Below are 57671 nucleotides of genomic sequence, written 5' to 3'. Positions count from 1 at the left end.
CCTCCGGGGCGACGTCGACCAGCCGCAAGCAGGCTTCCGGCTCGCCGGGCACGGCCGGGAGTTCGCGGCGCACCTCGCCGAGCGGCAGGTGGCCGTCCGGGCCGTGGCACTCGGCCTCCTGCCCGGCGTCCGGCAGCGTGCCGTGCACCGTGCCGAAGGCGACCGCGTCGCGCCCGTCGTCGATCACCTCGCCGACCTCGAACGACCAGTGCCCGGCCGCCTCGGCGAGCAGGTCGCGGAAGAGCGGGCCCAGGGCGACCACGGCGTCACGCCGGGCGTGGACGTGGTGGGCGACGGCGCAGCAGAGGGGGACGGCCGGGCCGAACGACGTGGGCACCCGGCCGAAGCCGGCGATCGGGTCGAACCGCATCGAGTCCTCCAACAAGCCGCACGCCGCCACCTTCGCCGCGTGGTGGCCGTGTTCGAGGACGTCGAGCAGGAACGGCGCGGCGTGGGCGGCGGCGGGCATGGCGGCACCGCTGTGCCCGTGCACGAGCGCGCCCTGGTCGAGGCTCGCGGCCGCCCGTGCGGCCGCGACCAACCCGTTCGCCCCGGCGAGCCCGCGCAGTCCCGGCTCGATCACCTCGGGCCGGTAGAGGCCCGGGTAGCCGGGCACGGCACCCCAGTCGGGACGTCCGGTCGTCACCGGGCCGGTCCGGCGAAGTGGTGTTGGATCATCTCGGTCATCACGGCGACGTCCGCGTCGGCCATCGGCGCGCCGGTCATGCCCATCCGGTGCAGCAGGGTGCCGACGGTGATGTCGACGAAGAGCAGGATGCGGTCCTCGGGCTCGCCGAGCGCGTCCTGCAACGCGCGCAGGTACGGCGCCTGCAACCGGGTCGACAGGATCTCGCGCAGGCTCGCGTCGCTGACGGCGTCGACGAAGACACCCGCGAACGCGGCCCCCACCCCCGGCCGGCTGATCTTCGTGGCGGCCAGGTCGATGGCCGCGGCGAGGTACTCGGCCCGGCTGCCCGGCATCGGCGGCAGCGGGCCGAACGTGTCGACCAGGCAGTCCGTGATCAGCGCGCCCTTGGACGGCCAGCGGCGGTAGATCGTCGTCTTCGCGACACCGGCCGCGGCCGCGATGCGGTCCATCGTCGCGCTCGCATAACCCAGTTCGTGGACGGTCTTCAGCGTCGCGGCGAAGACCACGGCGTCGATGCCCGCCCGAGGGCGGCCGGGCGGTTTGGCGGAGGTGCTCTCCCGGGTCATGGCTCCACGATAGCGAGTTGCGCTACGATCGGTATCGATACCATCGGTAGCGAAATTATGGTGGTCGAGGAGGGGGACATGAACGACGTGGAACGCCCGCCGCTGGGCGTCCGGCTGCTGCGCGCCCTGCGCGGGGAACCGGACTGGTCGACGATGACGGCCGAGGCGCTGGCCGCCTTCCGGGACGCGGAGAACCGCAAGCGGTCGTCCCGGCTGTTCCGGGTGGTCACCGGGTTCCCGGACGGCGAAGCGGGGATCCGGTGGCGGCAGGTGGCGCTGCCCGACCGCGTGCTCCCGGTGCGGGTGTACCGGCCGGCGCACCGCAGCGGTGACCTGCCGCTCGTCCTGCACGTGCACGGTGGCGGGTTCGTCGGCACGGCGGTGCAGTCGGACTGGGTGAACAGCCACCTCGCCGCACGGCTGCCGGCGGTCGTCGTCTCGGTCGAGCACCGCCTGCTCGCGCCGGACACCTCGATCCGGGCGGTCGCCGACGACGGCTGGGACGTGCTGGAGCACGTCGTGCGGCACGCGTCCGACTGGGGCGTCGACCCGACCCGGATCGCGGTGTTCGGGGAGAGCACCGGCGGGCTGGTCGCCGCCCTGGCCGCGATCCGGGCCGCGGCCTCCGGTCCGACCTTGCGGGCCCAAGTGGTGGTCAACCCGGTCGTGGACCTGACCGACGCGGCGTTCGACTTCCCGTCGATGGCGCAGCACGCGCACGGTTCGACCCTCACGGCCGCGCAGATGCGGCTGTTCCACCGGTTGGCGTTGCCGCCGGGAACCGATCCCGTCGCGCTCTCGCCGCTGCACGCCGCCGGCCTCGGCGAGGTGGCACCGGCGCTCGTGGTCGTGCCGACCGTCGACCCGGTGGCCGATCAGGGTCGCCGATACGCCGAGCGGCTGCGCGAGGCGGGCACGCCCGTGCGGCTCACCGAACACCGCGGCGCGCCGCACGGGTTCCTCAGCATGCCCGGCCTGGTGCGGCAGGCGAAGGCCGCGCGGGCCGAGGTCACCCGGTTCCTGCGGGACCACCTGGTGGCGGACCGGACCGTGACGACGGCGGGGGAGCGCGATGACCGCCGCTGACCTCGCGGAGGCGGCGCGCACCCGTGGTGGTGGCGGTCCAGGCCTGGGCGGGACGATCCACGGCCGCCGCCGACGCGGAGCGCGCCGAACGCGACCACGAGGCCGCCGACCGGGTCATCGAGTACCTCCAGGCACAGCCGGTCCTGCGCGCGGGCGGCCGGACCGGCGAGCGGTTCCGGTTGCTGGACGATGCGCTGCACGACGTCGAACGCGCGTCCCGGCGCGGTGTCCTGGCGGCGATGCCCGGCGTGGTGGGCCTGACGTTCACGGTGCAGGCGGTGTTCACCGCGGTGCTGGTCCTGGGCGCCTACCTCGCGGTCGGCGGTGCCATCGGCACGGCCGAGGTGCCGGCGGTCCTCGTGCTGGCCGCACGCTGCGCGGACCCGCTGCTGTCGTTGTCCGACATCGGCGGCAAGGTCCGCGTCGCCCGGTTCGAGCTGGCGCGGCTCGACGCCGTGCTGCGCACCGAACCGCTGCCGGAGCCGCGCGAACCCGTCGAGCCGCGCCACCACGGGCTGGAGCTCGACCGCGTCACGTTCCGGCACGGCGACCGCACGGTGATCGACGACGTGACGCTGTCCGTGCCGCCGGGCCGGCGGCTGGCCGTCGTGGGGCCGTCGGGCGCGGGCAAGAGCACGCTGCTCCAGTTGCTCGCCCGGTTCCACGACGTGGACGCGGGCGCGGTGCGCGTGGGCGGCGTGGACGTGCGGGACATCGGCTCGGAGGAGCTGATGTCGCGGATCGCGTTCGTGTTCCAGCAGGTCTACCTGTTCGACGGCACGATCGAGGAGAACGTGCGGCTGGGCCGTCCCGGTGCGACCGACGCCGAGGTGCGGGAGGCGGCCGTCGCGGCGCGGTTGGACGAGGTGGTCGAACGGCTGCCCGGCGGGTGGGCGACGAACGTCGGCGAGGGCGGTGCCCTGCTCTCGGGCGGTGAGCGCCAGCGCGTCTCCATCGCGCGGGCGCTGCTGAAGGACGCACCCGTGGTGCTGCTGGACGAGGTGACCTCGGCGCTGGACCCGGTGAACGAGACGGCCGTCCACGACGGTGTGGAACGCCTGATGGCGGGCCGCACGGTGGTGATGGTGGCGCACCGCGTGCGGACCGCCCAACGCGCCGACCGCGTCGTCTTCCTGGACGGTGGGCGGGTCGTGGAGGAGGGCTCGCACGACGACCTGCTGCGCCGCGACGGGCGTTGTGCCGAGTTCTGGGCGAACACCGCGGGGGCGACGACCCGCTCCTGAAACCTACGTATGTACGTGTAGAGTCGTACTATCATGGGTGGGCGATCCCGAGGAGACGACGATGCCTTCCAGCGCGGGAGAACGGCGGAACAGGGACATGCGGTGCGTCCGTTGCGCGGTGGGTCGGCGATGACCCACTACGAGGTGGCCGTGGCCGGTGGCGGACCGGTGGGGATGTTGCTCGCGCTGGAACTCGCCACGCGCGGCGTGCGCACGGTCGTGCTGGAGCGGTTGGCCGAGCCGACCGGCGAGTCCAAGGCGGGCACGCTGCACGCCCGCACCGCCGAGACCCTGCACCGGCGCGGGCTGCTCGACGCCGTGCAACCCGGGCCGCACAAGGCGGCGCGGCGCGGCGGGCGCTCCGTGACGTTCCACTTCGCGGGGCTGTTCAACCTCGACATCGGCCGAGTCGTGGACGAGGGCCCGGTCATCGTCGGCAGCCCGCAGGCCTACGCCGAGCAGGTGTTCGCCGACCGGGCCGCCGCGCTGGGCGCCGTGATCCAGCGCGACAGCGAGGTCGTCGGCCTCGACGACCGGGGTGACCGGGTCGTGCTGGACGTCCGCTCGACGTCCGGCGCGACCCGGCAGGTCACCGCCGACTGGGTGGTGGGCTGCGACGGCGCGCGCAGCGCCGTGCGCAAGCTGGCCGGCATCGGGTTCGTCGGCACGCCCGGCACGGTCGCCGCGCTGATGGGCGACGTCCGGCTGCTCGACCCGGGCACCGCCCCGGTCGGCTGGCAGCGCACCGAACGCGGCTGGACGTTGTTCTGGACCAACCCGCTGGGCCACAGCCGGGTGTGCACCTACGACTTCCGCGACGCGGCCCTGTCCCGCCCGGACCGGACCGCGCCCGTGACGCTGGAGGAGCTGCGCGCCGAGGTGGAGCGCATCGCGGGCCGCCCGGTGCCGATGGACCGGCCGCGCTGGCTCACCCGCTTCACCGACGCCGCCCTGCAGGCCGACACCTACCGGCGCGGCCGGGTGCTGGTCGCGGGCGACGCCGCGCACGTGCACTTCCCGGCCGGTGGCCAGGGCGTCAACCTGGGCCTGCAGGACGCGGTCAACCTCGGCTGGAAGCTCGCCGCGCAGGTGCGGGGGTGGGCGCCGGAAGGCCTGCTGGACACCTACCACGCCGAACGGCACCCGGTGGCCGCCCGCGTGCTCTACAACGTGCGCGCGCAGGTCGGCCTGATGCTGCCCGACCGGCGGGTGGACGCGCTGCGCGAGCTGTTCGTGGAGCTCATGCAACTGCCGCAGGTCAACGACTTCCTCGCAGGCATGATCACCGGCGTGGACGTGCGCTACGAGACCGGGCGGCCCGACGACCAGCTCGCCGGGCTGTTCGTGCCGGACCTGCGGCTCAAGGTGGGCGCCGAGGCGGCCACCCTGGCCGAGCTGCTGCGCGCGGGCCGTCCCGTGCTGCTGGACCTGGCCGACCGCGAACCGCTGCGCCGGGTCGCGGCGCCGTGGGCGGACCGGGTGGACGTGGTCGTGGCGAGCTGCGACGACGTGCCGTCCGCGCCGACGCTGCTGGTCCGCCCAGACGGCTACATCGCGTGGGGCGGCACGGGGTTGGAGAGCGACCACGACACCCTCGACGAGGCGCTGCGCACCTGGTTCGGCGCGCCGGCGTGACGGGGGTCAGGGCAGCCGGACGGACTGCCGGTGCCGGAAGAAGTCGGTCGGGTCGTAGGCCGCCTTGACCCGTTGCAGCCGGGGGTAGTTCTCGCCCCAGTACAACGCGTGCCACGGCACGCCGGACGTGTTGTGCGCGGCCTCGGAGAGGTCGGCGTCGGGGTAGTTCAGCACGCACCCGTCGGTGCGCTCGTCCGGGACCGGCACCCTGCCGGTCCCGGCGTACAGCTCGGCGTAGAAGCGACGCGCCCACGCCACGTTCGCGTCGTCGTCGGACGGCTCGCTCCAGCCGGTCTGGATGTGCAGCTTGAACGCGCTGTCCCGGTGCACGTTCGCGGTGTCGGTGCGCCCCACGGCGTTCACCCGGCCGCCCGACGAGGTCAGCATCACCTGCGCGAACGGGTTGGCGAACCCGTCCCGGCCGTCGAGGTTGCGGTACAGGGCCGCGAGTTGCGCGTCGGTGAACCCCGCGCGGTGGTAGGCCGACTTGTGCTCGCCGCGCAGCGTCGGATCCACCATCCGCGGGTGCATCGTGCCCAGGTGCCGGGTCGCGGTCAGCCAGCTCCACCGCTTCGGCCGGGCGTACCGCGTCAGCGGGCCGTGCTCACCGGAGGGCCGGGTGAGCGCGCCGTGCGGCAGGTCGACGCCGCGCGTGACGTCGGCGATGAAGCGGTCCAGCAGCCGTTCCGCGTCCGCGCCGGTGCCGTCGAGCACGGTGAACAGGCCGACCTCGCCGGTGGCGCGCTGGTTGAGCAGCAGGAAGCCGCACAGCCCCGCGTACCGCCCGCCGGGCGCGGCGTTGGCCGTGTGCCAGCCGGTCCAGTTGCGGACCAACCGGGTGAACACCGCCTCGGTCATCCCGTCCCACGGCCACGCGATCGCGCTCAGGAGCAGCTCGGCCGGCGGCTTCGGCAGGAGTCGCGCCGGGTCGTCCGACCGCGCGTCGGGCGAGCGGAACAGGTACCGGGTGACCACGCCGAAGGTGCCGCCGCCACCACCGGTGTGCGCCCACCACAGGTCGTGGTGGGGGTCGTCGGGGTCACGGGTCGCCACCACGAGCCTGGCCCGGCCTTCCGCGTCCACGACGACGACCTCCACCGCGTGCAGGTGGTCGACCACGAGCCCGTCGCGGCGGCACAGCAGGCCCCAGCCGCCGCCCGCGACGTGCCCGCCGACGCCGACCGAGTAGCACTGGCCGGCCGGGATCGTCACGCCCCACGTCTTGTAGAGCAGTTCGTACACGTCGAGCAGCGTGGCCCCGGCCTCCACCGAGAACGCGCGGTGCACGGGGTCGAAGGTCACCGAGGTCATCTCGGACAGGTCGAGCACCACGTCGACCTCGGCGTTGAACACGAAGTCCTCGTAGCAGTGCCCGCCACCGCGCACGGTCAACCGCCTGCCCGTCCGCACCGCCTCCCGCACCACGTCCAGCGCCTGCCGCGGCGAGGACACCACCCGCACCGACCCGGGCCGTCCCACCCACCGCCGGTCCAGGCCCACCACCAGGTCCGGGTACCGCGGGTCGCCGGGCCCGACCGTCACCGCCTCGAACCCGGCCCCCGCTGTCCCGACCTCGGCCGCCGCCGCTCCGGTTGCCGCCACCGCGCCGATCCCGATCGCGCCGGTGGCCGCCAACAACCGCCGCCTGCTCATCGCGCCGCTGTGGTGGTTCATGCCGCCTCCGTCCCGATCGCCGCCGTGGTCCCGCTCGCCGCCGCTGTCGTGGTCCCGGCCGCCGGTCACCTCGGCACCGCCGCCGTCAGCAGGGGCGCGACCAGGTCGGCCAGGATGTCCGGACCGTCCCGGGTGAGGATCGACTCCGGGTGGAACTGGGTCGAGGCGAAGCCGGGGCCCCGCAGCGCGTGCACCTGCCCGGTCGTCGGGTCGCGGCTGACCTCGATCGCGTCCACGTCGTCGCCGAGCGGCAGCGGGCCGCCGTCGTGCCGGGCCGCGAAGGTGTTGTAGAACCCGACGTGCCTGCTCCGGCCGAACAGGTCGATCCCGAGCTGCACGCCCTGGTGCGGCAGGTCCCGGCGCACCAGCGGCAGGCCGAGGTGGGCGCTCAGCACCTGGTGGCTCAGGCACACGGCCAGGAAGGGCCGCCGCTCGCCCAGCAGCCGCCGCACCGCCGCGCCCAAGTGGGCGATCTTCGGGTGGGCCCGGTCGCGCGGGTCGCCGGGACCGGGCCCGAGCACGACGAGGTCCGCGTCGTCGATCGCGTGCTCCACGTCGTAGCGCCGCACCACGACCTCCATTCCGAGCGACCGCAGCTGCACGTCGATCATCGACGTGAACGTGTCGTCCGCGTCGACCACGAGCACCCGCTTGCCCGCGAACCCCGCCCGCGGCCGGTCCCGCCGACCCGCCGGTTCCGACCAGAACCGGGCCAGCGGCTCGTTCCGCCGCGCCAACGCCTCCACCACCGGCCGCTGCGCGCCGAACCCCGCGCCCTCGGCCGGTGACGCCGACATCGCCGACCCGGTCAGCGCGGCCAGCAGGCCCGCCGCCTTCACGCGCGTCTCGGCCACCTCCGACGCCGGGTCCGAGTGCCGCACCAACGTCGCGCCGACGCCGATGGCCACCCGGCCGACGGCGTCGATGTCGGCGGTGCGGATCAGGATCGCCGAGTCGACCGCCCGCCCACCCGACGGGTCCGGCCCGATCAACGCCACCACGCCGCTGTAGTAACCGCGCCCGGCGGGCTCGTAGCGGCTGATCACCTCGCAGGCGCTCGCCAACGGGCTGCCGGTGACGGTCGGCGCGAGCAGCGTCTCCCGCAGCACGTCTCCCGCGTCCATCGCGGTGCTGCCCCCGATCAGGTACTCGGTGTGCGCGAGGTTGCCCATCTCCTTGAGGAACGGGCCGATGACGCGCCCGCCCGCGCCGCACACCCGGGCCATCATCTTCAGCTCCTCGTCCAGCACCATGTGCAGCTCGTCCACCTCCTTGCGGTCGGCGAGGAACTCCAGCACGCCGTCCAACCCGGGTCCGGAAGGCGGGTACCGGTACGTGCCGCTGATCGGGTTCATCACGACCCGGCCGCGGTCGAGGGTGACGTGCCGCTCGGGGCTCGCGCCGACGAACGTGCGGGTGCCCGTGTGCACCAGGAACGTCCAGTACGCGCCCAGCTCGCGGGTCACCAGCCGGCGGAACAGGGTCAGCGCGGTCGCGGGGGAGTAGTCCGCGATGTCGACCAGGTACGACCGCTTGACCACGAAGTTCGCGCCGACGCCACGCCCGATCTCGTCTGCCATCACGGCGCGGACGATGTCGGCGTACCCGTCGTCGTCGATGTCGAAGTGCCCGTCGGTGAGCTCGATCGGGGTGTCCGGCAGCCGGTCGAGCACGTCGTCGAGCGGCAGCACGGCCCGCTCGGACACCTCCATCGCGAGCAGCGGTGAACCGTCGTCCGCGCACGCGAAGCCGCGCTCGGTGACCTGCCGGTAGGGCAGCAGCGCCAGCACCTGTCCTTGGTGGACGGACAGCTCGGCCAGCCGGTCGTGCTGCGTCAGCGGGCCCGCGAACACCTCGACGTGGCCGGAACCGGTCGACTTGGGCCGGTGCAGCAGGGCGTAGGCGTCGGCGTGCCCGGCCGGCAGCCGGTCGAGCAGGTCGGTGTCGGTCACGAGCCGGCCCCCGTCGACAGCATCTGCAAGACCTCCTTGGTGGACGTGGTCAGCGCGCACGTCGCTGCGGCGTGGGTGACGGCCATCCGGTGGTGCGCCTCGGAGAAGTCCGCGACCGCGTCGGTCACCAGGAACGGCCGGATGTCGGAGCTGAACGCGTCCAGGCACGTCATGAGCACGCCCACGTGGGCGTACACACCGCACACGACGATCTGGTCACGGCCGCGTTCCCGCAGGAACTGCTCGAGCCCGGAGTTGAAGAACGCGCTGTAGCGCCACTTGGTGAACACCGCGTCGTGCTCGCCCGGCGCCAGCTCGTCCACCACCGCGCGGTCGGCTTCGGACACCGTCATGCCCGGTCCCCACAGGTCGGTGAGCAGGCCGCGTTGCGCCGGCGTCATGCTGCCGGGCTGCGCGGTGTAGGCGACCGGGACGCCGAGCGCGGCGCACCGCTCCCGCAGCGCGGCGATGTTGGCCACCAAGGACACCACCGGTTCCTCGTCCGCCGGGAAGGGCGCGACGAAGTAGCGCTGCATGTCGTGGATCAGCAGGATGGCGCGCTCCGGGTCGACCACCCACCGCAGCGGGCCGTCCGACCCGGCTCCGGTGGGCATGGGGTAGGCGTCGATCGTCGGGATGGGCATGGCGTGGCTACCTTCCTCGCCGAGCGGCGGACGTCGGCGTGGTCACGCGCCGAGCGCCGCGCCGCCGTCGACGGTGAGCGTCTGCATGGTGATGTGGGACGCGCGGTCGGACAGCACGTACAGCACCGCGTCGGCCACGTCGGACGGCTGCGCGACCTTGCCGAGCGGGATGCCGGTCCGGAACGCCGAGGGCACGCCCTCCACCGAGACGCGGACCGCGTCACCGTCGTCCCACAGGCCGGTCAGCATCGGGGTGTGCGTCGAGCCGGGCGCGACGACGTTGCAGCGGATGCCGTACTCGGCCAGCTCCAGCCCGAGGCACCGGGTGAAGCTCGTCGCCGCGGCCTTGGAGGCCGCGTAGGCCGCCATGTCCATCCGCGCGATGCCCGCCGCGTTCGACGCCACGGTCACGATCGCGCCGCCGCGCCGGGGGATCATGCGGGTCGCCACCGCGCGGCACAGGTGGAACACGCCCGTGCTGTTGACCGCGAACGTGGTCGCCCAGTCGTCGTCGGTGAGCAGGTGCGCCCGGCCGGTCCGCAGCACGCCCGCCGCGTTCACCAGCGCGCCGATCGGGCCCACCCGCGCCTCGACGTCCCCGACCAGCGCCTCGACCGCCGCGCTGTCGGCCACGTCGACCGCGTGCACCGTCACCTGGTCGCCTTCCAGCTTCGCCAGGCCGTCCGACGCGACGTCGACCGCGGCGACCGACACGCCCTGCTCGACCAGCGCGCGGACGACGGCCGTGCCGATGCCGCCCGCCGCGCCCGTGACCACCGCCGTGTTGTCGTGGAACACGTCACTCCCCCCAGACCGCGGCGACCGCGACGGCCTGCCCGGGGTTGAGCCGCGGGTCGCACAACGTCGTGTACTTGGCGCCCACGTCGGCCAGTCCCGCTTCGTCGGCCGCGCACTCGGTGACGTCGTCGGGCGTGGTCTCCAGGTGCAGCCCACCCGCGACGCCGCCCGCGCCCGCGACCGCCACCCGGAACGACCGGACCTCGCGGGTGATGGCGGTCAGCAGACGGCTCTTCAGGCCTTCGGCGTTGGTCACCGTGTTGGCGTGCATCGGGTCGCACAGCCAGATGACCGGGTGACCCTGCGCGCGCACGGCGGCGACCAGGGCGGGTAATCGGTCGGCCACCACGTCCGCACCCATCCGGGAGATCAGCGTGAGCCTGCCCGGCGTGCGGTGCGGGTCGAGCCGGGCGCACAGCGCGAGCACGTCGTCGGTGGACGCCGCCGGGCCGACCTTGCACGCCACCGGGTTCACCACCGACGCCAACAGGTCCACGTGCGCGCCGTCGGGTCGGCGGGTGCGCTCCCCGATCCACGGCCAGTGGGTCGAGCCGAGCACGGTGTCGCCGTCGCCGTCGCGCCGCAGCATGGCGAGCTCGTAGTCGAGGACCAGCGCTTCGTGGCTCGACCACACGTCGTGGTCGCCCGAGGGGCCCCGCAGGAACGCCAACGCCGAACGGGACGCGGTGTAGCAGGAGAGCATCCGGTTCGGGTCCGGCCGCCGCAGTTCGGGGTCCGGCTCCGGGCTGTTGACCATGTGGCCGGCGTACACCGGCAGCTCCACGCCGTTGACCCGTTCCACCGGGGCGGATCGGGGTTTGGCGAACTGGCCCGCGAACCGGCCGACGCGGATCACCGGCACGCCCGCGCCGGCCGCCATCGCGCCCGCGACCGCGTCCAGCAGCCCCACCTTGCGGGCCAGGTCGCCGGCGCCGCACTCGGCCGGGTCCTCGGCGCAGTCACCCGCCTGCACGACCTGGGCGCGGCCCGCCGCCACCTCGGCGAGCAGCGCACCGAGCCGCCGCACCTCCCCGACCTCGACCAGGCCGGGCATCCCGGCCAGCGCCGCGCCCACCCCGGCCGCGGCCTCCGCGTCCCAAGCGGGTTGGTGCGCGGCAGGCAGCGACCGCCTGCGCCGGATCTCGTTGCCCGGCAGCGCTCCGACACGATCCATCAAGTCCATGTCCCGAGCCTGCGGGACGGCGGGGCGCGATCGGGGCGAACCGGGCGGATTCGCGATCCAGTTCGTCACGGACGCTTCGACTGTGTCAAAACGTTGGGACAGAAGGGATTTCGCGCTTGTGCTGTGCGTGTGCCGGCGATGGTCCCATAGGAGTCAAGCTGTTGATGCCGGGGTGATTCGGGCTGTGTGATCGACTGTTGTGCTGGTCAGGGCTCGGTGGACCTCGCGGGCGATGAAGCGTTTGAGGCGGCGCGTGATGTCTTTCTTCGACAGCCCCTGGGCGGTGCGGCGTTGGACGTGGGCGCGGTCGCCGCCGCGGTTGAGGCGGTGGCGGTGGACGCGGCCGGAGGAGGCGGGGAGGGGGGCGGTCGGGTCAGGGTTTTCACCAGCGCGGACCGGTCCAGGCCGGTGAACCGTTCGCGCGGCGGCGCGGGTGCGGTGACCGGTAGGGCGTGGACCTGGTTGACGGTTTGGGTGCGGGCTTTGACCGCATCGCGGCGGGGGATGCGCGGCACGCGGACGGCCTCGACCAGGCCATCGCGGCTTTTGGGGGTGCCGGTGGCCCGTCCGGCGAGCACGGCCGTGGCGGCGGTGTAGGCGTCGACCGGTCGGATTTGCCCTTGGCGCGTCGGGTGGCGCGGTCGGGCCGGTCGACCTCGACGACGGTGGTGCCGGCGGCGGTGAGCACGCGGGCGGGCTCGGCGCCGTAGGCACCGGTGCCCTCGACCCCGACCGCCGTCACGGTGCCGTGCGAGCGCATCCAGCCCGGCAGGGCCCGGTAGCCGCCGGTCGTGGCGGGAACTGCCGATCGGCCAGGTGCCGGCCGACGCCGTCGACCACGGCGGCGTGGTGGGTGTGGCCGTGGGTGTCGACTCCGTCGGTGACCGGCGTGCTGTGATGCGTCATGCTGGTGGTGTCCGTCCCTCGCAGCGTGTGTTCACCGGGGGTGGCACGCGCCGGTCGGGCGGGTGGACAGGACAGGACAGGACAGTGACGGGACCTCTGGCCAGGCCGGCTATGAAGTCACAGGCGCCCGTCCGGCCGCGTGCGTGGTGACGTCGCCGACGGGCCGACGAATCGCCGGCAGGACAGTCGAAACGTCAGTCAGTCGGTGGGTCGGACCCGCCAACGACGTCACCACACACATCATCACTGTCAGTCGACGACGGCCACCGGTTCCGCGACGGCGGCCCGGTCCGCGGCGCGCGGCTTGCGCAACGCGAAGCTCACCAGGATGCCGAGCACGATGCCGATCGCGGCGACGTACACCGCGGACTGGAGGGTGTCGGTGGTGAAGCCGATCGCGCCGGGGTTGGCGATGGCCACCAGCACGGCGAGGCCGACGGCGGTGCCGACCTGCATCGCGGTGGACGTCATCGCCGAGGCGACGCCCTGCTCGCCGCCCGCGACACCGGACGCGGCGGCGATCCACATGCCGGTCCACGTGATGCCCTGGCCGATGCCGTAGAGCGCGAAGCCGGGGAGCACGGCGAGGTAGGAGCCGCCGGAGTCGCTCATGCCGTAGGCGATGGCGGCGGTGCCGACGATGCCGATCGCCATGCCCAGGATCAGGATGACCCGCATGTCGACCTTGCCCGCCATGCGGCCGCTGATCTGCGTGCCGACCGCGATCAGCACCGCGGGCACCAGGAACGCCAGGCCGGTCTGCAGGGCGTCGTAGCCGTGCACGCTCTGGAAGAAGACGGTCAGGAAGTACGGCACGGTGCTGTAGGTCGCGCCGAAGACCAACGCGATGGACATGGCGGTGCTGAGGCTGCGGTTGGTGAACAGGCGCAGCGGCATCAGCGGGTCGCGGCTGCGGCCCTCGATGACCGCGAACGCCACCAGCAGGACGATCGACAGCACCAGGCTGATCAGCACCTCCGGCGAGGTCCAGCCCGACTCCGGGCCCTGGACCAGGACGAAGACGAGCAGCGTCACGCCGAGGGTCGCGGTGATCGCGCCGGGCAGGTCGAACGTGCGGCCGCGCTCGCGAGCCGGGTCGCGGGGGATGAGCGCGAACGCGACGAGCGCGGCGAGCCCGGCCAGCGGCACGTTGACGTAGAACACCGACGTCCAGCCGAACGCGTCGGTGAGCAGACCGCCGAGCAGCGAGCCGAGGCACAGGCCGCTGGCGCCGCAGGCGCTCCACACCGCGAGCGCCCGGTTGCGCTCCTTGCCCTCCGCGAACATGGTGTTGACCAGCGAGAGGGTGGCCGGGAACAGCAGCGCGCCACCCAGGCCCTGCAACGCGCGCGCGGCGATCATCACGCCGGTGTTGGGCGCGAGGCCGCCGAGCAGCGAGGCGACCGCGTAGACGGTCAGCGCCAGCACGAACATCCGACGCCTGCCGAGCAGGTCGGCCGCCCGACCGCCGAGCACGAGCAGGCCGCCGAACGCGACGGCGTACGCGCTGATCACCCATTGCAGGGTCTGGGCGCTGAAGCCGAGGGAGTCGCCGATGTCCGGCAGCGCGACGTAGACGATGTTGAAGTCCACGGTGATGATCAGCTGCGCGAACCCGAGCAGCAGCAGGGCCGGGCCGAGCCGTCGAGCTTGGGGCGGGGCGGTGGGCATGGCGCTCCTTGTCGTGGCACTGTACGTCACTATACGTACAGTTGGAATGTACGTGGATGCTCGTACAGTCACGCCCCGCTGTCAAACGGCTCGCCAGGGTTTGTCATTTCGCATGTACGCGTACACTCGGTCCCGTGTCCGAACCCCACCACCCGGCCCGCGACCAGATCCGGCTGGAGGCCGTGCTGACCGCGCTCGGCCACCCGTTGCGGATGAACGTGCTCCAGGTGCTCGCGGAGGGCGGGGAGTACCCGTGCGGCGCGATCGTGGACGGCGTGTCGAAGTCGACGCTGACGCACCACTGGCGGGTGTTGCGGGAGAGCGGCGTGATCAACCAGCGCGCTTCGGGCCGGACGCTGCTGCTGTCGCTGCGACGGGACGACCTGGACGCCCGGTTCCCGGGGCTGATCGACGCCATCCTGGCCTCGTACACGCCTGCCGACCCGGCCGAACTCGCCGACGCCCGCTGACCGGGGCCGGCACTCCGCGAGCTGTCGCCCGGCGACGTGGTGTTCGGCTACTTGTTGTTCGGTGGCTCGCTGTTCGGCGATCCGGCGTCCGGCGACCCCTCCGCGCGCCGGGACCGCCGACGCGGGCCGCCGCGGTCGGTCGGGCCGCGCCCGGGCGGCGGCACCGTCGGCACCTCCCGTTCCCGGTGGTGCCGCCGCCCGGGCGCGTCGGCTAGGACGACCGGCCGGCGACCAGCATCTCGGGCATGCGGAAGTCGGCGTTGGCGGGCATCAGGATCGCGTGCGCCACCGACACCAGCGTGATGTGCCGGTGCCAGCCCGCGAACGAGCGGCCGGTGAAGTCCTCGATGCCGACCTGCGAGCTGACCTCCGCCACGTCCTGGCGCACCCGGTCGAGCTGGCGGGTCAGGCGCAGCAACCCCGCGCTCGACGTGTCGGCCAGGTCCGACAGCCACAGCTGAGGCAATCCGTTGCCGTCCGGCGGCCACACCGCCAGCAGCACCAGGCGGCCCGGCCGCGCCGTGTCACCCGGCACCGTGACGTCCACGGTCGCGCACAGCCGGAACCGGTGCGACGGGTCGAGCACCACGGGTCGCCGCAGCGGGTGCAGCGCGGGCCGCAGCGAGCGCAGCGTCGTGCGGACGCGCCGGTTGTCCGCCAGGTCGGCCACCACGTTCACCGACGCGTCGACCCGCATCACGAACGACACCTCGCGCAGCCGCAACTGGGCGATCAGCGCCTCGGCGTCCGCCTCGCGCGCGTCCAGCACCAACGGCCGGGGCTGGACGTCCCAACCGTCGGCCACCTCGAGGGCGGCGTTCAACTTGCACGAACCGGGCGTGGTCGACGACAGGTGCGCCGGGATCGCGGCCTGCCGCCGGCGCACCGGGTCGTTCAACCAGCTGTCGGGCAGCGCCAGCCGCCAGTTGACGGGGTAGCTCGTGTGCTCGGAGGCCAACCAGACGCCGTAGGCGTGCTGGCTGTTGGCGACCCGGCCCAGGTGCTGCACGAACGCGTTCTGCACCCCCACCGAGTGCCGGCCGGACTTCGTGATCGCCATCGAGTCCACCACCCAGGCGATCGGCTTGACCGTGCGGTCCAGGTGCTCGGCCAACGCCCGGCGCACCTGCTGCCAGTCCCACGGCGAGTTGCTGACGAAGTGGTGCAGGCTCTGCTCGGCCGCGGGCCTGCCGAACTGGGACGCGAGGTTGCGCATCGACTTGCGGCCCTCCGCGGCGAGCAGACCGCGGACGTACAGCTCGCCCGCGCGGCGCTGGCTCCGCCTGGCCAACGACGCGAACACCCGTTCACACAGCTCCGCGGCGTCCTCGGCCAGCCACTCCCGATCCAGCTCCGCATGTCCCGTCACGTGCGCATTGCTCATTTTTCGGCTCCCCACAGCGGCGTTGTCGACCTGTTCGGGCACGCCGACCCGGCGAATGGCCCGGAACGGCGCGTCCCGGCGTGCGTGGCGGCGCTGCGCGTACAGCTAATGGCGGCCGCCCCCTCGACGGCCACGCGCCGCGCTCGATCCACTGACCGGTGCGAAACGTGCTCAGGTAAGAGGTTCTCCCAGCGTGACTGCCCCCTGCGCTGGTCACCGGTCGATGTGGCTCATGATGCCACGACCGCGGGGAATTGGCCAACGTTTCCGGAATCACGTCAATTGCCCGGGTCGACCGTCAATCCGGGCGAATAGAGTAAGCCGGTGGGAAAGTCGGCGTGGAATATTCCTTTGTGAAGAGTCCGGTCGGTCGCCGAGGGTGACAATACGGCGACCGACCGTTCCTTTATCCGGCGGCTGCTTCCACGCGTCGCGCCGCCACGAGCGATTCCGGTGTGCCGGTCGAGCCGCCGAACCGGGTGGCGCCGTGCAGCCAGGCGACCTTCTCGTACAGCTCCTCGGTCGACCACCCGCCGAGCATCGCGTTGCGCGCCCGCGCGGCCTCTCCCGAGGGGTGGTACAGCCGCGTGCCCATGGCCCGCGCCACGAGCTGCGCGGCTGCCGTGCGCTCGCGCCGGTCTTCGACGAACGCCGCGAACGCGGCGGCCGGCTCGCCGTACGCCAGCAGGTCACCCAGGTGCACGGCGTCCTCCAACGCCATGCAGGCGCCCTGCGCGGCGTACTGGAGCATCGGGTGCGCCGCGTCGCCGAGCAGGACCACCCGGCCGTCGGCCCACCGGTCGACCGGGTCGCGGTCGCACAGCACCCAGCTGCGCCACTCCCGCCCGAGCGCCAGCAGCTCCCGGATCACCGGCGCGGCGTCGGTGAACTCGGCGAGCACCCGCTCGTGCTCGACCGGCACGCCCACGACCGCCTCGGTCGCGCGGTTGTCGCGCGTGACGGCGACGTTCAGCGACCGGCCGCCGTCGATCGGGTAGTGCACGAAGTGCCAGCGCGGCCCGGCCCACAACGTCACCGAGTCCGACCGCAGCCGCGCGGGCACCTCCTCCATCGGGATGACCGACCGGTAGATCGTGTGCCCGGACACCCGCGGCTCGCCGTCGCCGACGAGCTGCGCCCGCACCGCCGACCGCAGCCCGTCCGCGCCGACCAGGGCGTCACCGCGCACCCGCCCGCCGTCGGCCAGCACCGCGGCGACGCCGTCCCCGTCCTGCTCGTAACCGACGACCGGGCTGTCCACCCGCAGCTCCACTTCCCCGTGCGCGCGGCACCGGGCCAGCAGCGGGGCGTACAGGTCGTTGCGGTGCACGACCGCGTACGGGTTCCCGAAGCGGGCGCGGTACTCGCCGAGCACCGGCAGCGCGGCGACCTGCTCGCCGGTGACGGCGTCCATGAAGCGCAGGGCGTCCACGTGGACCGCGCGGTCGAGCACGGCGGTGGCCACGCCCAGCCGGTCCAGCGCGAGGAACGCGTTGGGCGCCAACTGGATCCCCGCGCCCAGCTCGGTGAACTCCGACCGGCGCTCCAGCACCACGACCCGGTGGCCGCGGTCGGCCACCGCCAGCGCGGTGGCCAGGCCGCCGATGCCGCCTCCGGCGACGATCACCCGTGACATCGTTCCTCCGCGCCCCGCCTCACGGCAGTTCGATCGACTGGGAGTGGCGGAACACGTCGCGCGGGTCCCACCTCGCCTTGACCTGTCGCAGCCTCGGGTAGTTCCCCTTGTAGTACAAGGTGGACCACGGCACGCCGGAGGTGTTCTGCGCCGGGTCGCGCAGGTCGCCGTCCGGGTAGTTGACGTAGCAGCCGTCGGTGACCGCGTTGGACACCGGCACGCCGCCGGTGTCGGCGTAGACCTCGCGGTAGAGGTCGCGCAGCCACCCGATGTGCCTCGGGTCCTCCGCCTGCTCGGTCCAGAACACCTGGTAGAGCAGCTTGAACGTGGAGTCGCGCTGGCCGTTCGCGGTCGCGTTCTCGCGCACCCGGTTGATGTTGCCGCCGAACGACAGCATCGTCACCATGGCCATCGGGTTCGCGTAGTCGGCGCGCGTGAGGTGCTTGTAGAGCGCGGCGATGTGCGCGGCGGGGAAGTTCTTGCGCATGTACGTGGACTTGTGCGCGCCGCGCAGCGTCGGGTTGGTCAGCACCGGGTTGCTGGTGCCGAGCAGGCGCGTGGCGGCCAACCACGGCAGCCGACGAGGCGCCGACGCGGGGGACGGGACCACCGAGGTGCCCGCGGTGATCGCGGCCAGGTAGTCCTGCAGCAGCCCCGCCGCGTTCGGGACCGACGCGTCCTGCACGGTCAGCATCACCAGGTTGCCGTTGGAGCGGTGGTAGAGGGAGAAGAAGCTGCTCAGGCCGATGTTCGCGCCGCCGGGTGCGCCGTTGGCCTCGTGCCACGCGCCGTAGTTGTGCACGAGCCGGGTGAACGCGGTGCGGTCGATCGAGCTCCACGGGAACTGCACGACGCTGACGATCACCTCCGCCGGCGGCTTGACCAGCAGGTCGGACGGGGTGGTGCCGGTCGCGCCCGGCGAGCGGAACCAGTACCGCGTGATGACGCCGAAGTTGCCGCCGCCACCACCGGTGTTGGCCCACCACAGGTCGTGGTTGGGGTCGTTCGGGTCGCGCGTCGCGATCACCGCCCGGGCCACGCCCGACCGGTCGACCGTGACGACCTCGACGGCGTGCAGGTGGTCCACGGTCAGGCCGTGCACGCGCGACAGCAGGCCGTACCCGCCGCCGCTGACGTGGCCGCCGATGCCCACCGAGTAGCACATGCCGCCGGGCAGGGTGACGCCCCACTCCTTGAACAGGCGGTCGTACACGTCCAGCAGCAGCGCCCCGCCCTCGACCGCGAACGCGCCCATCGCCGGATCCCAGTACACCCGATCCATCCGGGACATGTCGATGACCACCTGGACCTCCGGGTGGTACACGAAGTCCTCGAAGCAGTGCCCGCCACCGCGGATGGAGATCCGCTTGCCCGCCCGCACGGCGCCCTGCACCGCGGCCACCACGTCGTTCGTCCCGCCCACCAGCTGGATCGCCTCGGGTCGCGCCGTCCACCGCGAGTTGTTGCCGGTGATCAGCTGCGCGTACCGCGGGTCGTCGGGCGTCACGGTCGGCTTGCCGATGCGACCGGACACCTCCTCGGCCGCCGCGACGCCGCCCAGGGCGCCGGCCACCGAGCCGGTCACCGCCCCGGCCAGGGCGACGGTCGCCGAACCGGCCAGCACGCGCCTGCGGGATAACTCACGCCCAGTTTCTTCAGACATGTTCGCTAAGAGCCCTCTCGTCCTGGGAGGCGTCGAGTATCACCGCGGCCTCGGGCCGCCCGGCATCACGTGTTCTCGTGATTCGCGGTGGGTGCGACAGGCGGCACTGTGGGGGTCGTCGGTGACCGCAACACGATGGGAGCACGGTGAGTTTCACTTCGGATCAGCTGAAGACCGCGGTGCACGTGCCACCGGGTGCGGGGCCGAGCAGGTGGGTGTTCGGCGACCGCTACACGCTCAAGTCGGGCCTGCACAACACGGGCCCGGCGTTCGGGTTGGTCGAGGCCGTCGTGCCCGCGGGCGGTGGGCCGCCCAAGCACGTCCACTACCACGAGGACGAGCTGTTCTACGTGATCGACGGCCGGTTGGAGCTGTTCACCGGCGAAGAAACGGTGATCGCCGAGCCGGGCGCGTTCATCTACGTCCCGCGCGGCGTCACGCACTCGTTCACCAACGCGTTCACCGACGACTGCCGGATGCTGCTGATGTTCCTGCCCGCCGGCAAGGAGCGGTTCTTCCTGGAGATGGGCGTGTCGGCCGACGACGGCGCGCCGCCGCCACCGCCGGAGCAGTACGCGATCGACCGGGAGAACGCGATCCGGCTCGCGCCCAAGTACGGGGAGAGGTACGTCTGATGCTGGTCGACGTGCACCACCACGCCATCCCGCCGGTGTACCGCGACGCGTTGCGCGGCATCGACCCGATCCCCGGCGTGGACTACCCCACGTGGGAGCCCGACCGGAGCCTGGAGGTGATGGACCGCAACGGCATCACCGCCGCGCTGCTGTCGATCACCGCGCCCGGCGTCTCGTTCGCCGGACCGGCCGACGCGCCGAAGCTGGCCAGGCAGGTCAACGAGTACTTCGCCGAGCTCGTCTCGACGCACCCGACCCGGTTCGGCGCGTTCGCCGTGCTGCCCCTGCCGGACGTCGCCGCGGCCAAGGACGAGCTGTCCTACGCGGTGGACCAGCTCGGCCTCGACGGCGTCAACGTGCTCACCAGCTACGGGGGCGAGTACCTGGGCGCGCCCGAGTTCGAGCCGCTGTTCGCCGAGATCGCCGACCGCGGCATCGTGGTCCACGTGCACCCGGCCGCGCCACCCGCCCGGGACCTGGCCACGTTCGGCCTGCCGCCGTCGCTGTACGAGTTCACCTTCGAGACCACGCGGACCGCGGTGAGCCTGCTGTTCAGCGGGGTGCTGGACCGGCTGCCGGACCTGCGGCTGATCCTGTCGCACGCGGGTGGCACGCTGCCGTTCCTGGCCAAGCGGCTCACGTACGGCCCGACGATCGGCTCCTACCTGCGCGGCAAGCCGCCGGTCGACGTGCTGGCGTCGTTGGGCCGCCTGCACTACGACATCGCCATGTCGGCCACCCCGCACGCGCTGCCCGCGCTGACCGAGCTGGCGGGCGCGGACCACGTGCTGTTCGGCAGCGACTACCCGTTCATGCCGGACTGGCACACCGCGGAGAACGTCGACGGCTTCGCCGGCCACCCCGGGTGGACCGACGAGCAGCGGTCGCGGGTCGCGAGCGGGAACGCGCTGGACCTGTTCCCGGCGCTGCGCGCGCGGATTGTGACTTAATCCGCCGGTTGTCAGGAACTCCGCGGCGGGTTCGTTGACCCGCCCGACCGCCCCGGCACACAGTGGCAGCAGGCCATCAGTGACCAGGGGGAACTCGGATGTCGAACACGCGGGAATCGACCAGACCCGACACGACCGGCGGCTGGACCAGCCTGACACCCGCCGAGGCGCGGGTGGCGGGGCTGGTCGTGCTGGGGTTGACCAACCGCGCGGTGGCCCGCCGGTTGGCCATCTCCCCGCACACGGTGGACACCCACCTGCGCCGCGTGTTCGGCAAGCTGCGCGTGCGCAGCCGCGTGGAGCTGACCAGGGAGGTCCTCTCCCGCGGCCACGCCGCGGTGGTCGACGCCTGACCCGGCCGGGTCAGCCCGCCTCGATCGCCTGCACGATGAGCTCGTTGCGGGCGTCCTGGCCCAGCGGCTCGGTGGTGTGCACGCCGTCGCGCAGGTACGCGGTGAGCCGGGTCGGCTTCGCGGCCAGGAACTCCGCCCAGCGGACGATGCGCAGGTTCGGGTGCGCGCGCTGGGCGTCGGCGAGCTGGAGGTTGATCCACGCGCTGTTGCGCTGGTCGGCGAGCTGCACGGCGGCGGTCTGGGCGGTGCGGGCGACCTGGACGTTCACCCAGTACACCTTCCGGGCCGGGCCGACGACGTCCATGACGCGCTCCACCTGGGCGGCGAACACCGGCGGCGTGAAGATGTCGTTGGACCCGGTGGCCATCAGGATGCGGCCGGGCAGGCCGTAGGCCTGGGCCCACTGCGCCAGCGCGTCGACGGCGGGTGCGGTGGGGCGGCCGGACCAGTTGTGCACGGCGATGACGTCACCGGTCCGGCCGTGCAGCCGCTGGGCCAGGGAGTAGCCGTCCTGCACGGAGATGCTGTCGCCGAACATGAACAGCCCGTCGGTGTCGAGCACCGGCCTGATCTGGGTGAGCGTCGAGATCGCCTTGGACGAGTTCTCCCACGGACCGAGCGCGCCGGAGCCGTAGCCGTCGGCGAAGGCCTTCGGCGCGGTCAGCAACGTGGAACCGACCGCGACCGCGCCCGCCGTGAGCAGGCGGCGGCGAGTGGTCCTGCCCGTGCTCACGGCACGACGTCCGGTTCAGTGCGGCGGGTCGCTGGTGATCGGTGCATGGCTGTGCCTCCCCTGCCTCTGTCACGCCGTGCCGCACGCTACCGCTGCGCCGCGTCCGGCAGGCCGGAATGAGGAGGAAGCCGCCGGACGGGTGGCGCGGGCGGCGCCGCCGGACGCGGCCGAAGGCGGCGGGCGCAGCGCGGCCCGGTGTGATCGTCAGGTGATCGGCAGGTGGGCGGGCGGGGTGCTGCGGCATGATGGCGGTGGGGCGCGGCACCGCTGTCCTGTTCGGACCGTTGTTCCCGGACGAGGAGGTAGGTCATCCGTCCTCTGTGGACAGGGATGGTCGGTCGCGTCGGATCGGGGGCGGGGTCGTGAGCTTCGGGGAGTTCCTGGCCGACCGGTGGCACCGGCTGCTGGTCGAAGCCCTCCTGCACGTCAGCGCGGTGGTGCAGTGCGCGGCCATCGCGGCGGTGATCGGGGTGGGCATCGGGGTCGCGGTGTACCGCAGCCCGCTCGGCTCGACCGCCGCGACGGCGTTGACCAGCGCGATCCTCACCATTCCGGCGTTCGCCCTGCTCGGCTTGCTCATCCCGGTCCTGGGCCTGGGCGTGCCGCCGACCGTGGTTGCGCTCGTGCTGTACGGCCTGCTGCCGGTCGTGCGCAACACGATCGTGGGTCTCGGCGGTGTCGACCCGGCGGTGCGCGACGCGGCGCGCGGCGTCGGGATGAGCCGGTGGGGGGTGCTGACCAGGGTGGAGCTGAAGCTGGCCTGGCCCGCGATCCTGACCGGGACCCGCGTCGCCACCCAGATGCTGATGGGCATCGCCGCGATCGCCGCCTACGCCCGCGGTCCCGGCCTGGGCGTGGAGATCTTCGCCGGGCTGACCAGGGCGGGCAGCGCGAACGCGACCAACCAGGCGGTGGCCGGCACGCTCGGCATCGTCGTCCTCGCGCTGGTCCTGGACGGGATCTTCGCGCTGATCGGCCGCTGCACCGTCTCCAGGGGGATCCGTGGCCAGTGAGATCCGGCTCGTCGACGTGACCAAGCGCTACCCCGGCGTCGCGGCGCCCGCGGTGGAGTCGGTCAGCCTGACCGTCCCGGCGGGGGAGACGGTGGTGCTGGTCGGCCCCTCCGGGTGCGGCAAGACCACCACGATGCGGATGATCAACCGGTTGATCGAGCCGACCTCGGGCCGCATCACCATCGACGGCGTGGACACGCTGTCGCTGGACCCCGACGAGCTGCGCCGCGGCATCGGGTACGCCATCCAGCAGGCGGGGCTGTTCCCGCACCTGACGGTGGGCCAGAACGTCGGGACGGTCCCCGGCCTGCTGGGCTGGCGACGTCCCAGGGTGGCCGACCGGGTCGACGAGATGCTCGACCTGGTCGGGCTCGACCCGGCCGAGTTCCGCGACCGCTACCCCCGACAGCTCTCCGGCGGCCAGCAGCAGCGCGTCGGCGTGGCCCGCGCGCTCGCCGCCGACCCGCCCGTGCTGCTGATGGACGAGCCGTTCGGCGCGGTGGACCCGATCACCCGCGGCAACCTGCAGGACGAGCTGATGCGGTTGCAATCCGAGCTGCGCAAGACGATCGTGTTCGTCACCCACGACTTCGACGAGGCCGTCAAGATCGGCGACCGGATCGCCGTGCTCGGCCCCCGGTCGCGCGTGCTGCAGTACGACACCCCCGAGGCGGTCCTGGCCAACCCGGCGGACGACACGGTCGCCGGGTTCGTCGGCTCGGGTGCGTCGCTCAAGCAGCTCAGGCTGCGCCGGGTGCGCGAGGTCGAGCTGAGCCACGCGGTGACCGCGGCGGTGACCGACCGGCCCGCCGAGGTCGGCCGCCGGCTCGCCGCGTCCGAGCACCGCTACGCGCTGCTGCTGGACGCCCGGGACCGGCCGGTGAGCTGGGTGCACGAGCGGGACCTCGGACGACCGCAGCCGGTCGGCACGACGTTGTCGCTCCAGTCGACGCTGCAGGACGCCCTGGAAGCCATCCTCACGGAGGGCGGCGCGGCGGTCGTCACCGGCGCGCGCGGCGAGTACGTGGGGCTGGTGGAGGTGGACGCCGTGATCGGCACCGTGCAGAAGCTGCGCGACGACCACGCGGAAGCGGACGCGTGACGGCCGCGGCGGTCCGGACGCCCACCGCCTCAGCGCGTCGCGCCGACCGGCTGCGCCTGCTGGTCCAGCCGGCCGTCGTGGTGGCGCTGGTCGGTGGCGTGCTGCTGTGGGCGTTCGGCCGGGACCTCGACTCGATCGAGCGGCAGAGCCTCAACGCGCCCGCCCTGGTGGCCGCGACCTGGGACCACCTGGTGATCAGCCTGGTCGTGACCGGGCTGGTCCTCGTGGTGGCGGTCCCGCTCGGCGTCGTGCTCACGCGCCCGTGGGCCCGACCTGCCGCGCCGCTGTTCCTCGGCATCGCCACGATCGGCCAGGCGTCGCCGTCCATCGGCGTCCTGGTGCTGTTCTTCCTGGTGTCGGGGTGGGAAGGGCTGTGGGCGGCGGTGCTGCCGATCGCCTTCTACGCGCTGCTGCCGGTGCTGCGCAACACCGTGGTCGGGCTCCAGGGCGTCGACCCGTCGCTGGTCGACGCCGGGCGGGGCATCGGCATGTCCGCGGGCGCCGTGCTGCGCCGCATCGAGCTGCCGCTGGCCGTGCCGCTGATCCTGGCCGGGCTGCGCACCGCGCTGGTGCACGCGGTCGGCGTCGCGACCCTCGCGGTGTTCGTCAACGGTGGCGGCCTCGGGCTGCTGATCGACACCGGCTACAAGCTGTCGCGGGCGCCGGTGCTCGTCACCGGCGCCGTGCTGGCGGTCGGCCTCGCGCTGCTCGTGGACTGGCTCGGCGCCCTGGTCGAGACCTACCTCGGACCGAAGGGGCTGCGATGAGGCGGATCACCCGGCTGGTGGTCGCGGCGGTGGTGCTGCTGACGTCCGGCTGCGGGCTGGAGTCGTCGTTCGCGCTGCCCTTCGAGGTGGCTCCCGGTTCGATCCGGCCGGTGCCCGAACTGGCCGGGGTGGACATCGCGGTGGGCTCCAAGGACTTCACCGAGAACCAGGTCCTGGGCTACCTCGCCGAGGTCGCCCTGGTCGCGGCGGGTGCCGAGGTGCGCGACCTGACCAACATCCAGGGCTCGAACAGCTCCCGCCAGGCGCTGCTCACCGGTGACATCGACCTGTCCTGGGACTACACCGGCACCGGGTGGATCAGCTACCTGGGCAACACCGATCCGATCCCGGACGAGCGGGCCCAGTACGAGGCGGTCCGCGACGCCGACCTGGCCCGCAACGGCCTGGTCTGGTTGGACCACTCGGCGATCGACAACACCTACGCCTTCGCCGTCACCCGCGAGTTCGCCCGCACCCACGACCTGCGCACCACCTCGGACATGGCCGCCCTGATCGCCCGCGCGCCGCAGGAGGCCGTGTTCTGCCTGGAGACCGAGTTCGTCAGCCGCGACGACGGCTTCCCGGGCGTGGCGGCGGCCTACGGCTTCGACCCCGGCGCGGTCGAGGTCAAGACGTTCGGCACCGGCACGATCTACACCGCGACCTCGACCGGGCTGTGCAACTTCGGCGAGGTGTTCACCACGGACGGCCGGATCGTCGCGCTGGACCTGGTCGTGCTGGAGGACGACAAGAGGTTCTTCCCCCGCTACAACGCGGCGGTCGTGCTGCGCCAGGACTTCCACACCGCGCACCCGCAGGTCGCGCGGGTGTTGGCGCCGATCGTGGCGAGGCTCGACAACGACACCATCCGCGGCCTCAACGCCGAGGTGGACGTCGCGGGCCGTGACCCGGCCGCGGTCGCGCGCGACTGGCTGGTCCGCGAGGGGTTCGTGTCGCTGCCGGCCTGACCGGGCTCACGACCTCCCGTGCAGCCGGACCAGGGCCTCCTCGGCGGTCAGGCAGCCGGCGGTCGTCAGGTCCAGGTTCGCCAGCGAGGCGGTGTGCGCGGCGTCGTCGGCGGCCGTCACGCAGTCGCGCACGACGTGCACGGTGAAGCCCAGGTCGGTGGCGTGGCGCGCGGTCTGCTCGACGGTCAGGTTGGTGGCCACGCCGGTCAGGAAGAGCGTGTCGACGCCCTGGTCGGTCAGCCGGGCGGCCAGGTCGTTGCCGGCCAGGCCGGAGAGCTTCTGGTTGTCGACCACGGTCCCCGCCGTGCCGGTCACCTCCGGGATCAACCGCGCGCCGGGCGCGTCCGGCCGGAACGCCTGCTGCGCCTCGCCGACCGCGTGCATGAACCCGGTGTTGCGCACCAGCCCTCCCTCGCCCTCGGGGATGGTGAACCGGGTGAAGAACACCGGCACACCCGCCCGCGCGTGGAAGCGCGCCGCCCGCTCGACGACGCCGCTGCGGGCCACCGGCTCGGCGAGCATGGGTCCGAAGAACCCCTCGGGCTTGATGACGTTGACCTGCCAGTGCAGCGCCAACACGGCTGCTCGCTGTGCGTCCGGGCTCATGGTCGCCGATTGTGCACCGCGTTCGATTAGAGAGTTGTTAGAGCCCGTTCGTACGCTCGTCGGGCCTGGGGCAGTCCGGGGGGACACCGGAGGTCGGTGTACGGCGGTGGCTGCCCGCAGGGGGAGGGGCCCGTGAGGCGGAACCGAGTCCGTGCGTCCGTGTTCGCGCTGGTGGCGCTGCTGCTGGCCGGTTCAGCGGCGGGTGACGTGGCGGCGCCGCCCGGCCAGGTGTTCCCGACGCGCGCGACCGCCGCGCCGGAACAGCGGTGGGGTTCGGCGGCCGGGCAGCCGCACCTGGAGCCGGGCGTGGTCAACCGGACGTTGCCGCCGTCGCACCGGAGCCTGCACCCGCGCGTGCAGGCGCCGCCGCCACCGGTCAACACGGCCTCGGTGAGCGTCGGGCCGACCGCCGCGCGGACCGGGTTCGACCGGGCGACGAGCCGTGAGCGCGAGGACGCGCGAGGTCCGCACGAACGGGTGTACGCCAACGCCGACGGCACCGAGACCACCGAGTTCTCCGCCGCCCCCGTCAACTACCGGACCCGCGACGGCGCGTTCGAACCCATCGACACGACGCTGACCAGGACCGACGACGGCTGGCGGAACACGACCAACGCGGTCGGACTGGCGCTGGCGGCGCACGCGGACGGTGAGCACCGGGTCGAGCTGGACGACCGGCACGCGTTCGGCTACCGCCTGGCCGACGCCTCCGCGCACCCCGGCCGGGCCGAGGGCGACCGGGTCCGCTACCCCGACGCACGTCCCGGCGTGGACCTGCTGCTCCAGGCGCGACCGGGCGGGTTGAAGGAGACCCTGGTCCTCAAGGACGCCGGGGCCACGCGCACGTTCGCCTTCCCGCTGACCCTGACGAACCTCCGGGCGGAGCTGGACGGCCAGACGCTCGTGCTGGTCGACGGTGACACCGTGCACGCCGTGGTGCCGCCCGGCGACATGGTGGACGCGGCGGGCGCGGTGTCCCGCAAGGTGACCTACGCGCTGGTGGACGGCGTGCTGCAGGTCGAGCCGGACCGGGCTTGGCTGGACGACCCGGCCCGGGTGTACCCGGTGGAGGTCGACCCGACGGTGTCGCTGCCGGTGGACCAGGGCGCGGCGGACGCGGCCATGTCGGTGCGCGGGTCGACGTCGGTGGCGGGCGGCTCGGAACTGCGGGTCGGGCAGGTGGCCGGCGTGTCGGCTGCCTCGTACGTGCGGTTCGGCAGCCTGGTCGACCGCCTGCGCCACCACGTCGTCTTCGGCGCGCAGCTCCAGGTGGTGGGCTTCGACGCCACCTCGTGCCGGGCCCGCCCGGTCACGGTGCACCCGGTGTCGCAGGCGTGGACGGCCACGGGCTCGTACAGCTACCCCGGGCCTGCGGTGGGCGCCTCGCTGGCGAGCCGGTCGTTCGCGCACGGCTTCGTGGCGACGGGGGAGGCGTCGTCGCGGTGCCCGACCGCGGCCGAGGTGTTCGACCTGGGCGGTGCCGGCGCGAAGCTGGTGCAGGGCTGGGTGGACGGCACGGCGGCGAACAACGGCCTGTCGTTGCGGGCGGACGTGTCCGACCCGTTGTCCGGCAAGCGGCTCACCGGCACCGGCACGGCGAACCCGCCGCGGCTGTTCGTCACGCACAGCCCGTACAACGCCGAGTACGCCATCCCCGACCCGGTGCCCAACCCGCCCGTGCTGCAGAACCAGGACGGCAAGGTCAAGGTCACCGTGACCAACAAGGGCGCGGAGGCGTGGTCGACGGCGGACTACTACCTGGCCTACCGGGCGTACAACGCGAAGACCGGCGCGGCGGTCGGCCAGCAGCGGGCCGCGTCGTTGCCCGGCGCGGTGGCGCGGGGCGCGAAGGTCACCGTCGACGCGACGGTGAAGGCGCTGCCGCCGGGGTCGTACTTCCTGGACTTCACGATGGTCCGCACCGGCGGCGTGGTGTTCACCGACCACCAGGTGCCGCCGGCGCGGCTGGCGCTGGACGTGATCGACCTCGCGCCGGTGGTGCAGGAGCTGCACCCGCCCAACGGCTACCGCACACCGACCCTGACGCCACTGCTGTGGGGTCGCGCGCTGGACATCGACGCGCCGCCCGGGGCGTCGATGAGCTTCAACTTCGAGGTGTGCCGGGCGGACGACCCGAACCTGTGCTTCACCTCCGGCTTCCAGCCGAGTCCGCAGTGGACGGTCCCGGACGGGAAGCTGTTCTGGGGCCGGAGCTACCTGTGGCGGGTGGTCGTCCGGGACGCGGGCAACGAGGTGGCCTCACCGCAGTCCGGGTTGGACGCGGACGTGCCGCAGCCGGAGCTGGCGTCGCGGTCGGCGGCCGCGTCGGACGAGCGCGAGTTCGAACCGCGGACCGGTGGCGTGTCGAACGTCGCCGTGGACGCCACCGTGGCCACCGTCGGACCCGAGCTGTCCGTGGTCCGCACGTACAACAGCCTCGACCCGCGCCGGGACGGCGTGTTCGGCGCGGGCTGGACCAGCCGGTACGACATGCGCCTGACCCCGGACGACGACGGCACGGGCAACGTCGTGGTGACCTTCGCGGACGGCCAGGCGGTGCGGTTCGGCCGCAACCCCGACGGGTCCTACGCCCCGCCCTCGGGTCGGGTGGCGGCGTTGACCCAGGAGTCGGGCGGCTGGAAGCTCGCGGACCGGTCGGGCACCGTGCACCTGTTCACCGCGGGCGGCCTGCTCAGCCGCACCACCGACAGCGCGGGCCGGTCGGTGGTGCTGACCTACAACGCGGCGGACGGCAAGCTGGCCAAGGCGCAGGTGTCCAACAGCCAGAGCAACACCGCCGGCCGATCGCTGCGGTTCACCTGGACCGGTGGGCACATCACGGCCGTGACCACCGACGCGAACACCACGTGGACCTACGCCTACACCGGGGACACGTTGACCCAGGCGTGCGCGCCCGGCGGCCTGTGCACGAAGTACGCCTACAGCACCGGCTCGCACTACCGCAGCGCGGTGCTGGACTCGCTGCCGGAGTCGTACTGGCGGCTGGGCGAGGCGCAGGGCACGGCTGCGGGCAGCGAGGTGTCGGCCAACCTGGGCGAGGACGCGGGCACGTACGTGAACGCGACGCTCGGCACGGCAGGCGCGGTGGCGGGCGCGACCGGCACCGCGGCGTCGTTCAACGGCACCACCACGCGCCTGGACCTGCCCAAGGGCCTGCTGAAGAAGAGCCGTGACGGTGCGGTCGAGCTGTGGTTCAAGGCCAACACCACCGGCACCGGCGGCCCGCTGCTCGGCTACCAGGACAAGGCGTTCGGCACCGCACCGGGTCGAGGGGTCCCGGTGCTGTACGTCGGCACGGACGGCAGGCTGCGCGGCCAGTTCGGCGCAACCGCGATCGCGCCGCTGACCTCGCCGAACGCTGTCAACGACGGTCGCTGGCACCACGTCGTGCTGTCCCTGATGGGCACCACGCAGACGTTGTACCTGGACGGCGCGCCGGTGGCCCGGGGTACCGGCGTGGCGCTGGACCACGCTCAGCTGACGTTCAACCAGGTCGGCGCCGCGTCGGTCAGCACGCCGGGGTCGTGGCCCGCCTGGGGCACGGCGGCGCAGCGGTCGTTCAGCGGTTCGCTGGACGAGGTGGCGGTCTACTCGCACCCGCTGGGCCCGAGCGCCGTGGCGACGCACCACCGGCAGGGCACGACCGCCGCCGACCAGCTCGCGACCGTGACCCGGCCGAGCGGGAACGTGTCGTCGCGCGCCACCTACGACGCCGACCTGGACCGCGTCACGACCTACACCGACCGCGACGGCGGCCTGTGGAAGATCGGTCCGACCACGGTCTACGGCGGCGACGCCGACCTGCGGCGCGGCGTGCAGGTGCTGGACCCGGGCAACCGGCCGGTCCTGTACGAGTTCGACGGCGTCACCGGGAAGCTGCTGCGCACGGGCACGCCGTTGGGCCTGGGGCTGCGTGACGAGGACCAACCCGCGCCGCAGCCCGAACCGGTGGAGCAGTGCAGCGCGCCGGACCCGAACGACCCGAAGTTCTGCACGGTCATCCCCGGTGACGCGGGCGGGCCGGTGTTCGTGCGGCACCCGGTCAACGGCATGGCGATCCGCTCCTACCAGTACGACGCGAGCGGCAACCTGACCACCGTCACCAACGAGAACGGCGACGCGGTCACGATGACCTACGACGAGCGCGGCAACGCCACGTCCACCAGGACGTGCCGCCGTGCCGGCGAGTGCCACACCAGCTACACCACCTACCCGGCCGGCGGCGCGGCGGACCCGAGGGCCGACCAGCCGGCGGAGACGCGTGACGCCCGGTCGGCCCACGCCACCGACCCGACCTTCCGCACGTCGTACACCTACACGGCGACCGGGGAACTGGCCACGCAGACCGAGCCGGACGGCTCGACGGTCCGCCACACCTACACCAACGGCGCGGAGGCCGCGGTCGGCGGCGGGATCGTGCCCGCCGGCCTGCCGCTGACGACCGCGGACGCGCGCGGCAAGACCACCCGGTACGCGTACTACGCCAACGGCGACCTGGCGCGCCTCACCACGCCGTCCGGGCTGGTCACGAACTACTCCTACGACGTCCTCGGCCGGCTGACGACCGAGACGGAGGTCTCCGACTCGTTCCCGGCCGGCGTCACCACCACCTACGGCTACGACTCGCTGTCCCGGCAGACCCGCGTGACCGAGCCCGCGACGACCGACGCCGTGAACGGCACCAAGCACCAGCGGCAGGTCTCCATCACCTACGACGCCGACGGCAACCAGACCAAGGTCGAGGAGACCGACCAGCTCGGCGGCGGCCCGGCCCGCGCCACCTCCACCGCCTACGACGAGTTCGGCCGCCCGGTCCGGGTGACCGACGCCGAGGGCGGCGAGACGACCCAGGACTACGACCGGTTCGGCAACGTGGTGTCGTCCACCGACGCGGGCGGAAACCGCTACGACTTCGGCTACACCGCGCGCAACGCGATCGCCGAGGTGCGGCTGCGCGACTACCGCGCCGACGGCGAAGGCGGTCTGACCGGCGACTACCTGGTGCTGCGCTCGTTCTCCTACGACTTCGCCGGGCGCAAGGCCAGCGAGACCGACGCGATGGGCCGCCGGGTCGAGTTCACCTACTTCGGCGACGACCGCCCGCACAGGGTGGTGCTGAAGAACTTCCACAACCCCGACGGCAGCACGCGCGACTACGTGCTCCAGGAGAACACCTACGACGCGGCGGGCAACGTGACGCGGACGGTGTCCGGCGACGGCACGTCCACCACGACCGCCGCCTACGACCGCTCGGGCAACCGGACCACCGTGGTGCACGACCCCGAGGGCCTGGCGCTGAGCACGACCACCGCGTTCGACGCGGGCGGCAACGTGACGCGGGTCAGCCGGTCGGGCAAGGCGTCCAACGTGCCGTGGCCGGTGTCCACCGCGCCCGAGGTCGTCGACTACGTCTACGACGACGCCGGCAACGCCGTCCGCGAGACCGTCACCGCGGGCGCCACCACCATGGTCACCACCGCCGCCTACGACCAGCGCGGCCACAAGGTCGCCGAGACCTCGCCGCGCGGCAACGAGACCGGTGCCGACCCGGCCGCGTTCACCACGAACACCACCTACGACGAGTTGGGCCGCGAGGTCGTGGAGACCGCGCCCCCGGTGCGGGCGGAGAGCTCCGGCGGCACGCCCGGCACCGTGCGGCCCACCACGCGGACCGGCTACGACGCGTTCGGGCAGCAGACGGCTTCCGCCGACGAGGTGGGCCAGGTGCGGCGGTTCACCCACGACCGGCTCGGCCGGCAGGTCACCGCGTCCGAGCCCGGCTACCGCGCGCCCGGCTCGACCGACACCGCCACACCGACCACCCGCACCCGCTACGACGCGCTGGGCAACGTCCTGGAGGTCACCGACCCGCGCGGCAACACCGTGCGCAACACCTACGACCAGCTCAACCGGCTCGTCGCGGTCGACCGGCCGATGACCACCGACGGCGACCGGGCGGTGTGGCGGTTCGCCTACACCCGCACCGGCCAGGAGCTGACCGGCACCGACCCGCTGGGTGGTGTCACCCGCGCCACCTACGACGACCTCGACCGGCGCGTGACCAGCACCCACGTCGAGCGCCGTCCCGTGGCGGACAACCTGGTGTCCCGCTTCACCTACGACGACGCCGGGAACGTGGTGCGCGAGCAGAGCCCGACCGGCGCGGTGACGCTCTCGGCGTACGACGCGGTGGGCCGGGTGATCCGCACGACCGACCCGGCCGGCGTGGTCACGCACCAGGGGTACGACGCGAGCGGCCGGCTCGTGCGGCAGTCCGACGCGACCGGCCGCACGGCGCAGAGCACCTACGACACCGCCGGGCGGCTGGTGGCGCAGGCCGACCTGCGCCCGGACGGGTCCACGATCCGCTCGCAGCGGCACACCTACGACGTGGAGGGCAACCGGACCTCGTCCACCGACGCGATGGGCGTGACCGCGACGTTCGAGTACGACGCCGACGACCGCCTGGTGCGCCAGGTCGAGCCGGTGTCGGCCACGGAGTCCATCACGACGTCGTTCGGCTACGACGCGGCCGGGCGCCGCACCCGCTACACCGACGGCCGCGGCAACCCGACGTACTTCACGTTCAACGCGCTCGGCCTGGTCGAGTCCCTGATCGAGCCGCCGACCCCCGCGCACCCGGACCTCGCCGACCGCAGCTGGACCGCGGCCTACGACCTCGGCGGGAACCTGGTGCGGATGGCCGCGCCCGGCAACGTGGTCACCGAGGTCGCCTACGACGCGGCGGAGCGGCCGACGACGCGTTCCGGCAGGGGCGCCTCCGTCCCGACCCCGACCCGGACCCGGGCCTACGACGCGCTGGACCGACCCGTGCTGGCGGGCGGACCGGACGGCGACAACGCGTTCGCCTACGACGACCGCGGCAACCTGCTCAGCTCTCGCGGCCCGTCCGGCAACGCGGATTTCACCTACGACGCCGACGGCCGGCCCACGAGCCGCACCGACGCGGCGGGCACGTCCACGTTCGGCTACACCGGCGGCCGGCTGTCCACCGTCACCGACGGCCTGACCGGCACCACCCAGCGCTACGCCTACGACGCCGCGGGTCGGCTGTCCACCGTCGACTACGGCGCCGGCCGGGTGCGGACCTACGGGTTCGACGAGCTCGGGCGCGTCGCCTCCGACGTGCTGCGCAACGCGGAGGCCAAGACCGTCGCGGCCGTCACCTACCGCTACGACCACAACGACCGCCTGACCGGCAAGACCACGTCCGCCGGCGAGCAGACCTACCGCTACGACCTCGCGGGCCGCCTCACCGCGTGGACCAGCCCGGCGGGCACCGTCGACTACGCCTGGGACGCCTCGGGCAACCGCGTCGGGGCGGGCGGCAGGACCGCCACCTTCGACGCGCGCAACCGGCTGGTCCACGACGGCGACCGCGCCTACACCCACACCCCGCGCGGCACCCTCGCGTCCCGCGGCGACGTCACCTACGAGTTCGACGCGTTCGACCAGCTCGTCCGCGCCGGCGACCGCACCTACGCCTACGACGCGCTGGACCGGCTCGTCCAACGCGGGTCCGGCCGGTTCACCTATGCCGGGCTGTCCGACGAACCGGTGTCCGACGGCGTGGAGAAGTACGCCCGCGGGCCGTCCGACGACCTGCTCGCCGTCGGTGACCGGATCGCGATCGGCGACGAGCACGGCGACGTGGTCGGCGCGTTCCTCGCGGCCGACCTGGCGCTGCCGCGGCTGACCGACACCACGACCTACGACCCGTTCGGCAAGGTGGTCGCCGCCACCGGCGACACCGGCAACCTCGGGTTCCAGGGCGACTGGACCGACCCCGACACCGGCGACGTCGACATGGGCGCGCGTTGGTACTCGCCCGACACCGGCACCTTCCTGTCCCGGGACAGCCTCGACTACGACGAGGGCGACTCGGTGCTGGCCAACCGGTACACCTACGGCGCGGCCGACCCGTTGGGCAACGAGGACCCCGACGGGCACTGGCCCAAGTTCTCGTGCGGCATCTGCAAGAAGGTCGGCGACTTCGTCAGCTCGACCGTGGAGCGGGCCACCACGGTCTTCCGCAGCGCCGGTTCCGGCCTGCGGCGGCTCGAGGACTTCGGCAAGCGCATGTTCAAGTCCGCGGTCAAGCGCGTCACCGGCCTGGTGGACAAGGGCAAGCGGCTGGTCAACAGGGTCAAGGCCTGGGGCAAGCGCAAGTTCGAGGGCGCCCGGAAGTGGGTCTCCCGCAAGTGGAAGAGCGCCCGATCGTGGGCCGGGCGCCAGTGGAAGCGGGTCAAGAGCGGCATCGACAAGGTGCGGCGCGGCTTCACCAGGCTCGTCAAGAGGGCTGAGGAGCGCGGCAGGCGGATCATCCGCGACGCCAAGGAGAAGGCCGAACGCGCCCGCGAGTGGGCCGAGGAGACCGCGCGGCGGTTGGAGAAGAAGCGCAAGGCCGCGCGGGAGAAGGTCAGCCGCATCGCCCGCGACATCATCGAGCACTCCGCGAAGACGTTACCGGTGAAGCTCGTCGCGGCGGCGCTGAAACCCGTGATGTCCGTGGTGAAACCGCTGGTGTCGGCCGCGTCGCACGTGCCCGCCGCGGTCGTGGGCGTCTTCCGCGGCGACCCCTCGGGCGTGGCGCGGGTGGCGAAGGACCTGGTGACGGCGGCGACCAACGCGGTGGTCGCGCCCGGCGCGAGCATCGTGGAGACCACACGGGTGATCGCCGAGCTGCCGGTGTTCCAGTCCCTGCCGTGCGAGGGCGCGTTCAACTGCGCCTGGCGCGCGGGACTGGGCAGCGGGCCGCTCGGCCTGGTCGGCGGCGACACCGCACCGGACTACGTCACGCTCGACGGGTCGCTGGCCACGAGGGCGTTCGGCCCGATCGGGTTCAGCCGGTCGATCAGCATCACGGTCACCAGCCACGGCCAGGTGTCGTGGGGCATGGGCGCCGGCATCTCGACGCCGGGAGCCGGTGTGGGCCTGCGAGGCGGCTGGCTGCGCCAGGCCGACCCCACCAAGGAGGACATCAACAGCTTCACCGTCGGTCCGGCGGCCGGGTGGAACGGCACCGTGCAGCGCTGGTGGATCACGCCCGCCGCCGGCACGTCGCACACCCTCCCCGATGGGCGCACCGCCGTCGAGGCGGGCGTGTCCATCGCACCGCCCAGCAAGGACGGCGTCGACGTGGGCTTCGGGGTGTCGGAGTCGAAGTGCCTCATCGGGTGCCCGGAAAGCAGTTAGTGGTGACGCCCGGAAGCGGCGGCGCTGGGAGAAGAGGGAGAGCAATGTCCACAGTAGAGTCGCGGCGAGGGGTCGCGGTGCTCGTCACCGCGCTCGTGGCGCTGGCGCTGGCCGTTGTGCCGGGAAGACCGGCGGCGCACGCCGACGCGGCGAGCCGGGGCGGTGACTACGTGCCGTTCACGGTCGCGAGGTCGGTGCTCGACACGCGTTCGGGTGCCGGTGGTGTCACCGGTTCGCGTGGCGCGAAGAGCGTCACCACGTTCCCGGTCCTGGGTGTCGGCGGCATCCCCACGTCCGGGGTCAGCGCCCTGTACCTGCGGGTCGTGGCGGTGACGCCGACCGCCGACACCTACCTGACCGTGTGGCCGGACGGCGCAACGCAGCCCAGCGTGTCGATGGTGAACGTGATGGCCACGCAGACGTTGTCCAACGGCGCGATCGTGCGGCCCGGGGCCAACGGCCGGGTCGCCGTGTTCAACTCCGCCGGCACCGTGCACGTGGTGGTGGAGGTGCACGGCTACTTCACCACCAGCACCGGCACGACCAACGGCGGGTTCGTCCCGGTCACGCCCAGCCGGGTGATCAACACCAACACGGGCCTGGGCATCACGGCGGGCGCGATCCCGGCCGGCGCCAGCCGCACGATCAGCCTGGCCACGGCGGGTGTGCCGGTGGGCGCGGCGTCCGTGTTCGCGCAGATCACGCTGTCACCGCCGGCCGCGCGCGGTTACTTCCAGGCCACCGCGTCCGGCACGACCGGCGTGCAGCCGCTGATGGACTACGAGAACGGCATCAACAACGCCGCCGGCACCGCCATCACCCTCGGCGCGGACGGCAAGGTGATCGTCACCAACAAGGGCTCGGGCGCGGCGCACTTCGTGGTCGACCTGATGGGGTACGCGACCAAGACGTCCACCGCGGGCGCGGGCCTGCGGCCGGTCACCGGTCGGCTGTACGCGGGGCAGATCGCGGCGAGCTCGTCGATCGACGTCGCCGTCGGTGGTACGAACGGCCTGCCCACGCGGGGGATCGCGGGCGCGGCGCTGAGCATGCAGGCGGGCGGTGGCAGCGTCGCCGGTGCCCTGCGCGCCTGGTCGACCGGCACCGCCGAACCGGCCGCGACGCAGACCCAGTTCGCGGCGAACTCCACGCACCGGTCGTCCACCGTCATCAAACCGGGAACGGACGGCAAGGTCCGCGTCCGCAACCTCAGCTCCAGCGCCATCACCGTCTACATCGACCTGGAAGGCTGGTTCGCCGAGCCGCAACCCGTCGTGCCCGTCGTGCCCGACACCCCGGTCACGGTCGTGCAGGCGCCGGCCACCGGCGGGCAGCTCGTCGGCGCGCTCGAGTACGCCTACGTCGACAACATCGGCCGCGTGGTCATCGGCCACCAGGAGAACCTGGACAACTTCGGCACCGTCCAGTACACCGTGATCTCGGGCAACGAGGCGTTCACCGGCCGGCCGGCGCTCAACGCCAAGCCCGACGGTTCGCTGGCGGTGTTCGCCCAGTACTCCGACGGCGGCGACGTGTGGTCCAGCAGCCAGACCGCGCCCCGGGCCGCCACCTGGACCGGCTGGTCGGACCTGGGCGGTTCCCTGGCCGCCGCGCCCGCCGCCGTGACGCTCGCCAACGGCTCGACCGCCCTGTTCGCCGCCGACGTCGACGGCAAGCTGTGGGCGCACACCGCCGGCGTGTGGCGCAACCTCGGCGACGTGGACCTGACCGGCACGCCCGTCGCCGTGCAGGTCCGCGACGGCATCCAGGTGTTCGGCCGGGTGAGCGACGGCACCGTGGGCACCCTGCTGTTCCGCACCGACGGCACCACGTCCGCGTGGACCGGGCTGGGCGGCACGGGCCAGGGCACGCCGTCGGTCGTCGTCTACCCCGGTTACCGGCTGCGCGTGTTCGCCACCGCCGCCGACGGCGCCATCACCACCAAGGTCCAGGACGCGGCCGGGGTGTTCCCCGCCGCGTGGGACGGCGTGGGGACGCTCGTCGCGGCCGGCGCGCCGTCGGCCATCCTGGACCCGCAGCTGGGCCGCACCGCCGTCGTCGCCCGCGCGGCGGACGGCATCCTGCACGCCAGCTTCGAGACGACCTCGGGTTCCGGCGTGTTCGGCGACTGGTCGCCGGTGAACACCCCGGACCTGCCGTCCGCCACCGACCCGGCCACCACGACGGTGAACAACGGCAGCACTCCTCTGTGGACGATCACCTACCGCGCGCCCAACGGCACCGTGGTGGTCTACGACCGGCGCGGCGTGCCCGGTGCGGCGGCGTTCGGCGAACCGACCCTGCTGGCCGCACCGCGGTAGTCCCGCTCGCCCGACGTCCACCCGGCAGGAACCACCGCCGGGTGGACGTCGCGATCGAGTTCGCTGAGCGCGCGGCGCGGATGCACGCCCTGACCGCGCCACGGTCGCCGTGCCGGCCCGCTTCGACCTCGGCCGGGCCGGGTACGTCGTGCTCGGGGCACTGCTGACCGCGGTCGGCGTCGCGTGTGGCCGGTGCGGTGATCGTCCCCGGTACGGACGCGAACGCCGACCGCACGTCACCGGCGAGCGTCCCCCTGGAGCGCGGCGTCCCCGCACCGGCCTAGGGCGTGTTTCAGATGTGGCGTAGCCAGATGTTGATGGCGGCAATGTCGATGGTGGCCTGGTAGCGGACGGCGAGTTTGATGCCCCTATGGATGTCAAGCGGCTTCGGATAGTGGCGTGGATGTGTCGTCAGGACTGTTGATCAGCGAGTAGACCTCGCGGGCGATGTAGCGCTTGAGGCAGCGGATGGCTTCGCGGCGGGTTCTGCCCTGGGCCAGGCGGCGGGCGAGGTAGTCCTGTGTGCGCGGGTCCCAGCGCAGGCGGGACAGGGCGATGCGGTAGAGAGCGGCATTGGCTTGGCGGTCGCCACCGCGGTTGAGCCGTCGACGTCGGGTCTTCCCGGAGGACGCCTCGATCGGGCTGACGCCGCACAGCGCGGCGAACGAGGCCTCGCTGCGCATCCGGTCGGGGTTGTCTCCCGCGGTGATGACGAGCGCGGCTGCGGTGTCCGGGCCGATGCCCGGTCGTCGTAGCAGCTCGGGGACGTGTGTCTGGAGAACCGTCTCGATCCGGTTGTTGAGGTCGTCGATTTCGCAGGTCAGATCGCGGATACGGCGGGCGAGCAGCCGAAGCGTGTATGTCGCGGCCGAGCGGGGATCGGTCGGGGTGTCGGCATCGAGTTCGGCGCAGCGGCGGACGAGTTTGGGGTTGCCCAGCCCGGACAACGAGTCCCTCAACTCCGGGTCGGCGGAGACGAGTACGGCCTTGAGCTGGTTGATCGCCTGGGTGCGCGACTTGATCGCCGATGCCTTCGCCAGCTTGAACATGCGAATCATCTCGACCGGGCCGGCACCGGTTTTCGCTTTCGCGGCAGCGCGGCCGGACAGCACCGCCCTGGCCGCTGCCTCGGCGTCCCCGGCGTCGGTCTTGCCCCGGCGACGCTGGACCTTGTCGGGCTGGTTGACTTCCACCACCGCGATGCCCGCTGCGGTGAGATGACGTGCCAGGGCTGCTCCGTAGGAGCCGGTGCATTCGACACCGGCGTGGCGCACCCTGCCGAAGGACGAGGCCCAGGACAGCACCCGCCGATAGCCCGACACGGTCGTCGGGAACGTCTCACTGCCCAGCAGCACGCCGAGAGTGCTGATCACGGCGGCGACGTGGAAGTCCTTGTGCGTGTCGACACCGAGAACGATCTCCGGCCGGTCGGCCTGGTCGCGTTCGGGCTTGTCGGGGACACTGGGCACGGTCGTTTGTCTCCTGGTCGGCTCTCGGGACGGATCGGCCGTCGCCGGGCCGGTCGGGAGCGGTCAGGACTGTGATGGCGCCTTGTTAGCGGCAAGGCCCCTATCGGGACACGCTCCGCCGGTCCGGCGACAGCAGGCACCGCTCCAGGCCCATGGCCGACAGATCAAACTAAGGACACTTGGTCAGTCGTAGCGCGGGTCAGACCACCGACCCGGAGCGGCACAACATGATCCTCACAGTCGTAGCGGGTGGCGACCGCCCGGTGCTGCTTGAGCAGGTTGATGCCGCACTCGACGGCGTGGCGCTGTTTGTAGATCTCCCGGTCGATCGTGGGTGGCCGTCCACCGGCGGAGCCTTTGGCCTTGCGGTGGGCGGCCTGGTCGCGGGGTTGGTCGATGGTGGCCTTGATCCCTCGGTGTCGCGGGTAGGCGCGGTTGGCCTTGGAGCTGTAGGCCTTGTCGGCCAGGATCCGGTCCGGTCGGGTTCGTGCCCGGCCGGGTCCGACGCGCGGCACCGAGATCCGCTCGATCACCGGGACGAACTGCGGGCTGTCACCCCATTGCCCGGCGGTGACCAGCAGGGACAACGGCCGCCGGCCCTGCTCGCAGGCCAGGTGCAGCTTGCTGGTCCACCCGCCCCGCGACCGACCCAACCCGTGATCATCGGGCTCGACCCCTCCGGCCGGGGTGTCGGGCGGTTCGACCTGCAGATCCCCCTTTTACGCGCACCCGCGGCATGCTGGTGCGCCCGCATGATCGTGGAATCCACGCTCACGTCCCACACGATCGACCCCGCGGCATCGGCGCGGGCCTGCAACGCGGCCACGACCTGCCGCCAGACCCCGGCCCGCTGCCAGCGGCGGAACAACCCGTAGACGGTCTGCCAGGGGCCGTAGTCGGGCGGGATGTCGCGCCACGGGGCACCGACCCGCACCCGCCACCGGATGCCGTCGATCAACTGCCGCCTGCTCCACTTCGGCGGACGGCCCGGCTTGGCACCGACAGGCAGCAAGGGTTCCAGCACCGCCCACTGCGCATCGGTCAGGTCGGCCCGCCCCACTGCCACTACGCTGGCCACGAGGTCTCCGGTACTGCGGTTTTGCTTGGTCGCTAAACCACTTACCGGAGACCTCGCCACGTTCCGGCCACCGACACGCCGCCGCTCACCTCACCTTTGAAACACGCGCTAGAGCACGGCCAGGCGGGAGAACCCGTCCGAGCCGTACCCGGCCTCGACCGCCCGTCGCACCGCGGCACGCCCGGCGCTGAGCACGCCGTCGTCCAGGCCGTCCGCCCGGACGGTGTCGATCACGTCGTCCAGGATGGACGCCGCCGACTCGATCGTGGAGGCGTCACCGGGGAAGTGCCCGGCTTCGACGTGCTCGGCGACCACGTCGACCAGCTCCGGGACCAGGCCTGCCATCACCTTCGCGTGCTCACGCAGGTCCGCCGCGCCGATGTCCTGCGCGGCGGCCAGCCGGAAGGCGTGCACCACGCCGAACATCGACGTCCAGAACAGGTCCAGCAGGGACACGTTGAACCCGGCCGACCGCCCCGGGTCCGTCCCGACGTACGTGCCGTTCCCGCCGAGAGCGGCCAGCGTGGCGCGGTGGGCCCGGTAGACCTCGTGAGGCCCGCTGTAGAGCAACGCCGCCTCCGGCCCACCGACGACGCCGTTCAGGATCACCCCGTCGAGGTAGTCGATGCCGTGCGCTCCCGCCCACACCGCCGTCTCCCGTGCCTGGGCCGGTGACCCCCCGGTCAGGTTGACCACCGTCCGGCCCACCAACGCCTCGGCATCGAGGATGGATCGCACGGCCTCGTAGTTCAGCACGCACACGACGACGACAGGACTGGCGGACATCGCTTCGGCGGCCGACGCGGCGACAGCGGCGTCAAGGCCGATCGCCTTGCCCGGCGTGCGGTTCCACACGGTGGTGGGATGGCCGGCGGTAGCGAACGCGGTCGCCAGCGCCCGACCCATCGGGCCGAGTCCGAGGACGGTCACGGGTGTCATGCCGGCTAAGCTAAACCCTCACGTTGACGTCAGAGTCAAGTCCGGGGGCGGGATGCGGATCGGGGAGCTGTCACGGCGGACCGGCGTCAGCGAACGCGCGTTGCGCTACTACGAGGAACAGGGGTTGCTGCACCCCGAACGCCGCCCCAGCGGCTACCGCGTCTACCGCGACGCGGACGTGCCGCAGGTGCGCCGCATCCGGGTCCTGCTGGCCGCCGGGCTGGGCATCGCGCAGATCGCCCAGGCCCTCCCGTGCCTGACCGACGACGACCTGCCCGCCCCGACCTGCCCGGAACTGGTCGCCGAGCTCGTCAAGCACCGCGACCGGATCGGCGAGGCCATCGACGAGCTCGAGACGACCCGCGCCAACCTCGACACGATCATCGGTGCCGACCGTCGGGCGGGCTGACCCCGGTTCAGCCCGCGAGGCCGTAGAAGTGCACGGTCGAGTTGGGCTCGAAGCCGATCCGCCGGTACACGGGCGCGCCGGCCGGGGTGGCGTGCAGGGTGGCCCTGGTCAGGCCGGTGGCCCGGCCGCCCTCGAACAGGACCTTCCGCGTCACGGCCTCGCCGTAGCCCAGCCGGTGGCAGTCCGGGTCGGTGGCGACGAGCGCGACGAACAGGCGGCCGTCCGCCTCGACCGCGCCCGCGCACGTCACCGGCACGCCGTCGCGCAAGCCCAGGTACGCGTGCACGTCCCGCTTCCACAGGGTGGAACCCGCGAGGCCGTCACGGCCGTCCTCCAGCGGGAAGCCGTAGGCGCGCGAGTTCAGGTCGGCGTAGGCCAGCAGCTGGTCGTCGGTCGTCACGCGGACGAACGTCAGGTCGGGGTGGGTCGGGTCGGCCAGCGGCAGCAGGTCGCCCGCCATGCCCGTGCCGGGAAAGGCGTGCCGGAGCCCGGCGCGGTCGGCGGCCGCGCCGAGGGCGGCGCGCGCGTCGTCGGTCAGCAGGTCCTCGAACAGCCACAGGAACCCGGGTCGCCGCTTGGCGCGCATGAGGTCCGCGACCTCGTGGAGGCGCTGCTCGACCAGCTCCGCGTCCGCGCCGACGTCGGTCAACGTGACGCAGTTCCAGAACGCGAACCGGCAGTCGGCCCAGCGGACGGCGATGCCGGGGAGGTCCCGCACGTCGGCGTCCGGATCGCGATCGAGGACCATGCCGCGCCAGACGTGGGCGAGCTGCTCCGCCGATTCGATCGAGGCCGACAGGTCGGTCATGGGGTCCCCTTGTCGCGTGGTCGGATCGGGCCAGCCTAGCGAGTGGGTTCGGGCACCCGCACGCGCCATGATCGCCTTATGGCGTTGGACGCAGCCGTGTCGGCCGGTCGCCCTATAGCCGCGACCGCGGGGGAGGGGCAGGCTGCGAAAGAGCGCAACGTCCTGGGGGGACATGGCATGTGTCGTTCGCGTCCTTCTGCCGCGGTGCGCCCGTCCTCTTCGTCGAAAGGATCCGGCAGTGCCGTCTTCACGTCTGTCACACCGTCCGCGGCTGCGCCGCGCGGCGGTCGCGCTGGTTGCCGCCGGTGCGCTGCTGGCGCCCGCCGCGCCCGTGTCGGCCGCCGCGGCGGACCCGGGGACACCGGTCGCCCAGCCGACGCCCGACTCGCCGATCAGCGGCAGAGCGGTGCCGGCGCTGCGCGGTGACGCGGCCAGGGCCGCGGCGGGCGAGCGGCTCAGCGAGCAGGTCCTCAAGCGGGGCGAGGACTTCGCGGCGAGCCACGAGCGGCAGCAGGCGGCGACCGTGCCCCTGCCGCCGTGGAGCGGGTCCCTGCACACCGTGTGGGGCGCGTTCCCGACCGTCGTCTCCGACGGCGCGCAGGCCACGCACACGGTCAACCCCGGCATCAGCATCCCACCGGGCAACCCCGACGTGGTGTACGCGCCGACGCTCGTCCCCAGCGGCAAGACCTGCATCGAGGTCACCACGTTCTACTGGCAGGGCGGCAACGGCGTCGGCGCGTGGGACTGGTGCGCGGCCTCGCCCGGCTTCGCCGCGGTGGCGTGGATCGACGCCACGTTCCTGAGCACCTACACCACGTCGTTCCAAGGCCTGCCCGCGTACACCGTGCTGGACGTGCAGACCAACGCGGTGACCAACTCGTGGACCGCCTACCTCTACAACTACACGACCTCGACCTGGGACGCGCTGTTCACCAGCGCCGACACCAGCAAGCTGGTCGACCCGCACGGCGGCTGGAGCATGTTCGAGGTCTACACGGAGTACAACCCGGCCACCGGCGAGGGCTACTACTGCACCGAGACCTACGGCACGCAGTTCCACGCCGCCAACCTCCAGGTCAAGGTCAACGGCACCTGGACGTCGCTGACCACGGCCAACTCGTCGGTGACACCGCCGGGCAGCGTGTCCAGCACCGACTTCGGCTGCTACGGGCTGTCGTTCACGCTGCAGACGGCGAACAGCCACTGGCAGGTCTCGCACTGACCCGTCGGCGTGGTGCGGGTGGACGCCGCCCGCACCACGCCGGGTCGTCGGCCTCCCGCAACTCCGGCCGGAGCCGCCGCAGCTCGGCCGTCTCCGCCGCGTCCAGCCGACCGGGGTACGCCGCGAACGAACCGTTGCTCATCCCGCGAATTGCGCTCAGGACCACCCCGCCGCCGGAAACCACGTCCGCCGGAAGCATCCCCGCCGGGCGCCCACCCCTGCGCGGACGCCCGACCGGCCGTGACGATCAGGCCGCCGCGGGGCCGCGGTAGGTGGCGCTGCCGAAGCCGAGCACCGGGTAGCCGACGATCCCGAACAGGAACAGGCCGACGACGCCGAACCCGGCGCCCTTGCCGAACGACTTGGCCAGGTCGATCGACACGATCAACGCCATGACGACGTTGACGAACGGGATGATGAACAGGATCAGCCACCACCCGGGCCGGCCCACGATCTTGAGCTGCACGTAGAGGTTGTAGATGGGGACGATCGCCGCCCACCCCGGCTGACCCGCCTTCGTGAAGACCTTCCAGACGGCGGCGATCATGAAGATCCCGATCGCCAGGCCGATGAGGGCCGGGATGAGGAAGAGGGACGAGTCGGTCTGGTTCACCGGTGGTTCCTTCCGGCAACCGGCGGAGGTGAGGGCGCTGTTCGCCCGCATCGGGGTTCCCCCGACCGGTCGTGACGCGGGACTTTCCCAGCCGGCGGGTCGGGACGTCGGACGGTTCACCGACTCGTGAGCTGTTCGAGATCAATCCAGTGCTGATGAGTCGGTGGACCTCCGGGTCGTGGGTGGACGTCAAGCACCCGAACCGGGGCGACCTCACGCTGGACCTCGTGGCGCCGGACGGCACGGCCTCCCTGCTGGAGGACGTTCCCGGCGGCGACAGCGGCGGCCTGATCGACGCCTGGAGCCTCCGGTTCGGCCCGGGCTGACCTAGCGGGGGCCGGACCGCCCCGCGGGCAGGACGAGCAGGCCGACGCCGCCGACCGCGATCAACGCACCGACCACGGCCAAGCCCGGATCGCCCACCAGGCCGATCGCCGTCAACAGGACCCCGAGCACGGCCGCCGCGGTGAGCCACCCGGTCGGCCGGTCGGCCCGTCCGCGGTCCGGGTGGGCCGGGACGTGGCGGTGTGCGGTGGGTGGTCCGGGGCGCGGGTCGGTCGGCGAGCGCAGGCGGGCGGCGAATTGCGGGTCCTCGGCCTCCAACCGCCGCTCGATCGCCCGCAGGCGGAGCCGGTCGTGGTGGTGGCGCAGCCGTGCCCGGTACCGGTGGCGTGCGCCGTACCCGGCGGTGACCAGCCCCGTGGCCAGGGCGGTGGCCACGGGCGGGGTTCGGGCGGCCGCGGCGAGGAGCAGGCCGACCAGCGAGAACCACAGCGCCCACCGCATGCCGCCCCCCTCCCGTCGGGTGCTCCACCTGATGGTCTCCGGGGCGGCCGGTCGGCGACAGGGGCGAAGGGCACCGAGAAGTCGTCCGCTGCTTGCCGGACACCGGCAACCCTCCGGCCCGCTCGGCCACGGCGGTTGCCAGACTGCTGCCCATGCCACCGACCAGGAGGACGTCCGCACCCGCGGCGAGCACGTTGACGGGCATCGCGGAGATGGCCAGCCGCGACGCGCAGGGCGTGCCCGCCGACCTCCTCGACGGGTACCTGGAGGAACTGGACGGGATCAGCACCACCCGGAAGTCGTTCCGGCCCGAGCAGCTCCGGGTCCGCCGCGAGGTCGGGGCGCGCGCGGCCGAGCGGGGCATCTCGCTGCACGGGGTCATCGACCTCCACCTGAGCGCCACGTGGCTGGCGTGGCGGTCGTTGTCCGGTGTGCGGCGGGCGACCGGCGCGGACGCCGTCCGGGCCGCGGGTGAGGCGGTGTTCAAAGCCGCCGACGCGGCCGTCACGGCGATCGCCGAGGGCTACGAGGAGGCGCAGCGGTGGGCGGTGCGCCGGGAGGAGTCGTTCCGGCGGGAGTTCGTCGACGACCTGCTCGACGGGCGCAACCTCGGGCAGTTGGCCGAACGGGCGGAGCGGTTCGGGCTGCGGCTGGCCGGCAGCACGGTGGTGGCGGCGGTCCGCTCCGCGCAGCCGCTGGTCGACGGCGGCGAGGTGGCGCGGGCGGTGGAGACGTCGCTGAACCTGCGCCCGGACTCGCGGGACGTGCTGGTCACCACCAAGGAGGGCCTGCTCGTCTGCGTCGCCCCGGACACCATGACCGACGTGCCGGACGAGTTCGTGCGCCAGGTGGCCGCGGCGCTGGGGCCGGACACCAGCTGGCGGGTCGGGCTCGGCCGCGCCCACCCGGGGCCCGGCGGCGTGGTGCGCTCGTTCGAGCAGGCCAGGTACGCCCTGGACATCGCCGAACGGCTGGGCCTGCCCGGACGCCTGCACAAGGCCGTCGACCTGCTGGTCTACCGGGTGCTGTTGCGCGACCGGGCCGCGTTGGAAGACCTGGTGTCGGTCGTCCTGCAGCCGTTGCGCGGCGCGCGGGGCGGCGCCGAGCCGCTCATGGAGACGCTGGCGGCCTACTTCGCCAACGGCCAGGTGGCGGCCGCGTGCGCCCGGCAACTGCACCTCGGCGTCCGCACGGTCACCTACCGCCTCCAGCGCGTCGCCGACCTCACCGGGTACAGCGTCGACGACCCGGCGCAGGCGCTGTCGCTGCACGTCGCCGTGCTCGGTGCGAAGCTCCTGGACTGGCCCGCGTCCGCCGAAGACACTCCCTGACCCTGTGCCGTCCACACCGGACGGCCCGGATCACCGCCCGGCGGGGTCGACGACCAAGCGCCGGACCGGTTCGCCGTCGCCCACGTGGTAGACCCACTCGCCCAGGTGGTCGGCCGATCGGGTCGTGCCGCACGTCGACGCCGTGCGGGACCACGCCGGGTCGACGGGCCGGCCCGTCGGTGCTCCCGTGATCCGCGGCACCCACCGCCCCGGCCGTCATTCCACTTGACATGTATTCGAACGCGTGTGCGAGGATCGGGCTGCGGTTCTTCCCCGGCCGCCGGGCCGTCGCCTCGGGAGCGGCGGCGCACGGTGTCGGTGGTCAGGGGTGTGTCGTGGATCGGCGTGAGTACGAGCGGATGGTCGACCGGTTCCGGCGTTTGGTGGCGCCGTTGCCCGCGTGGACCGTCGAGCGGCAGGACGGGCTGCCGGTGGTGGTCGACGACGTGCTGGGCAGCGGCGGGGTGGTGCTGCACCTGGACAGCCGGTGGAACGCGTACCTGGTCCGCTACTTCGAGGCGGTGGACAAGGACCGGCTGCTCGAACTGGTGGCGTTGCTGGAGGTCGTGCCGCCGGACGGGCCGGCTCACCGGGCGGCGGTCGCGTTCCTGCGATCACTGCGCCTCGGCGACGACTGACCGACCGGGGCGGGCGTGCCGGTGATCCGCTGGACGACGTTCAGCGGCGGCGCGTGGCGCGAACGACGACGTCGTGCAGCGGCGCCGCTCGGCCCTCCACCGTGCGGGTGCGCTCTTCGGCGGTGACGACCTGCCACTCGGCGTCGTCCAGGATCGCGGTGATGTCGGCGAGGGTGGCGGATGCCTCGGCGGGAGGCTGGTGCCCGTGCCCGTGCCCGTGCCCGTGCCCGTGCTGGTGCTCGGTGGCGTGCGGGGTGTGCAGGTGCCCGACGATCAGGAGGGTGCCACCGGGCGCGACCCAGCCGGAGATCCGGTCGTAGAACGCGATCTGCGGCATCGACGGGTGGGCGTAGTGCGTCGTCACCAGGTCGAACCGCGCGTCCGGGGCCCACGTGGTGAGGTCCGCCTCCACCCACCGCACCCGGTCGGCCGCCTCGGTGCTCGCGGCCCGTTCGGCGGCGCGGGCGAGGGCTTCCGGGGAGATGTCGGCCGCTGTGACGTGCCAGCCCCGGGACGCGAGCCAGACGGCCTCCGCGCCGGTGCCGCACCCGGCGTCCAACGCCGTGCCCGGCGTCGACCCCTCGGTCTCACCGACGATGTACGGGTTCGGCGCACTGCCGCCCCGCTGTCGGTCGGCGCCGGCCTCACGCCAGTGCTGCCGCCAGTAGTCCTGGTCGAATTCCGGCATTGTGACCTGCTCTTTCGTCGTTGCGGTCCACTCGCGACCGATAGTGCGCCCGAACGAGTGACAAGCGCAAACCCTCTTGCCGAATGGCAAAATCCTGGGCATGGACGACCACCAGGACCGCACGCTCGACGCCGTCGGGCCCAGGTTGAAGCACCTGCGACTGCGCCGCGAGATCACGCTGACCGAGCTCGCGGACGAGACCGGGATCTCCGCCAGCACGCTGTCCCGGCTCGAATCGGGCCTGCGCCGGCCCACGCTGGAACAACTGCTCCCGCTCGCGCGGTTCCACGGCGTCACCCTCGACGACCTCGTGGGCGCGCCACCGACCGGCGATCCCCGCATCAACCTGCGCCCGATCCCGTGCGACGACGGGTCGACCATCCTGCCCCTGACCCGAAGACCGGGCGGCATCCAGGCGTACAAGTTCGTCCTCCCCGCCGGCGAGGACGACCGCCGGCCGGACTTGCGCACCCACGAGGGCTACGACTGGGTCTTCGTCCTCAACGGCACGCTGCGCCTGGTCCTCGGCGAGCACGACCTCCTGCTCAAGCCGGGCGAAGCCGCCGAGTTCGACACCCGGACCCCGCACTGGTTCGGCGCCACCAGCTCGGGCCCGGTCGAGTTCCTGAGCCTGGTCGGTCGGCAGGGTGAACGCGCGCACGTGCGGGTGGCGCCATGACCTGACTTGACCGGTTGTGCAGCCTGGTTCGTCTTCGCGGCACGGGGTCGCGGTGGCCCGGCCGAGAACCGTCACGCGTTGGTGACGCGCCGGCCCGGTCTGCCTCCCGGCTCGCTGCCGTGCGGACCGACCAGGACACCGTCCCGCGGGGCCGCGCACCGGCGTCGACTTGGCGACGGTCCGACCGGGCACGGCTCGCGCCGCTGGAAGTGATGCCGTTGCGGTGCGCCGTGCCCGACCGCACCGCCGCTCGACCGGGAACCGACGCGTCGCAATCGGGCCGCCTCGGTCTCCGGGGTACCGCACGACCGGGTCGGTGCGGGGGTGCTCGGCGCTGTTGCCGCCGGACCCGGCTGGTGACCGACGGGACGGTGACGGTGTCGTCGCCGGTGCGGGTGTGCTTCGCGTTCGAGCCGCAGCGGTAGTGCGAGTCGACCTCGGCGACGCACGGCCACTCCGGGAGGTCGCGAGTGAGCCGGTCGCGTCACTGCGGCGAGAGGGAGAACTCGTTGCCGTCGGGATCGGTCAGGAGCACCAGGCCGGTCCGGTCGGGGTCGTCGCCGACGAGGGTCGCCCCGAGCGCGACCAACCGGTCCACCTCGGACCGCCGGCCACCGGGCACAGCCGGGGCGAGGTCGAAGCGCAGTCGGTTCCGGCCCGCTTTCGGGCGCAGCGGCGGGCCGCCCCAGGTGATCTTCGGGCCGCCGTGCGGTGAGCGGATCGCGGTTTCCTCGTCCTGGTCCCAGACCAGCGGCCAGGACAGTGCCTCGCTCCAGAAGTACCCGACCTCCCGCGAGCCGTCGCACGACAGCGCACCGAGAAAGCCGCACTCGGCGAGGAAGTCGTTGCCCGGCGCGATCACGCAGAACTCGTTGCCCTCGGGGTCGGCGAGGACGACGTGCGTCTCCTCCGGGCTCTGGCCGATGTCGACGTGCCGGGCCCCGAGGTCCAACGCCCTGGCCACGGTCCGCCGCTGGTCCTCGGCGGACGCGCTGGTCAGGTCGAAGTGCAGTTGGTTCTGCCCGGTCTTCGGCTCCCGGCTCGCGACGAACCGGAGGGGGAACCCGGTGTCGTCGTCCGGCCGGAGCGCGATGCCGGCCTGGGGGCTGTCGGTCGGCTCCCAGCCCAGGACACCGGCCCAGAAGCGCGCGAGGCCGAGCGGGTCGTGCGCGCCGAACCGCAGCGCGACGAGGTGACAAGCCATGGCGAACCCCCCTGTCCCGGCGCAACGCTAGCCATCGGGGGCGCGGCCGGGCAACGGGATCAGCTCCCCACCGGACTCGTCTCGCACACCGGCAGCGGTCGTGGGGCGGGTGGGCCGACGTAGCGGGCGGCCGGGCGGATGACCTTGCCGCCTGCGGCCTGCTCCAGCACGTTGGCCGACCAGCCGATGACCCGGCTCGCGGCGAACGTCGGCGTGAACATCGACCGGGGGATGCCGCACTGCTCCATCACGACTCCGGCGTAGAACTCGACGTTCGCGTACAGCTCACGCCCCGGCTTCAGCTCGGCGAGGACGTCCACCACGCGGCGTTCGACCGCGGTGGCGAACTCGGCCAGCCCCGGGTCGAAGCCACGCCGGCCGAGGTCGAGTGCGATGTCGCGCAGCATCCGGGCCCGCGGGTCCTCGGTGCGGTAGACGGCGTGCCCGAAGCCCATGATGCGGTCGCCGGAGCTCACCTTGGCCCGCACCCAGGCGTCGACCCGGTCGGGCGAACCGATCTCGTCCAGGCTGTCCAGCGCGCGGTCCGGCGCGCCGCCGTGCAGCGGGCCGACGAACGCGCCGATGGCCGCGGCGACCGCCGAGACGACGTCGGACCCGGTGGACGCGACGACCCGCGCGGTGAACGTCGAGGCGTTGAACCCGTGGTCGACGGTGGCGACCAGGTAGCTCTGCACGGCGGCGACGCGCGCCCCGTCGGGTACCTCGCCGGTGACCAGGTAGAGCCAGTTCGCCGCCGCGGACAGCTCGGCGCGCGGCTCCAGGGGTGGCAGCCCGGCGCGCAACCGGTGCAGCGCGGCGAGGATGGTTGGCGTCACCGCGCTGACCAGCACCGCGTCGGCCCGGCGGCGCTCGGGCGTCGCATCCCACACCGGCGGCAGGCCGCGGGCGGCGGCGAGCAGGGACAACGCGGTGCGCAGTCCCGCCAGCGGGGCGGACCCGTCGCCGGCGCGGGCGATCGCGGGCAGCACGTCGCGCACCTCGTCGGGCACGTGCCGCAGGGCGGCGACGTCCTCGGCGAACCGGGCGCGCTCGGCCGCGTCGGGCAACCGGCCCTCCAGGAACAGGAACCAGACGTCCTCCAGCGTCCGGGTCCGGGCCAGCTCGACCGCCGAGTAGCCGCGGTAGTGGTAGAAGCCCTCGCCGCCACGCACGTCACCCAGTTCGGTGGTGGTGACCACGACATCGCGCAGGCCAGCCGGTGCATCCATGACAACCTCCTCATCGACCTGGATCCACTGTCGATTTGCCAATCAACTATTGTCAATGTTGATGCAGTCAACATGGACGAGGAGCAGCAGGTCGTGCCGACCGGGAGTGACGAGCGTTACCTGACCACCGCCGAGGTGGCGCGGCGGCTCGGCGTGAAGACCGAGACCGTCTACGCCTACGCCAGCCGCGGCATGCTGCGCAGCGCCCGGCTGCCGGGACGGCGGGGGAGCTTCTTCGCGCAGGCCGAGGTCGAGGAGTTCGTGGCCCGGGGCCGCGACGAACGCCAACCGTCCGGCGCGGTCGAGCGGATCCGCACCGAGTTGACCCTGCTGGACGACGACCGGCTGAGCTACCGCGGCCACCTCGCCACCGACCTCGCCGCGTCGCACGGGTTCGAGTCGGTCGCCACGCTGCTGTGGACCGGCGAACTCGGCGATCCCGAACGGTTCCCGACCGATGTGCCGCTCGTGGACGCGGTCCGCGCCGCGCTGGCAGCCCTGCCGGACACGGCGCGGACGACGGACCGGTTCAAGGTCGCCACCGCCGTGCTGGGCGCGACCGACCCGCTGCGGTTCGACCTGTCCGAACGGGCGGTCGTCCGCGTCGGCCGGCGGCTGGTCGCCGTGCTCGCCGACGCCCTGCCGGGCCCGTCCGGTGGCGGTGACCGCATCGCCCAGCGGCTGGCGGGCAAGCTCGGGGACCGGCCCGTCGACCCCGGGTTGCTCGACCTGGCGCTGGTGCTGCTGGCCGATCACGACCTGGCCGTGTCGACGGTCGCCGTGCGCGTGGCCGCCAGTGCCCGCGCCCACCCGTACGCCGCGGTGTCGGCCGGCCTGGGTGCGGCGGACGGCCAGTACCACGGCGTCGCGAGCACCTTGGCGTACCGGTTCCTGCGTGATGCGGCGGACGACCCGTTGGGCGCGTTGGCCGAACGGCAGCGCACCGGCGGCGTGCCCGGCTTCGGCCACCGGATCTACCGCGAGCGCGACCCCAGGGCGGACGCGCTGTTCACCGCGTTGCGCCGGCACGGCGACGCCCGCGAGGTCATGGCCGTGGTGGACGCGGTCACGCCCGGCGCGGGCACCTTCCCGAACGTCGACTTGGCGCTGGCGGCCCTGGCGCACGCGTTCGACCTGCGCCCGGACGCCGGTGAGGCGATCTTCGCGCTGGCCCGCTGCGCCGGGTGGCTCGCGCACGCGATCGAGGAGTACCGGGAGCCCGGCCTGAGGTTCCGGCCGGTCGGCGTATACACCGGAAGGCGGCCACAGCGGTGATCAAACCCGCGTGTTCCCGAAGCGCCGGACCGGTGCGATAACGAACACTTTTCACAAACGCCCCAAAATCGCTATGGTCGATCGCAGACGGTAGTCACTCGGTCGCTGAGCGAACAAGGGACGTGGGATGCGCGCCGAAGACCAATGGGAGTCCGACCGACTCGACGTCGACACCTACCTGGAACGGCTCGGGATCACCGGGCCGCTCGATCCGACACCGGGAACCCTGCGCCTGCTGCACCGCGCGCACGTCACGACCATCCCGTTCGAGAACCTGGACGTGGTGCTCGGCCGCGGCGTCGACCTCGACCTCGGCGCGATGCAGGCGAAGCTGCTGGAGAGCCGGCGCGGCGGCTACTGCTACGAGCACAACCTGCTGTTCGCCGCCCTGCTGGAACGGCTGGGCTACCGCGTCACGCGGCTGCACGCCCGGCCGGACCTGCAGTACCCCAAGCCGTTGCCGCGGACCCACATGGCCTTGCGCGTGGAGCTGGAGGACGGCACGGCCTACCTCGCCGACGTGGGATTCGGCGACAGCGGCCCGCTGGACCCGGTGCCGTTCGCCGACGGCGAGGTGTCCGAGCAGGCGGGCTGGACGTACCGGCTGACCGAGGAACCCGACCGCGCCCAGCCGTGGTGCCTGCACCTGCGCCGCGGCGACGAGTGGTTCCCGGTCTACCGGTTCACGCTGGAGGCGCACCACCGCATCGACGCCGTGGTGGCGAACCACTTCATCTCCACCCACCAGCGCTCGCCGTTCGTGGGCCGGGTGTTCCTGGAGCGGATCGCCGAGCAGTGGCGGCTCAACCTGAACAACCGCACGCTGACCCTGCGCCACGCCGACGGCGGCCGGGAGGAGTCGTCGGTGGACGACGACCGGTTCGGCGACGTGCTGGCCGACCGGTTCGGCATCGTGCTGAACGATTCGGAGCTGAAGTCGGTGCTCGCGGTGTTGCCGGACTGACGAACCCGACGCGGCAAGCCCTCGGGCGGACCGCGTCGGCCGCCGGGCGGGTCCGGTTCGCAGAGGACCGCCGCGTGCGGTCCACCTCGCCGTCCAGGCGGGTCGGATCCCGACGGCGGGGGAGCTGTCCGGTCTGACCGACTGGATGCGACGCCTCCTCGCCGCGGGATCGACCTCCCACCCCGTGCTCACCGCCGCGGGCACCACGGAGGAGGTCCGCGGCCTGGTCGCCCACCGCGCCGCCGGGGACCGCGACGTCACCCGACCGTCCCCGGCGGGCGGTGCCGGGTCAGCGCCAGCCGAGCGCGGGGGCGACGTGGGTGAGGATGCTCTCCAGCACGTGGGCGTTGTAGTCGACGCCGAGCTGGTTGGGCACGGTCAGCAGCAGGGTGTCGGCTTCGGCGATGGCCTCGTCCCCGGCCAGTTGCTCGACCAGGACGTCGGGTTCGGCGGCGTAGGTGCGGCCGAAGATGGCCTTGGTGTCGGCGTCGATGTAGCCGATCTTGTCCGTGCTGCCGCCGTCCGCGCCGAAGTAGGCCCGGTCCAGGTCGGAGGTCAGCGCGAAGATGCTGCGCGACACCGAGACGCGCGGCTCGCGTGACCACCCGGCTTCCGACCACGCCTTGCGGAACGCCCGGATCTGCTCGGCCTGCTGCACGTGGAACGGCGCACCGCCCTCGTCGTTCTTCAGCGTCGAGCTCATCAGGTTCATGCCCCGCTCGGCCGCCCAGACGGCGGTCGCGTTGGAGCCGGCGCCCCACCAGATGCGGTCGCGCAGGCCCGCCGAGTGCGGTTCCAGGCGCAGCAGCCCCGGCGGGTTGGGGAACATCGGGCGCGGGTTGGGCTCGGCGAAGCCCCCGCCCTCCAGCACCTTCAGCAGCACCTCGGCGTGCTTGCGGGCCATGTCGGCGTCGGTGTCGCCGTCACCGGGCCGGTAGCCGAAGTACCGCCAGCCGTCGATGACCTGCTCCGGCGATCCCCGCGAGATGCCGAGCTGGAGCCTGCCACCGGCGATGAGGTCGGCGGCACCCGCGTCCTCGGCCATGTACATCGGGTTCTCGTACCGCATGTCGATCACACCGGTGCCGATCTCGATGCGCTCGGTCCGCGCGCCGATCGCGGCCAGCAGCGGGAACGGCGCGGTCAGCTGCCTGGCGAAGTGGTGCACCCGGAAGTAGGCGCCGTCCGCGCCCAGCTCCTCCGCCGCCACCGCCAAGTCGACGGCCTGCAACAACGCGTCGGCGGCCGTCCTCGTCCGCGAGTGCGGGGTGTCCGACCAGTGCCCGAAGGACAGGAAACCGATGTTCTTCACGTACGTGCGAACGCCTGATCAAGCTGATTGATTCCTCAACTACTCCGCTCGACCTCCGACCGCGTCGACGCGTGCCGGGCGGCCGTCGGCGCGATCACCGCGGTCACCTTGATCGTCGGGCTCATGGTGTTCACCGCCGTGCGCCGGTCGGGCGACTTCGACCAACCACCGCACCAGGGACCACACGTGCCGTGACACCGGGGTCGGCCGGCGGCGTCGCGTGGTCCGTCGTCGGCCCCGGCGCCGCGTGCCGACGAGACCTTCGAGGTGCGGTCCACGAACGGCCCGCCGGATCACCCGAACCGACCGGACCCACCGCCGAACCGGCACCACGCCGCGAGCAGCCCGGACCGGCGGACTCGTCCCCGCGGCGTTCGTGCGATCCTGGAGCCGCCAACGCGACCGGGGGTGGACATGGCGTCGAAGCGCAAGAGCGGCATCGCTCCGTACGTGGCGCTGCTCGTGGCCGTGATCATCTTCGTGCCCCCGGTGCGCGAGGTGGTCGCCGACCTGGCCGGCCCGGTGGTCGACCTGGTCAAGGACGCGTTCGGCCGGTGACACCCGCGCCGGGCGCCTCCTGGTGGACGTGTGGCGGCGCGGGGTGTACCGACAGGCGCGGATGAAGGCCGAGCAGCCCGCGGCCCTGACCGAAGCGGTGTAGGCGACTTCGTCCGCGTGGTTGACCGGCGCTCGCGACCCTCGGCAGACTTGCGCGGTCGTCGGCGGGGAGTCACCCGGGAGAGCGGATCTCCCTCCCGGTACCCCGACCCCAAGAGGAGAGCCTGTCGTGGGTAGCTCATCGCGCTGCACGGTCATCGTCCCCACCTACAACCGGAGGCGATTACTCGAGTTGACGCTGGACTCGCTGGCCGCGCAGGACCTGCACCGCGACCGGTTCGAGGTGGTCGTCGTGGACGACGGGTCCAGCGACGACACGGCGACGATGGTGCGGTCGTTCGAGGAGCGGTTCGACCTGCGGTACTTCTACCAGCCCGATGAGGGTTACCGGGTGGCCCGGGCGCGCAACGTCGGCATCCGGCACGCCCGCGGCGAGGTCTGCGTGTTCGTGGACTCCGGCGTGCTGCTGCACTCCGCGAGCCTGAGCGCGCATGTGGCCGCCCACGACGCCACCGAGGAACCGTTGGCGCTGAACGGTTACGTGTACTGCTTCAACCTCGACAACGAGGACGCCGGGCTCATCCGCAAGCACGTGGACGTGGACGACGTCGACTCGACCATCGCGTCCCTGGCGCGCACGGGGTCGTGGCCGGACGTGCGGGAACCGTTCTACGAGCGGTACTCCGACGACTTCGGCCACCTCCCCGCGCCGTGGCTGATGTACTGGACCTGCCACGCGTCGGCGCGCACGGAGCAGGTGCGCGCGGTCGGCTCGTACGACGAGGAGTTCCGCACCTGGGGCGGCGAGGACCTCGACCTGGCCTACCGGCTGCACCGCGACGGCGCCCGGTTCGGCGTGAGCCGGGCGGCGAGCTCGATCCACTACCCGCACGACAAGGACCAGGGCGACAACACCAGGTCCGCGCAGCGCAACTACCGCTACATCGCGGAGAAGTACGACACGCCGATCACCCGCGTGCTGACCGAGGAGCCGGCGATCCGCTTCTCGCTGTTCAACGAGGTCGTCGTGGAACGCGGACTGCCCCGCTGCGCCGACCACCGGGCGGGGGTCACCGGGTAGATGGGCGGCACGGTGTTCCGCTCGTGGACCGGGACCGCCCGGGAGCAGTTCGCCGCACGGCGGGGCATCGTCCGGTTGCTCCCGCGCGCGGGCCGCTCGCTGGTCGCGGCACTGGTCGTGGTCGAACTGCTGCTGGGGTGCCTCCCGGTCGTGTTCACGGTGGCGACGGCGGTGGTGCTCGGCCGGGTTCCGGCGGCCGTCGACGCGGGACCGGACTCGGGCGCGTGGCGCTCGCTCGTCGCGGTGTTCGCGGTCGCGGCCGGTGCGTTCGTCGCCAGGCAGGTGCTCTCCCCGGTGGAACGGGCGATGGGTGAGCTGGTGACGCGCCGCGTCGACGGCCGGGTGGTGGACGAGCTGATGGCCGCGTCGCTGCGCAGCCCCGGCCTCGGCCCGCTGGAGGACCAGCGGGCGCTGGACGCGCTGCGCACCGCCGCGCGGGAGGTGGAGTTCGGCGTGCAGAGCCCCGGCCGGGCGGCCACCGGCCTGCTCGCGCTGATCGCGCGGTACACCGAGCTGACGGGTTGCGCGGTCGCCGTGGGGCTCGTGTTCTCGTGGCCGGCGGCGGCCGCGTTGGTCGTCACCGTGCTGCTGTTCCGCCACGGCCAGCGCGGCGGGTTGCGCCGGTACGCCCGGACCCGGTCCCGGCTCGCCGCCGACCAGCGCGAGATCGACTACCTGCGCGACCTGGCGGGCGGGGCGGCGGCGGGCAAGGAGATCCGGGTCTTCGGCCTGGCCGACTGGCTGCGGCAACGCCTCCGCGACACCCACCTCCGCTACCTCGGACCGCTGTGGGCCGAGCGCCGCCGGATCTACCTGTGGCCGTTCGTCCGGTTCTCGGTGGTGGCGCTCACCGTCACGGGCGTGGTCTTCGCGGTGGTCGGCGCGACCGCGGGCGAGCTGACGCTGACCGGGTTCGTCCTGGTCACGACAGCGACCCTGGGCCTGCTCCGGCTGGCCGAGCACTACCCGGAGGCGGACCTGCCGACCGCGATCGGCATGAGGGCCTACGACGCCGTGCGGCGGTTCGCCGAGCACGTCGACGGCCACGAGGAGCAGTTGAGCCCACCGCGCCGGCCGACGGCACCCGAGCCGGTCGGCACGATCCGGTTCGAGCAGGTGAGCTTCGGCTACCCCGGCCGCCGTCCGGTGTTCGACCGCCTGGACCTGACGATCCCGGTCGGCCGCTGCACGGCGATCGTCGGCGTGAACGGCGCGGGCAAGACCACACTGGTCAAGCTGCTGGCCCGGCTCCACGAGCCCACCGGGGGCCGGATCACGCTCGACGGCGTCGACATCCGCGAGTTCCCCCTCGACGCGTGGCGGACCAGGCTCGGCGTGATCTTCCAGGACTTCGCCCGGTACGAGGCGTCGGTCGCCGACAACGTCGGTCTCGGCGCGGTCGCCCACCTCGACGACCGGGTGGGCATCCGCGAGGTCGTGGACTCGGTCGGGCTCGCACCGGCCGTGGCACGCCTGCCG

Annotated in this window: 47 protein-coding genes and 2 pseudogenes (2 of these 49 running past the window's edge); 25 read left to right on the top strand and 24 right to left on the bottom strand. The window is 72.9% G+C overall.

From position 1 onward, the window contains the following. On the bottom strand, nt 1-646 hold the 5' portion of the coding sequence (locus FHX81_RS04590) for a hypothetical protein (RefSeq protein WP_141975355.1). It extends 56 nt beyond the left edge of the window; only the first 646 of its 702 coding nucleotides appear in the window; it begins with the start codon at nt 644-646; its stop codon lies off the left edge, out of view. Further along, entirely contained in the window at nt 643-1215 is a 573-nt protein-coding gene (locus tag FHX81_RS04585) for a TetR/AcrR family transcriptional regulator (RefSeq protein WP_141983735.1), read from the bottom strand. Before FHX81_RS04585 ends, FHX81_RS04590 begins: the two co-directional genes overlap by 4 nt. Nucleotides 1216-1293: 78 nt before the next feature. On the opposite strand from FHX81_RS04585, the gene FHX81_RS04580 reads away from it, so the two are divergent. The 3 genes from FHX81_RS04580 (at nt 1294) to FHX81_RS04570 (ending at nt 5180) form a co-directional block, all read left to right on the top strand. After that, the gene (locus FHX81_RS04580; protein ID WP_141983734.1) at nt 1294-2301 is read left to right on the top strand and encodes an alpha/beta hydrolase; all 1008 of its coding nucleotides are present in this window, start codon (nt 1294-1296) and stop codon (nt 2299-2301) included. 23 nt (nt 2302-2324) lie between these two features. Continuing rightward, nucleotides 2325-3545 (top strand): ABC transporter ATP-binding protein, encoded by a 1221-nt coding sequence (locus FHX81_RS04575; RefSeq protein ID WP_246107628.1) that lies wholly within the window; start codon nt 2325-2327, stop codon nt 3543-3545. Nucleotides 3546-3674: 129 nt separating this feature from the next. Next, the gene (locus FHX81_RS04570) at nt 3675-5180 is read left to right on the top strand and encodes an FAD-dependent monooxygenase (protein WP_141975353.1); all 1506 of its coding nucleotides are present in this window, start codon (nt 3675-3677) and stop codon (nt 5178-5180) included. 6 nt (nt 5181-5186) lie between these two features. Here the strand turns inward: FHX81_RS04570 and FHX81_RS04565 are convergent, their stop codons facing one another. The 6 genes and pseudogenes from FHX81_RS04565 to FHX81_RS41825 all read right to left on the bottom strand — a co-directional run. After that, on the bottom strand, nt 5187-6854 hold the full coding sequence (locus tag FHX81_RS04565; RefSeq protein ID WP_141975352.1) for an FAD-binding oxidoreductase: 1668 nt from the start codon (nt 6852-6854) through the stop codon (nt 5187-5189). Nucleotides 6855-6919: 65 nt separating this feature from the next. Beyond that, nucleotides 6920-8806: an anthranilate synthase family protein gene (locus FHX81_RS04560; protein ID WP_141975351.1), complete on the bottom strand. Its 1887-nt coding sequence runs from the start codon at nt 8804-8806 to the stop codon at nt 6920-6922. After that, nucleotides 8803-9450: an isochorismatase family protein gene (locus FHX81_RS04555; RefSeq protein ID WP_141975350.1), complete on the bottom strand. Its 648-nt coding sequence runs from the start codon at nt 9448-9450 to the stop codon at nt 8803-8805. Before FHX81_RS04555 ends, FHX81_RS04560 begins: the two co-directional genes overlap by 4 nt. A 42-nt stretch (nt 9451-9492) precedes the next feature. After that, nucleotides 9493-10248: a 2,3-dihydro-2,3-dihydroxybenzoate dehydrogenase gene (gene dhbA / locus FHX81_RS04550; RefSeq protein WP_141975349.1), complete on the bottom strand. Its 756-nt coding sequence runs from the start codon at nt 10246-10248 to the stop codon at nt 9493-9495. Nucleotide 10249: 1 nt separating this feature from the next. Beyond that, complete coding sequence (locus FHX81_RS04545; protein ID WP_141975348.1) at nt 10250-11431, bottom strand: 3-deoxy-7-phosphoheptulonate synthase; 1182 nt, start codon at nt 11429-11431, stop codon at nt 10250-10252. A gap of 153 nt (nt 11432-11584) precedes the next feature. Further along, a pseudogene (locus tag FHX81_RS41825) lies at nt 11585-11794 on the bottom strand (hypothetical protein); the annotation flags it as partial. Between the two features lie 89 nt (nt 11795-11883). On the opposite strand from FHX81_RS41825, the gene FHX81_RS41820 reads away from it, so the two are divergent. Then, nucleotides 11884-12141, top strand: coding sequence for a hypothetical protein (locus FHX81_RS41820; RefSeq protein ID WP_246108352.1), 258 nt, complete (start codon nt 11884-11886; stop codon nt 12139-12141). Between the two features lie 445 nt (nt 12142-12586). Here FHX81_RS41820 and FHX81_RS04535 read toward each other — a convergent pair whose 3' ends face one another. Then, nucleotides 12587-14008, bottom strand: coding sequence for an MFS transporter (locus FHX81_RS04535; protein WP_141975347.1), 1422 nt, complete (start codon nt 14006-14008; stop codon nt 12587-12589). A 134-nt stretch (nt 14009-14142) separates the two neighbouring features. Between FHX81_RS04535 and FHX81_RS04530 the strand changes: the two genes are divergently transcribed. Further along, on the top strand, nt 14143-14478 hold the full coding sequence (locus FHX81_RS04530) for an ArsR/SmtB family transcription factor (RefSeq protein WP_246107627.1): 336 nt from the start codon (nt 14143-14145) through the stop codon (nt 14476-14478). Between the two features lie 211 nt (nt 14479-14689). On the opposite strand, the gene FHX81_RS04525 is transcribed toward FHX81_RS04530, so the two are convergent. The 3 genes from FHX81_RS04525 to FHX81_RS04515 form a co-directional block, all read right to left on the bottom strand. Beyond that, nucleotides 14690-15862 (bottom strand): IS701 family transposase, encoded by a 1173-nt coding sequence (locus tag FHX81_RS04525; protein ID WP_141975345.1) that lies wholly within the window; start codon nt 15860-15862, stop codon nt 14690-14692. A 406-nt stretch (nt 15863-16268) separates the two neighbouring features. After that, nucleotides 16269-17498, bottom strand: a complete 1230-nt coding sequence (locus tag FHX81_RS04520) for a 3-hydroxybenzoate 6-monooxygenase (RefSeq protein ID WP_141975344.1) — start codon at nt 17496-17498, stop codon at nt 16269-16271. A 19-nt stretch (nt 17499-17517) separates the two neighbouring features. Further along, on the bottom strand, nt 17518-19122 hold the full coding sequence (locus FHX81_RS04515; protein ID WP_246107626.1) for an FAD-binding oxidoreductase: 1605 nt from the start codon (nt 19120-19122) through the stop codon (nt 17518-17520). Between the two features lie 185 nt (nt 19123-19307). Between FHX81_RS04515 and FHX81_RS04510 the strand changes: the two genes are divergently transcribed. The 3 genes from FHX81_RS04510 (at nt 19308) to FHX81_RS04500 (ending at nt 21099) form a co-directional block, all read left to right on the top strand. Beyond that, the gene (locus tag FHX81_RS04510) at nt 19308-19796 is read left to right on the top strand and encodes a cupin domain-containing protein (protein WP_141975342.1); all 489 of its coding nucleotides are present in this window, start codon (nt 19308-19310) and stop codon (nt 19794-19796) included. Beyond that, nucleotides 19796-20746, top strand: a complete 951-nt coding sequence (locus tag FHX81_RS04505) for an amidohydrolase family protein (protein WP_141975341.1) — start codon at nt 19796-19798, stop codon at nt 20744-20746. The genes FHX81_RS04510 and FHX81_RS04505 overlap by 1 nt, the downstream gene beginning before the upstream one ends. A gap of 98 nt (nt 20747-20844) precedes the next feature. After that, a complete protein-coding gene (locus FHX81_RS04500) occupies nt 20845-21099 on the top strand; it encodes a response regulator transcription factor (protein ID WP_141975340.1) in 255 nt (84 codons plus the stop codon). 10 nt (nt 21100-21109) lie between these two features. Here the strand turns inward: FHX81_RS04500 and FHX81_RS04495 are convergent, their stop codons facing one another. Then, a complete protein-coding gene (locus FHX81_RS04495; protein ID WP_141975339.1) occupies nt 21110-21832 on the bottom strand; it encodes an SGNH/GDSL hydrolase family protein in 723 nt (240 codons plus the stop codon). Between the two features lie 362 nt (nt 21833-22194). Here FHX81_RS04495 and FHX81_RS04490 point away from each other — a divergent pair, with 362 nt between their 5' ends. From FHX81_RS04490 to FHX81_RS04475, 4 genes are read left to right on the top strand one after another with little or no spacing between them, the layout of a single operon-like run. Further along, nucleotides 22195-22845: an ABC transporter permease gene (locus tag FHX81_RS04490; RefSeq protein WP_170231926.1), complete on the top strand. Its 651-nt coding sequence runs from the start codon at nt 22195-22197 to the stop codon at nt 22843-22845. Next, on the top strand, nt 22835-23947 hold the full coding sequence (locus tag FHX81_RS04485; RefSeq protein ID WP_141975338.1) for an ABC transporter ATP-binding protein: 1113 nt from the start codon (nt 22835-22837) through the stop codon (nt 23945-23947). Before FHX81_RS04490 ends, FHX81_RS04485 begins: the two co-directional genes overlap by 11 nt. Beyond that, the gene (locus FHX81_RS04480) at nt 23944-24714 is read left to right on the top strand and encodes an ABC transporter permease (protein ID WP_141975337.1); all 771 of its coding nucleotides are present in this window, start codon (nt 23944-23946) and stop codon (nt 24712-24714) included. Before FHX81_RS04485 ends, FHX81_RS04480 begins: the two co-directional genes overlap by 4 nt. After that, nucleotides 24711-25682, top strand: coding sequence for a glycine betaine ABC transporter substrate-binding protein (locus FHX81_RS04475; RefSeq protein WP_141975336.1), 972 nt, complete (start codon nt 24711-24713; stop codon nt 25680-25682). The genes FHX81_RS04480 and FHX81_RS04475 overlap by 4 nt, the downstream gene beginning before the upstream one ends. A gap of 6 nt (nt 25683-25688) precedes the next feature. On the opposite strand, the gene FHX81_RS04470 is transcribed toward FHX81_RS04475, so the two are convergent. Beyond that, nucleotides 25689-26288, bottom strand: coding sequence for a cysteine hydrolase family protein (locus tag FHX81_RS04470; RefSeq protein WP_141975335.1), 600 nt, complete (start codon nt 26286-26288; stop codon nt 25689-25691). A 132-nt stretch (nt 26289-26420) separates the two neighbouring features. Between FHX81_RS04470 and FHX81_RS04465 the strand changes: the two genes are divergently transcribed. Together FHX81_RS04465 and FHX81_RS04460 are read left to right on the top strand one after the other, a co-directional pair. Continuing rightward, the gene (locus FHX81_RS04465) at nt 26421-35525 is read left to right on the top strand and encodes a LamG-like jellyroll fold domain-containing protein (protein WP_141975334.1); all 9105 of its coding nucleotides are present in this window, start codon (nt 26421-26423) and stop codon (nt 35523-35525) included. Nucleotides 35526-35569: 44 nt separating this feature from the next. Next, on the top strand, nt 35570-37846 hold the full coding sequence (locus tag FHX81_RS04460; RefSeq protein ID WP_141975333.1) for a DUF8189 domain-containing protein: 2277 nt from the start codon (nt 35570-35572) through the stop codon (nt 37844-37846). Nucleotides 37847-38223: 377 nt separating this feature from the next. Here the strand turns inward: FHX81_RS04460 and FHX81_RS04455 are convergent, their stop codons facing one another. The 3 genes and pseudogenes from FHX81_RS04455 to FHX81_RS04445 form a co-directional block, all read right to left on the bottom strand. Then, nucleotides 38224-39264: an IS110 family RNA-guided transposase gene (locus FHX81_RS04455; protein ID WP_141983673.1), complete on the bottom strand. Its 1041-nt coding sequence runs from the start codon at nt 39262-39264 to the stop codon at nt 38224-38226. A 215-nt stretch (nt 39265-39479) separates the two neighbouring features. Next, nucleotides 39480-40375 (bottom strand): annotated as a pseudogene (locus tag FHX81_RS42950) (IS5 family transposase). 126 nt (nt 40376-40501) lie between these two features. Then, nucleotides 40502-41332, bottom strand: coding sequence for an NAD(P)-dependent oxidoreductase (locus tag FHX81_RS04445; protein ID WP_141975332.1), 831 nt, complete (start codon nt 41330-41332; stop codon nt 40502-40504). Nucleotides 41333-41384: 52 nt separating this feature from the next. On the opposite strand from FHX81_RS04445, the gene FHX81_RS04440 reads away from it, so the two are divergent. Next, nucleotides 41385-41741: a MerR family transcriptional regulator gene (locus tag FHX81_RS04440; protein ID WP_141975331.1), complete on the top strand. Its 357-nt coding sequence runs from the start codon at nt 41385-41387 to the stop codon at nt 41739-41741. Nucleotides 41742-41748: 7 nt separating this feature from the next. On the opposite strand, the gene FHX81_RS04435 is transcribed toward FHX81_RS04440, so the two are convergent. Then, nucleotides 41749-42549, bottom strand: a complete 801-nt coding sequence (locus FHX81_RS04435) for a GNAT family N-acetyltransferase (RefSeq protein ID WP_141975330.1) — start codon at nt 42547-42549, stop codon at nt 41749-41751. Nucleotides 42550-42787: 238 nt separating this feature from the next. Here FHX81_RS04435 and FHX81_RS04430 point away from each other — a divergent pair, with 238 nt between their 5' ends. Further along, nucleotides 42788-43774, top strand: coding sequence for a carbohydrate-binding protein (locus FHX81_RS04430; protein ID WP_141975329.1), 987 nt, complete (start codon nt 42788-42790; stop codon nt 43772-43774). 247 nt (nt 43775-44021) lie between these two features. On the opposite strand, the gene FHX81_RS04425 is transcribed toward FHX81_RS04430, so the two are convergent. Continuing rightward, nucleotides 44022-44387: a DUF5684 domain-containing protein gene (locus tag FHX81_RS04425; protein ID WP_141975328.1), complete on the bottom strand. Its 366-nt coding sequence runs from the start codon at nt 44385-44387 to the stop codon at nt 44022-44024. A 155-nt stretch (nt 44388-44542) separates the two neighbouring features. Between FHX81_RS04425 and FHX81_RS04420 the strand changes: the two genes are divergently transcribed. Beyond that, nucleotides 44543-44713: a proprotein convertase P-domain-containing protein gene (locus tag FHX81_RS04420; protein WP_141975327.1), complete on the top strand. Its 171-nt coding sequence runs from the start codon at nt 44543-44545 to the stop codon at nt 44711-44713. A gap of 1 nt (nt 44714) precedes the next feature. Here the strand turns inward: FHX81_RS04420 and FHX81_RS04415 are convergent, their stop codons facing one another. Beyond that, a complete protein-coding gene (locus FHX81_RS04415; protein WP_246107625.1) occupies nt 44715-45173 on the bottom strand; it encodes a DUF3040 domain-containing protein in 459 nt (152 codons plus the stop codon). Nucleotides 45174-45325: 152 nt separating this feature from the next. Between FHX81_RS04415 and FHX81_RS04410 the strand changes: the two genes are divergently transcribed. Both FHX81_RS04410 and FHX81_RS04405 read left to right on the top strand, forming a co-directional pair. Next, complete coding sequence (locus tag FHX81_RS04410; protein ID WP_246107624.1) at nt 45326-46504, top strand: PucR family transcriptional regulator; 1179 nt, start codon at nt 45326-45328, stop codon at nt 46502-46504. Nucleotides 46505-46839: 335 nt separating this feature from the next. Beyond that, on the top strand, nt 46840-47142 hold the full coding sequence (locus tag FHX81_RS04405; RefSeq protein WP_141975326.1) for a hypothetical protein: 303 nt from the start codon (nt 46840-46842) through the stop codon (nt 47140-47142). Nucleotides 47143-47182: 40 nt separating this feature from the next. Here FHX81_RS04405 and FHX81_RS04400 read toward each other — a convergent pair whose 3' ends face one another. Beyond that, nucleotides 47183-47830, bottom strand: a complete 648-nt coding sequence (locus FHX81_RS04400) for a class I SAM-dependent methyltransferase (protein WP_141975325.1) — start codon at nt 47828-47830, stop codon at nt 47183-47185. Nucleotides 47831-47930: 100 nt separating this feature from the next. Here FHX81_RS04400 and FHX81_RS04395 point away from each other — a divergent pair, with 100 nt between their 5' ends. Next, nucleotides 47931-48509, top strand: a complete 579-nt coding sequence (locus tag FHX81_RS04395; RefSeq protein ID WP_141975324.1) for a helix-turn-helix domain-containing protein — start codon at nt 47931-47933, stop codon at nt 48507-48509. 484 nt (nt 48510-48993) lie between these two features. Here the strand turns inward: FHX81_RS04395 and FHX81_RS04390 are convergent, their stop codons facing one another. Both FHX81_RS04390 and FHX81_RS04385 read right to left on the bottom strand, forming a co-directional pair. Next, complete coding sequence (locus FHX81_RS04390) at nt 48994-49713, bottom strand: VOC family protein (protein WP_141975323.1); 720 nt, start codon at nt 49711-49713, stop codon at nt 48994-48996. Between the two features lie 59 nt (nt 49714-49772). Next, nucleotides 49773-50942, bottom strand: a complete 1170-nt coding sequence (locus tag FHX81_RS04385; RefSeq protein WP_141975322.1) for a citrate/2-methylcitrate synthase — start codon at nt 50940-50942, stop codon at nt 49773-49775. A 72-nt stretch (nt 50943-51014) separates the two neighbouring features. Here FHX81_RS04385 and FHX81_RS04380 point away from each other — a divergent pair, with 72 nt between their 5' ends. Together FHX81_RS04380 and FHX81_RS04375 are read left to right on the top strand one after the other, a co-directional pair. Then, nucleotides 51015-52217 carry a citrate synthase gene (locus tag FHX81_RS04380; RefSeq protein ID WP_141975321.1) on the top strand — a complete coding sequence of 401 codons (1203 nt, stop codon included), beginning with the start codon at nt 51015-51017 and terminating at the stop codon, nt 52215-52217. 127 nt (nt 52218-52344) lie between these two features. Next, nucleotides 52345-53181 (top strand): arylamine N-acetyltransferase family protein, encoded by an 837-nt coding sequence (locus tag FHX81_RS04375; RefSeq protein ID WP_141975320.1) that lies wholly within the window; start codon nt 52345-52347, stop codon nt 53179-53181. Nucleotides 53182-53470: 289 nt separating this feature from the next. On the opposite strand, the gene FHX81_RS04370 is transcribed toward FHX81_RS04375, so the two are convergent. Next, nucleotides 53471-54493, bottom strand: coding sequence for an LLM class flavin-dependent oxidoreductase (locus tag FHX81_RS04370; RefSeq protein ID WP_141975319.1), 1023 nt, complete (start codon nt 54491-54493; stop codon nt 53471-53473). Nucleotides 54494-54907: 414 nt separating this feature from the next. Here FHX81_RS04370 and FHX81_RS40300 point away from each other — a divergent pair, with 414 nt between their 5' ends. From FHX81_RS40300 to FHX81_RS04360, 3 genes are all read left to right on the top strand, one after another. Then, nucleotides 54908-55051 (top strand): hypothetical protein, encoded by a 144-nt coding sequence (locus FHX81_RS40300; protein WP_170231925.1) that lies wholly within the window; start codon nt 54908-54910, stop codon nt 55049-55051. Between the two features lie 229 nt (nt 55052-55280). After that, entirely contained in the window at nt 55281-56192 is a 912-nt protein-coding gene (locus tag FHX81_RS04365; protein WP_141975318.1) for a glycosyltransferase, read from the top strand. Further along, nucleotides 56193-57671: the 5' portion of an ABC transporter ATP-binding protein gene (locus tag FHX81_RS04360; protein WP_141975317.1), read on the top strand. The gene runs 396 nt beyond the window's last position; the window shows 1479 of its 1875 coding nt (coding positions 1-1479); the start codon lies at nt 56193-56195; its stop codon lies off the right edge, out of view.

Origin of the sequence: Saccharothrix saharensis (assembly GCF_006716745.1) — a bacterium.
Taxonomy (GTDB): Bacteria; Actinomycetota; Actinomycetes; order Mycobacteriales; family Pseudonocardiaceae; genus Actinosynnema; species Actinosynnema saharense.
Note: the sequence above shows the minus strand (reverse complement) of the source record. Positions and strands in the feature narration are given on the sequence as shown.

Excerpts from the sequence above, each read along its gene's own strand:
- FHX81_RS40300 (WP_170231925.1), top strand. The coding sequence starts at position 54,908 with ATGGCGTCGAAGCGCAAGAGCGGCATCGCTCCGTACGTGGCGCTGCTC.
- FHX81_RS04580 (WP_141983734.1), top strand. The coding sequence starts at position 1,294 with ATGAACGACGTGGAACGCCCGCCGCTGGGCGTCCGGCTGCTGCGCGCC.
- FHX81_RS04555 (WP_141975350.1), bottom strand. The coding sequence starts at position 9,450 with ATGCCCATCCCGACGATCGACGCCTACCCCATGCCCACCGGAGCCGGG.
- FHX81_RS04440 (WP_141975331.1), top strand. The coding sequence starts at position 41,385 with ATGCGGATCGGGGAGCTGTCACGGCGGACCGGCGTCAGCGAACGCGCG.
- FHX81_RS04385 (WP_141975322.1), bottom strand. The coding sequence starts at position 50,942 with ATGGATGCACCGGCTGGCCTGCGCGATGTCGTGGTCACCACCACCGAA.
- FHX81_RS04470 (WP_141975335.1), bottom strand. The coding sequence starts at position 26,288 with ATGAGCCCGGACGCACAGCGAGCAGCCGTGTTGGCGCTGCACTGGCAG.
- FHX81_RS04410 (WP_246107624.1), top strand. The coding sequence starts at position 45,326 with ATGCCACCGACCAGGAGGACGTCCGCACCCGCGGCGAGCACGTTGACG.
- FHX81_RS04445 (WP_141975332.1), bottom strand. The coding sequence starts at position 41,332 with ATGACACCCGTGACCGTCCTCGGACTCGGCCCGATGGGTCGGGCGCTG.
- FHX81_RS04585 (WP_141983735.1), bottom strand. The coding sequence starts at position 1,215 with ATGACCCGGGAGAGCACCTCCGCCAAACCGCCCGGCCGCCCTCGGGCG.
- FHX81_RS04400 (WP_141975325.1), bottom strand. The coding sequence starts at position 47,830 with ATGCCGGAATTCGACCAGGACTACTGGCGGCAGCACTGGCGTGAGGCC.
- FHX81_RS04375 (WP_141975320.1), top strand. The coding sequence starts at position 52,345 with ATGCGCGCCGAAGACCAATGGGAGTCCGACCGACTCGACGTCGACACC.
- FHX81_RS04505 (WP_141975341.1), top strand. The coding sequence starts at position 19,796 with ATGCTGGTCGACGTGCACCACCACGCCATCCCGCCGGTGTACCGCGAC.
- FHX81_RS04460 (WP_141975333.1), top strand. The coding sequence starts at position 35,570 with ATGTCCACAGTAGAGTCGCGGCGAGGGGTCGCGGTGCTCGTCACCGCG.
- FHX81_RS04525 (WP_141975345.1), bottom strand. The coding sequence starts at position 15,862 with ATGAGCAATGCGCACGTGACGGGACATGCGGAGCTGGATCGGGAGTGG.
- FHX81_RS04420 (WP_141975327.1), top strand. The coding sequence starts at position 44,543 with ATGAGTCGGTGGACCTCCGGGTCGTGGGTGGACGTCAAGCACCCGAAC.
- FHX81_RS04390 (WP_141975323.1), bottom strand. The coding sequence starts at position 49,713 with ATGGCTTGTCACCTCGTCGCGCTGCGGTTCGGCGCGCACGACCCGCTC.
- FHX81_RS04380 (WP_141975321.1), top strand. The coding sequence starts at position 51,015 with ATGGACGAGGAGCAGCAGGTCGTGCCGACCGGGAGTGACGAGCGTTAC.
- FHX81_RS04415 (WP_246107625.1), bottom strand. The coding sequence starts at position 45,173 with ATGCGGTGGGCGCTGTGGTTCTCGCTGGTCGGCCTGCTCCTCGCCGCG.
- FHX81_RS04395 (WP_141975324.1), top strand. The coding sequence starts at position 47,931 with ATGGACGACCACCAGGACCGCACGCTCGACGCCGTCGGGCCCAGGTTG.
- FHX81_RS04545 (WP_141975348.1), bottom strand. The coding sequence starts at position 11,431 with ATGGACTTGATGGATCGTGTCGGAGCGCTGCCGGGCAACGAGATCCGG.
- FHX81_RS04475 (WP_141975336.1), top strand. The coding sequence starts at position 24,711 with ATGAGGCGGATCACCCGGCTGGTGGTCGCGGCGGTGGTGCTGCTGACG.
- FHX81_RS04435 (WP_141975330.1), bottom strand. The coding sequence starts at position 42,549 with ATGACCGACCTGTCGGCCTCGATCGAATCGGCGGAGCAGCTCGCCCAC.
- FHX81_RS04500 (WP_141975340.1), top strand. The coding sequence starts at position 20,845 with ATGTCGAACACGCGGGAATCGACCAGACCCGACACGACCGGCGGCTGG.
- FHX81_RS04565 (WP_141975352.1), bottom strand. The coding sequence starts at position 6,854 with ATGAACCACCACAGCGGCGCGATGAGCAGGCGGCGGTTGTTGGCGGCC.
- FHX81_RS04520 (WP_141975344.1), bottom strand. The coding sequence starts at position 17,498 with ATGTCACGGGTGATCGTCGCCGGAGGCGGCATCGGCGGCCTGGCCACC.
- FHX81_RS04535 (WP_141975347.1), bottom strand. The coding sequence starts at position 14,008 with ATGCCCACCGCCCCGCCCCAAGCTCGACGGCTCGGCCCGGCCCTGCTG.
- FHX81_RS04570 (WP_141975353.1), top strand. The coding sequence starts at position 3,675 with ATGACCCACTACGAGGTGGCCGTGGCCGGTGGCGGACCGGTGGGGATG.